This is a genomic window from Thermopolyspora sp. NPDC052614, from assembly GCF_040678635.1.
Classification (GTDB): Bacteria; Actinomycetota; Actinomycetes; order Streptosporangiales; family Streptosporangiaceae; genus Thermopolyspora.
The window spans coordinates 1-45,173 of record NZ_JBFATZ010000033.1 but is presented as its reverse complement, the minus strand read 5'-3'; the positions used below and the strand labels follow the sequence as shown (position 1 = coordinate 45,173).

Annotated in this window: 36 protein-coding genes and 3 pseudogenes; 12 read left to right on the top strand and 27 right to left on the bottom strand. The window is 71.2% G+C overall.

Annotated features, from left to right (window positions below):
* The 10 genes and pseudogenes from AB0K60_RS36845 to miaB form a co-directional block, all read right to left on the bottom strand.
* Positions 1-183: pseudogene (locus AB0K60_RS36845) on the bottom strand (glycine/betaine ABC transporter substrate-binding protein); the annotation flags it as partial.
* Between the two features lie 26 nt (positions 184-209).
* On the bottom strand, positions 210-2,207 hold the full coding sequence (locus AB0K60_RS36840) for an ABC transporter permease subunit (protein WP_364066220.1): 1,998 nt from the start codon (positions 2,205-2,207) through the stop codon (positions 210-212).
* Positions 2,204-3,271, bottom strand: coding sequence for a glycine betaine/L-proline ABC transporter ATP-binding protein (locus tag AB0K60_RS36835; RefSeq protein WP_364066217.1), 1,068 nt, complete (start codon positions 3,269-3,271; stop codon positions 2,204-2,206). The genes AB0K60_RS36840 and AB0K60_RS36835 overlap by 4 nt, the downstream gene beginning before the upstream one ends.
* A gap of 268 nt (positions 3,272-3,539) precedes the next feature.
* The gene (locus AB0K60_RS36830; RefSeq protein WP_364066214.1) at positions 3,540-3,905 is read right to left on the bottom strand and encodes a phosphomannose isomerase type II C-terminal cupin domain; all 366 of its coding nucleotides are present in this window, start codon (positions 3,903-3,905) and stop codon (positions 3,540-3,542) included.
* A 563-nt stretch (positions 3,906-4,468) separates the two neighbouring features.
* Positions 4,469-6,751, bottom strand: coding sequence for a tetratricopeptide repeat protein (locus tag AB0K60_RS36825; protein ID WP_364066212.1), 2,283 nt, complete (start codon positions 6,749-6,751; stop codon positions 4,469-4,471).
* Positions 6,752-7,099: 348 nt separating this feature from the next.
* Positions 7,100-7,918 (bottom strand): diaminopimelate epimerase, encoded by an 819-nt coding sequence (gene dapF, locus AB0K60_RS36820; protein WP_364066235.1) that lies wholly within the window; start codon positions 7,916-7,918, stop codon positions 7,100-7,102.
* A 101-nt stretch (positions 7,919-8,019) separates the two neighbouring features.
* Positions 8,020-8,943: a tRNA (adenosine(37)-N6)-dimethylallyltransferase MiaA gene (miaA, locus tag AB0K60_RS36815; protein WP_364066232.1), complete on the bottom strand. Its 924-nt coding sequence runs from the start codon at positions 8,941-8,943 to the stop codon at positions 8,020-8,022.
* Positions 8,944-9,072: 129 nt separating this feature from the next.
* Entirely contained in the window at positions 9,073-9,681 is a 609-nt protein-coding gene (locus AB0K60_RS36810; protein WP_364066209.1) for a methylated-DNA--[protein]-cysteine S-methyltransferase, read from the bottom strand.
* 211 nt (positions 9,682-9,892) lie between these two features.
* Positions 9,893-10,708 carry a hypothetical protein gene (locus AB0K60_RS36805; RefSeq protein WP_364066206.1) on the bottom strand — a complete coding sequence of 272 codons (816 nt, stop codon included), beginning with the start codon at positions 10,706-10,708 and terminating at the stop codon, positions 9,893-9,895.
* A 286-nt stretch (positions 10,709-10,994) separates the two neighbouring features.
* Positions 10,995-12,482 (bottom strand): tRNA (N6-isopentenyl adenosine(37)-C2)-methylthiotransferase MiaB, encoded by a 1,488-nt coding sequence (miaB, locus tag AB0K60_RS36800; protein ID WP_364066203.1) that lies wholly within the window; start codon positions 12,480-12,482, stop codon positions 10,995-10,997.
* A gap of 148 nt (positions 12,483-12,630) precedes the next feature.
* Between miaB and AB0K60_RS36795 the strand changes: the two genes are divergently transcribed.
* The 4 genes from AB0K60_RS36795 (at position 12,631) to AB0K60_RS36780 (ending at position 15,979) form a co-directional block, all read left to right on the top strand.
* Positions 12,631-13,386: an amino acid ABC transporter ATP-binding protein gene (locus AB0K60_RS36795; protein ID WP_364066200.1), complete on the top strand. Its 756-nt coding sequence runs from the start codon at positions 12,631-12,633 to the stop codon at positions 13,384-13,386.
* Positions 13,387-13,431: 45 nt separating this feature from the next.
* On the top strand, positions 13,432-14,316 hold the full coding sequence (locus AB0K60_RS36790; protein WP_364066197.1) for a glutamate ABC transporter substrate-binding protein: 885 nt from the start codon (positions 13,432-13,434) through the stop codon (positions 14,314-14,316).
* A gap of 86 nt (positions 14,317-14,402) precedes the next feature.
* A complete protein-coding gene (locus tag AB0K60_RS36785) occupies positions 14,403-15,071 on the top strand; it encodes an amino acid ABC transporter permease (RefSeq protein WP_364066194.1) in 669 nt (222 codons plus the stop codon).
* Positions 15,068-15,979, top strand: a complete 912-nt coding sequence (locus tag AB0K60_RS36780) for an amino acid ABC transporter permease (RefSeq protein ID WP_364066191.1) — start codon at positions 15,068-15,070, stop codon at positions 15,977-15,979. The genes AB0K60_RS36785 and AB0K60_RS36780 overlap by 4 nt, the downstream gene beginning before the upstream one ends.
* A 229-nt stretch (positions 15,980-16,208) precedes the next feature.
* Here the strand turns inward: AB0K60_RS36780 and rny are convergent, their stop codons facing one another.
* From rny to AB0K60_RS36750, 6 genes and pseudogenes are all read right to left on the bottom strand, one after another.
* Positions 16,209-17,822 carry a ribonuclease Y gene (gene rny, locus AB0K60_RS36775; protein ID WP_364066189.1) on the bottom strand — a complete coding sequence of 538 codons (1,614 nt, stop codon included), beginning with the start codon at positions 17,820-17,822 and terminating at the stop codon, positions 16,209-16,211.
* Positions 17,823-18,308: 486 nt separating this feature from the next.
* Positions 18,309-18,944 (bottom strand): regulatory protein RecX, encoded by a 636-nt coding sequence (locus tag AB0K60_RS36770; RefSeq protein WP_364066229.1) that lies wholly within the window; start codon positions 18,942-18,944, stop codon positions 18,309-18,311.
* Positions 18,945-19,015: 71 nt separating this feature from the next.
* Positions 19,016-19,660 (bottom strand): hypothetical protein, encoded by a 645-nt coding sequence (locus tag AB0K60_RS36765; RefSeq protein WP_364066226.1) that lies wholly within the window; start codon positions 19,658-19,660, stop codon positions 19,016-19,018.
* A gap of 171 nt (positions 19,661-19,831) precedes the next feature.
* A pseudogene (locus tag AB0K60_RS36760) lies at positions 19,832-20,404 on the bottom strand (LAGLIDADG endonuclease); the annotation flags it as partial.
* Positions 20,405-20,446: 42 nt separating this feature from the next.
* A pseudogene (recA, locus tag AB0K60_RS36755) lies at positions 20,447-21,295 on the bottom strand (recombinase RecA); the annotation flags it as partial.
* 357 nt (positions 21,296-21,652) lie between these two features.
* Positions 21,653-21,847 carry a DUF3046 domain-containing protein gene (locus AB0K60_RS36750; protein ID WP_364066187.1) on the bottom strand — a complete coding sequence of 65 codons (195 nt, stop codon included), beginning with the start codon at positions 21,845-21,847 and terminating at the stop codon, positions 21,653-21,655.
* Positions 21,848-21,908: 61 nt separating this feature from the next.
* Here AB0K60_RS36750 and AB0K60_RS36745 point away from each other — a divergent pair, with 61 nt between their 5' ends.
* Entirely contained in the window at positions 21,909-22,031 is a 123-nt protein-coding gene (locus AB0K60_RS36745; protein ID WP_364066184.1) for a hypothetical protein, read from the top strand.
* A gap of 107 nt (positions 22,032-22,138) precedes the next feature.
* On the opposite strand, the gene AB0K60_RS36740 is transcribed toward AB0K60_RS36745, so the two are convergent.
* Positions 22,139-22,282, bottom strand: coding sequence for a hypothetical protein (locus AB0K60_RS36740; RefSeq protein WP_364066182.1), 144 nt, complete (start codon positions 22,280-22,282; stop codon positions 22,139-22,141).
* A gap of 403 nt (positions 22,283-22,685) precedes the next feature.
* Here AB0K60_RS36740 and AB0K60_RS36735 point away from each other — a divergent pair, with 403 nt between their 5' ends.
* Positions 22,686-27,458: a DEAD/DEAH box helicase gene (locus AB0K60_RS36735; RefSeq protein WP_364066179.1), complete on the top strand. Its 4,773-nt coding sequence runs from the start codon at positions 22,686-22,688 to the stop codon at positions 27,456-27,458.
* A 190-nt stretch (positions 27,459-27,648) separates the two neighbouring features.
* Here AB0K60_RS36735 and AB0K60_RS36730 read toward each other — a convergent pair whose 3' ends face one another.
* The 3 genes from AB0K60_RS36730 to AB0K60_RS36720 all read right to left on the bottom strand — a co-directional run bounded on the left by AB0K60_RS36730 (position 27,649) and on the right by AB0K60_RS36720 (position 30,945).
* Positions 27,649-28,293: a M15 family metallopeptidase gene (locus tag AB0K60_RS36730; RefSeq protein ID WP_364066176.1), complete on the bottom strand. Its 645-nt coding sequence runs from the start codon at positions 28,291-28,293 to the stop codon at positions 27,649-27,651.
* A gap of 125 nt (positions 28,294-28,418) precedes the next feature.
* Positions 28,419-29,603: an ROK family transcriptional regulator gene (locus tag AB0K60_RS36725; RefSeq protein ID WP_364066173.1), complete on the bottom strand. Its 1,185-nt coding sequence runs from the start codon at positions 29,601-29,603 to the stop codon at positions 28,419-28,421.
* A gap of 106 nt (positions 29,604-29,709) precedes the next feature.
* On the bottom strand, positions 29,710-30,945 hold the full coding sequence (locus tag AB0K60_RS36720; protein ID WP_364066170.1) for an ROK family transcriptional regulator: 1,236 nt from the start codon (positions 30,943-30,945) through the stop codon (positions 29,710-29,712).
* Between the two features lie 106 nt (positions 30,946-31,051).
* On the opposite strand from AB0K60_RS36720, the gene AB0K60_RS36715 reads away from it, so the two are divergent.
* Together AB0K60_RS36715 and AB0K60_RS36710 are read left to right on the top strand one after the other, a co-directional pair.
* The gene (locus AB0K60_RS36715) at positions 31,052-31,501 is read left to right on the top strand and encodes an Rrf2 family transcriptional regulator (protein ID WP_364066167.1); all 450 of its coding nucleotides are present in this window, start codon (positions 31,052-31,054) and stop codon (positions 31,499-31,501) included.
* Positions 31,502-31,504: 3 nt separating this feature from the next.
* Positions 31,505-32,296, top strand: a complete 792-nt coding sequence (locus AB0K60_RS36710; protein WP_364066165.1) for a DNA-formamidopyrimidine glycosylase family protein — start codon at positions 31,505-31,507, stop codon at positions 32,294-32,296.
* Positions 32,297-32,585: 289 nt separating this feature from the next.
* On the opposite strand, the gene AB0K60_RS36705 is transcribed toward AB0K60_RS36710, so the two are convergent.
* From AB0K60_RS36705 to AB0K60_RS36680, 6 genes are all read right to left on the bottom strand, one after another.
* Entirely contained in the window at positions 32,586-32,951 is a 366-nt protein-coding gene (locus AB0K60_RS36705; protein ID WP_364066163.1) for a helix-turn-helix transcriptional regulator, read from the bottom strand.
* 257 nt (positions 32,952-33,208) lie between these two features.
* Positions 33,209-33,712, bottom strand: a complete 504-nt coding sequence (locus AB0K60_RS36700) for a CinA family protein (protein ID WP_364066161.1) — start codon at positions 33,710-33,712, stop codon at positions 33,209-33,211.
* Positions 33,705-34,361, bottom strand: coding sequence for a CDP-diacylglycerol--glycerol-3-phosphate 3-phosphatidyltransferase (gene pgsA, locus AB0K60_RS36695; protein ID WP_364066223.1), 657 nt, complete (start codon positions 34,359-34,361; stop codon positions 33,705-33,707). Before pgsA ends, AB0K60_RS36700 begins: the two co-directional genes overlap by 8 nt.
* 41 nt (positions 34,362-34,402) lie before the next feature.
* Positions 34,403-35,875: a 30S ribosomal protein S12 methylthiotransferase RimO gene (rimO, locus tag AB0K60_RS36690; protein WP_364066159.1), complete on the bottom strand. Its 1,473-nt coding sequence runs from the start codon at positions 35,873-35,875 to the stop codon at positions 34,403-34,405.
* Between the two features lie 179 nt (positions 35,876-36,054).
* Positions 36,055-37,290 carry a RodZ domain-containing protein gene (locus tag AB0K60_RS36685; RefSeq protein ID WP_364066156.1) on the bottom strand — a complete coding sequence of 412 codons (1,236 nt, stop codon included), beginning with the start codon at positions 37,288-37,290 and terminating at the stop codon, positions 36,055-36,057.
* Positions 37,291-37,455: 165 nt separating this feature from the next.
* The gene (locus AB0K60_RS36680) at positions 37,456-40,077 is read right to left on the bottom strand and encodes a DNA translocase FtsK (protein WP_364066154.1); all 2,622 of its coding nucleotides are present in this window, start codon (positions 40,075-40,077) and stop codon (positions 37,456-37,458) included.
* 311 nt (positions 40,078-40,388) lie between these two features.
* On the opposite strand from AB0K60_RS36680, the gene AB0K60_RS36675 reads away from it, so the two are divergent.
* The 3 genes from AB0K60_RS36675 (at position 40,389) to AB0K60_RS36665 (ending at position 43,092) form a co-directional block, all read left to right on the top strand.
* The gene (locus AB0K60_RS36675) at positions 40,389-41,363 is read left to right on the top strand and encodes a sugar kinase (protein WP_364066152.1); all 975 of its coding nucleotides are present in this window, start codon (positions 40,389-40,391) and stop codon (positions 41,361-41,363) included.
* A 248-nt stretch (positions 41,364-41,611) separates the two neighbouring features.
* Complete coding sequence (locus tag AB0K60_RS36670) at positions 41,612-42,379, top strand: GNAT family N-acetyltransferase (RefSeq protein WP_364066150.1); 768 nt, start codon at positions 41,612-41,614, stop codon at positions 42,377-42,379.
* Between the two features lie 425 nt (positions 42,380-42,804).
* Positions 42,805-43,092, top strand: coding sequence for a trypco2 family protein (locus AB0K60_RS36665; protein WP_364066147.1), 288 nt, complete (start codon positions 42,805-42,807; stop codon positions 43,090-43,092).
* A gap of 1,048 nt (positions 43,093-44,140) precedes the next feature.
* Here the strand turns inward: AB0K60_RS36665 and AB0K60_RS36660 are convergent.
* The gene (locus AB0K60_RS36660; RefSeq protein WP_364066145.1) at positions 44,141-44,392 is read right to left on the bottom strand and encodes a hypothetical protein; all 252 of its coding nucleotides are present in this window, start codon (positions 44,390-44,392) and stop codon (positions 44,141-44,143) included.
* A gap of 73 nt (positions 44,393-44,465) precedes the next feature.
* Between AB0K60_RS36660 and AB0K60_RS36655 the strand changes: the two genes are divergently transcribed.
* Positions 44,466-45,173: hypothetical protein (locus tag AB0K60_RS36655; protein WP_364066142.1), on the top strand; the 708-nt coding region annotated here is incomplete at its 3' end.

The following is a 45,173-nucleotide window of genomic DNA, read 5'->3' as shown; positions in this document are numbered from 1 at the left end:
CGCCGCGTTCGCCTCGTACCCCACCCACGGGTTGATCGCGATCTTCACCGTCCCGCCGGACGAGGCCCCGCCCGACCCGCCGGCCGACGGAGCCGCCGACCCGGAGGACGTTCCGTCGTTCACCGTCGCGCCACCGCAGCCGGACACCGTGATGGCCAGCGTCAGCGCCGTTGCGAGGCTCAACCACCTGGTCCACGCGCGTCGAAGTCTCATGCGACCCTCTTCTTCTTCCGATCCGATCCGGATCCCTGGGTGATCCGGTCGAGCATGACTCCCAGAAGCACGATGGCGATGCCCGCGGCGAATCCCTTGCCGAAGTCCTCGTACTGGGAGAAACCGGCCACGACGTCGTAGCCGAGGGCGCCGGCGCCGACGAGCGCGCCGACCACCACGACCGCGAGGACCATGATGATGCCCTGGTTCAGCGCGAGCAGCAGCGCTCCCCTGGCCATCGGCAACTGGACCTTCCACAGCAACTGGCGGTACGTGGAGCCGGCCGACGTGGCCGCCTCGACGACCGTGGCGGGCACCGCCCGCAGGCCGTCCTCGACGAGGCGGGCCACCGGCGGCACCGCGTAGATCACCGAGGCGGCGATCGCGGTGAACCGCGAGGAGGAGAACAACGCCAGCGCGGGCAGCAGGTAGACGAAGGACGGCATCGTCTGGGCGGCGTCCAGGACCGGCCGCAGCACGGTGGCGAACCGGTCGTACCGGGCGGCGAGGATGCCGAGCGCGAGGCCGAACAGGACGGTCAGCACGGTCGCCACGAGCACCATCGTGAGCGTCTCCATGCTGTGCTGCCACAGGCCGAGCAGGGCCAGCGCGAGCAGGCAGCCGGTGGCCGTCAGCGCGGCCCGCAGGCCGCTGAGCCCCAGCGCCAGCGCGAACACGGCTGCGGTCATCAGCCACCACGGGGACTGGGTGAGCACCGCCTGCAACGGGTTGAGCAGCAGCTCGCTGACCACGTTCTTGATCCAGTCGGTGACGGCGAACCAGTTCGTCTCGATCCACAGCGTGATGTCGTTGACGTGTTTGGCCAGCGGATACTGCAGCTGCGACGGGAACGACCCGGGCAGGGCCGCGGAGGCGGCGACGCCGGCCGCCGTGACCACGGCGGCGATCGCCCAGCGCACCCAGCCGGGCAGGCGGGCGAGCCCTCGTTTGGCGGCGGCGGGACCGCCGTTGCCGGTTTGGCCCGTTCCACGATGTGAGCCGTGAGCGCGGGTCATCCGATCCAGAACGATCGCCATGATGACGATGGCGATGCCGCCGTCGAACATGGAGCCGGTGTTCACCCGGGTCAGCGCGCTGATGATCTTCTCACCGAGGCCGGGCGCGTCGATCAGGGCGGTGATCACAACCATGGAGATCGCCATCATGATCGTCTGGTTGACCGCCAGCAGGATCGTCGTACGGGCCATCGGGATCTGGACCTTGAACAGGGTCTGCCACTTGGTCGCGCCGATCGACCGCGACGCCTCCAGCGCGGTGGGCGAGACCTCCCGGATGCCGAGCGCCGCGATCCTGATCGCGGGCGGAATCGAGTAGATCATCGTGGCGACCGTCGCCGAGGGCGCGCCGATGAGGAAGAACAGGGTCATCGGCGCCAGGTAGGCGAACGTCGGCATGATCTGCATCACGTCGAGGATCGGCGTCAGGAAGCGCCGCACCCGCTCCGAGCGCCCCGCCCACACGCCGAGCGGCAGGCCGATGAGCAGCGACAGCAGCACCGCCGCGATCACCAGGGCGAGCGTGTCGACCGCCATGTCCCACACGCCGAGTACGCCGAAGGAGGTGAACCCGGCCAGCGACAGCAGGCCCAGACGCCACCCGCCGAGCGCCCAGCCGAGCGCGCCGGCACCGACGATCAGGCCCGGCCAGCCCATCGCGTGCAGCGTGGTCTGCAGCGCGGTCACCAGGACGTCGATGAACAGCCGGATGTAGTTGATGAAGAACAGGAAGATCGGGCTGCTGTTGCGGTGTGCGTCCACCCAGTCGCGGGCGTCGCGCAGGATCCCGAAGGCCGCCGCGTCCTCGTTGTGCGGCAGCACCGCCTGCCCGGCGAACAGCACGTAGAGCACCACGGCCAGGGCCACGCCCCCGGCCCACGGCACCCAGCCGGGCACCCGCCTGCGCGGGGGAGTCGGGACGACCGGGGCCTCAGCGGTCACCGGCGGGGGGGTGACGACCGGTGCGTGGCTGGTCATGACGTCTTGCCACCGACCTTTCCGCGCGCGCCGGCGACCTCGTCGCGGGCGAGCACCTGAAGGATGTCGACCCGGTCCACCACGCCGACCAGCTCGTCGCCCGCCACCACCCTGATGGCCCGGGCGGTGGCGAGCGCGGCCGGCACGGCGTCGCGGATGAGCGTGTCCACCGGCAGATGCGGGCCGTCGAGCGGCTCGTCCGGCTCGGGCTCGCGGCAGATCCAGCGCAGCGACAGCACCCCGTCGCGGGGCACGTCGCTGACGAAGTCGGCCACGTAATCGTCGGCGGGCGCGGCCACGAGCTCCTCCGGCGTACCGATCTGCACGATCTTGCCGTCCCGCATGATGGCGATGCGCTCGCCGAGCTTGAGCGCCTCGGACAGGTCGTGTGTGATGAACACCATCGTCTTGCCGACCTCGCGGTGCAGGCGTATCACCTCGGCCTGCATGTCGCGCCGGATCAGCGGGTCCAGGGCGCTGAACGGCTCGTCGAACAGCAGCACCGCGGGATCGACGGCGAGCGCGCGGGCCAGGCCGACGCGCTGCTGCATGCCACCGGAGAGCTGATCCGGATAGTGCTCGCCGTGGCCCTCAAGGCCGACCAGGGAGAGGATCTCCTGCGCCCGCTGGTGCCGTACGGCCTTGCTCACGCCCTGGATCTCCAGGCCATAGGCAACGTTGTCAATGACCTTTCGATGCGGGAGCAGGCCGAAATGCTGGAACACCATGCTCACCCGGTGCCGCCGCAGTTCGCGCAGCCTGGCGGGCGAGGCCGCGCGCACGTCCTCACCGTCGATGTGGATCTCGCCCGCGGTCGGCTCGATCAGGCGGGTCAGGCAGCGTACCAGGGTGGACTTGCCGCTGCCCGACAGCCCCATGACGACGAAGACCTCGCCGGGGGCGATGGAGAACGAGACGTCGCGCACGGCGGGGGTGCAACCGGTCTTCGCGCGCAGTTCGGCGGGCTCCAAGTCGGCGAGCGGGCCGCGGAGGATCCGGTCCGCCTTCGGCCCGAAGATCTTCCACAGCGAGCGAACCTCGATCGCCGCTGTCTGTCCGAGCATAGTGCTCCTAAAGCCGGGGGGTCGGGGACGCGGCGCCCGCACGGTCTGCCACCCCGATCCGGCGCCCAGTCCGCTGTGTCACTCTCGGACTTCCCAGACCCAGCCGGTGTTTCGCCATCCCCAGCGAGCACCACGTGTCCTGCAACAGGATCGAAGCTAGAACGGTGAGGCGTCAATACGGGAGATAGCCCGGAGAGCACCCCCATATTGTGACCACTTGGAGATATGCCGGATATCTATTGATGTCCGCGATCGCGGCGAGCGCCGCTCACGAGCGCCCGTAGGCGTCCTCGAGGCGCTCGATGTCCTCCTCGTCGAAGTGCCCGAAGGCGATCTCCATGATCCGTGCCGGGGCGTCGCCGGAGCAGCTCAGCCGGTGCGTCTGCCGGGCGCGGATCAGCACCCGATCGCCCACCTCCGGGTTGATCCTCTTGCCGTCGATCTCGAACACCAGGCCGGGGTCGAGGGCGACCCACAGCTCGTCGCGGTGCTCGTGACGCTGCAGACTGAGAGTCTGCCCGGCCTGAACCGTGATGATCTTCACCGTCGAGGGCTCGTTGAGGGTGAACCGCTCGAAGGCACCCCACGGCCGCTCGTCACGTACCACGGCACCGAGCCGGTCGATCTCCAGCACGTGGCCCTCCAATTCTCCTCGCCGCGCGATCCGGCGCGGCCGTCGCGTTACTGGTCGCGTTCCTGGTGGAATCGGCAAGGAGCAGCCTACCGTTGATCGCCCCGGATTCTCCGGACGCGACAGCGCAAATCTGTGAAACACATTCTCATCGGCACCGCCATGACGTGTGCGACGACCGCACCGCGGCCCTGCCCAATGACCGCGCCAGGGGGACGTGACCGGCCACAACACCCGGTCATCGCGCCTAGCTGCACCGCCTAGGACCGCTGGAGACCCCCTAGGACCGAGGTTCAAGGCCGCACACGGCGGACCGCACCCGGCGAAGACCTCGACGACAGCGCGCCGGGGGCCCTGCCCAATGACCGCGCCAGGGGGACGTGACCGGCCACAACACCCGATCATCGCGCCTAGCTGCACCGCCTAGGACCCCCTGGAGACCCCCTAGGACCGAGGTTCAAGGCCGCACACGGCGGACCGCACACGGCGAAAGCCCTCGGCGACAGCGCGCCGGGGGCCGCGGCATCGCCGCCCCCGGCGCCGGTCGTGTGCCGGTCGTGGCTCGGTTACAGGCCGTACTCCTTGACGATGCGTTCGTGCCGCTCGACCTCGACGCCCACCTCGCGGGCGAGTTCGAGCCAGGCGAGCGGGTGCACCCAGCGCTCGGTCGCGTCGTCCAGCAGGGCGTCCACCTCGGCCGGGGTGACGTTCGGCGGCACGGCGATGTAGCCGTACAGGCCGGGCAGGCGCTCGCCGGTGCTCGGGTGGGTGACGGTGTAGTCCTCGTCGCTGTAGACCCAGATCGACCAGCCGCGCTCGTCCACGACCTGATTGAACTCGACCCACTCCTGCTCGGTCGGGGCCGCGCCGTCGAAGAACCAGCTGGTGAACCCGGCCGGTCGCAGCATCGCCACGGCGGCGAACGGGATGATGAAGTTCTCCCGCTCCTTCTCGTCCTCCGGCACCGGCTCCAGCGGCGTCGGATCGATGACGACGACGTCGCCGGCGTTGTAGTTCACGGCGCGCGGCTGGGCGGCCACCAGGCGCGCGGTCGCCGGGCCCGTCCGTACGGCCAGCACCTCGCGGCGGCTGCCGTCGGGCGCGGGCATGAAGGCGCGGACCAGGTGCCACTCCTCGTCGATCGGGCCCTGCTCGGTCCGCAGCGGCATGCCCAGCTTGGCGGCGCCCGCCCGGACCGTCGGCCAGTCCTCGGCGGCCGTGGCCATGACGATCATGCGCCAGACGTCCTCGTCCTCGACCTCCGGCGAGTCGAGGACGGCCTTGAGGATCTCCGCGCCCTTGGCGTTGTCGTCCAGTTGCTGGACGGCGCCGGCCCACAGCCTGCGCGCCTCCAGGCCGATGCCGGCCTCGACGGCGGCCTCGGCCTCCCGCGCGGTCTCCTCCCAGCGCTCACGCGCCCGGTACAGCCGGGCCCGGGTGAGGTGCGCCCGGCCGTCCGGCAGCAGTTCGGCCAGCCGCGTCACCCGCTCGTCCTGCTCGGCGTCGATGAGCAGGCTGGTCAGGAACCCGATGTCGTCCGCCTCCGCGGTGGCCGGGTCGCCCTCCTCCACCAGCATGCGCCAGTAGATGTCGGCGCCCGTCCGGGGATAGCCGAGGAAGCCGAGGGTGGTCGTGTGGCGGCGGGTGGCCTCCAGGTCCTCGCCGGACAGCGGCCACAGCCACTCCACCCAGCGCTCGGGGTCGGCGTTGATACCGTCGGCGGCGTCGAAGGCGCCCACGAGCTCCTCGCGGGGCGACTGCGGGGCCGGGGCCTCGACGGCGTCGGCGTGCCGGCGCAGCTCGGCCACCTCCTCGGCGAGCGCGCCCGCGTTCTCCAGGCGGCCGAGCGCCTCTTCGGCCTCCTCGGCGAGCAGGCGGGCCTGCCAGGCGCCTTTGCGGGCGACGGCGAGCTCACCGGCGATGACCGTCAGCTCCACCAGGGCGCGGTGCGCGCCCATCGTCGCGAAGTAGCCCATCCACTGGCGCAGCAACCGGCCGAGCTGCCAGGTGTTGGCGACCAGGCCGGTGTCCGCCAGGCGGCGCACGACGCCCGCCCACTCCACCCAGTCACGGGGGTGGTCGCCGACCACGTCCAGGTCGGGCAGCGCCTCGACGGCCTCCGCCTTGCGGCCCAGCTCGGCGAGCACCCGGGCGCGCAGCACGCCCTCGCGGCGGGCCTTGGCCACCGGGTCGTCGGGCTTGAACCCGGACCCGGCCTCAAGCGCCGCCAGCGCGTCCTCGCCCCGGCCGACGGCGAGCAGCGCCCGCACGCTCGCGGCGGCCAGCTCCCAGCTCGCCGCCTTCCCGGCCGACCCCAGCCGCCCGATCGCCGACTCGGCGTAGGCGACGGCCTCCTCCGGGGTTCCGGCGTCCAGCAGCGCCGCGACGTACTGGGTCGCCAGGCCGCTGAAGGCCGGCGAGTCCGGCTCGACGCCCTTCAACGCCTCGCCGAGGGCGGCCAGCCGCTGCTCGGCGTACCTGGGCCCGTCGGTGTTCGCCTGCGCGATCGCCAGCGCCTCGGCGGCCGCCGTGACGGCGGGGCACCCGCGCACGTCCGCACGACCGGCGAACTCCGCCAGCTCCGCGGCGTCGCCGAGCGCGACCTCGCCCTGCGCCCGGTCGCCGACCCGGCCGATGAGGTGCCAGTACCTGGCGAAGAACTCCAGCCACGGCTGCTCGACGACCTCACCCTGCTGCGCCACCGCCGGCGCCACGATGTCGAGCTGCGCGTACCGCCCTTCCAGCGCCTGAGCCGGAAGGTCCCCCAGTGCGAGCGCCAGCTCGGCGTTCCCCGCTTCGTGCAGTTGCCGCTGGGTGTCGCCGACCCAGGCCCAGATGTCCACGTCCATGGCAGGCCAGTCTGCCAGCTCACGAGGGATGCCCCAAACGACCTACGAAGGCAGTTCTCCGTGTTGGCCCCGCTGACCTGCGCTCCCGCTCACCGTGGAAAAGGACGCGTTCACCCAGCGCGTGAAGCCGGGGCACCCGGCCCGCCGCCGTGCTCCGCCGAGGCGACCCGGCGGACGATGCCGATCTTCGCGAAGGCGCCGCGAACCGGTGCCGTTCCCTATGCCGGGACACCCTTATGCCGGGCACCCAAATGCCGGGCACCCAAATGCCGGGCACCCAAATGCCGGGCACCCAGATGCCGGGAACCCAGATGCCGGGAAATGCGGCTCCCGCGCGGCGTACCGACGTCAGCCAAGGGCGGCGAGGCGGATCTCGCCCTCGGCCACCAGAACGGCAGGGCCGGTGAGGAAGCTGGTGTCGGGGTCCAGGGTGACGCGAACCTCGCCGCCGGGAACCTCAATCGACCACACGCCGGCGGTCTCGCCCGCGGCCCGCGCCGCCGCGACCGCCGCGGCGACCGTGCCCGTGCCGCAGGACCTGGTCTCTCCGGAGCCGCGCTCGAAGACGCGCATCACGACGCGGCGCTCGCCCGCCGGGTTCAGCAGCTCCACGTTGACGCCTTGCGGGAAGACCGTCGCGTCGAACGCCGGGGGCCGGGTCAGGTCGAGGTCGGAGACCGCGTCCTCGATCAGACACGCCAGGTGCGGGTTGCCCACGTCGACGCACACGCCCTCGTAGTCCCGCCCGGCGATCGTGGTCCGGCTGGTGCCGAACACCTTGGGCGGGCCCATGTCCACGGTGACATCGCCGGTGGCGGCCAGCCGTACGCGCCGGACTCCGGCCCGGGTGGCGACGCCGAACTCACCCGGCGCGGCCAGCCCGGTCTCCACCAGATAGCGGGCGAAGACCCGGACGCCGTTGCCGCACATCTCGGCGAGGCTTCCGTCGGCGTTGCGGTAGTCCATGAACCACTCCGCCTCGCCGGCCTGGTCCGCCGCCTCCGGGCACAGCTTGGACGGCACCACCCGCAGCACCCCGTCCGCGCCGACGCCCGCCCGACGATCGCATATCGCGGCCACCAGCGCGGGCGACAGGTCGAGCCGGGCATCCGGATCGGGAAGGATCACGAAGTCGTTCTGCGTGCCGTGGCCCTTCACGAACCGCAGGGCGTCCACCGAGTACATGCCTGACATGGTACGGCCGCCTCTGATTCGCGCCGCCAACGGTTTGCGCGGCCGTACGCCCGGCAAGCCGCCCCACGTCCGGCTCAGGGTGAGACGCCGGCGTCGGCCGTGACCAGGGTGAGGGCGCGGTCCAGCAGGTCGGGGGCGTCGTGCGGGAGCCAGTGGACGCGGGGATCGCGGCGGAACCAGGATTCCTGGCGGCGGGCGAACCTGCGGGTGGCCCGGATGGTCTCCTCCTTGGCCTTGTCCTCGGTCCACTCGCCGGACAGAAAGCGCAGGACCTGGGCGTAGCCGAGGGCGCGGGCGGCGGTGATGCCGTCGGCGAGGCCGGCGTCGGCGAGACGGCGCACCTCGTCGACGAGCCCGGCGCGCCACATGCGTTCCACGCGCAGGGCGATGCGCTCGTCCAGTTCGGGGCGGGGCACTTCCAGGCCGATCTGGACGCTGGGGTAGATCGCCTCGTAGGAGGGCATGCGGGCGGAGAAGGGCCGCCCCGACAGCTCGATCACCTCTAGGGCGCGCACGATGCGGCGGCCGTTGCTGGGCAGGATCGCCTCGGCGGCCCTGGGGTCGCGCTCGGCGAGCCGCCGGTACAGGGGGCCTGGGCCGGAGCGGTGCAACTCGGCCTCAAGGCGGGCCCGGATGGCCGGGTCGGTGCCGGGGAAGTCCAGGTCGTCGAGGGCGGCGCGGATGTAGAGGCCGGAACCGCCGACCAGGATCGGCGCCTTGCCCGCGGCCCGCAGGTCGTCGATGATCCGGCGTGCGGCGCGCTGGTATTCGGCGACGCTCGCGGTCTTGGTGACGGGCCACACGTCCAGCAGGTGGTGCGGCACACCGCGGCGCTCGGCCCAGGTGAGCTTGGCCGTACCGATGTCCATGCCCTCGTACAACTGCATCGAGTCGGCGTTGATGATCTCGCCGCCGAGCCTGAGCGCCAGGTCGACGCCGAGGTCGGACTTGCCCGCCGCCGTCGGACCGATCACGGCCAGCACCGGAAGGTGCGCCATCGGCGAATTGCTCATGGCACGAGTCTGGCAGGAACCGGAGGGTGCCCGGCCCTCTTCGCACCCGCCACCGCTCCCGCACGGACGAGATCAAGGCGCACACCCACGGCGTCCGCAGGACGCTAGGCCTCGCTAGCCCTTCAGCAGGTCGTAGGGCTCGAAAAGGGTGGGCGGCAGATGGCCCTCCAGGGTGAGCAGCAGGCGCTTGGACTCGACGCCGTCGCCTCCGCTGAAGCCGCCGAGGCCGTCTCCCGCGACGACGCGGTGACAAGGAACGATGATCGGGATCGGGTTGCTGCCCATGATCGACCCGATGGCGCGGGCCGGGACGTCGCCGCCGCTGCGTCTGGCCAGTTCGCCATAGGTGACGACCTGCCCGTAGGGAACGGTGTCGAGCAGCGTTCCGAGAACCTGGCGGCGCAGCGGGGAGGTCAGACTCCAGTCCAGCGGAATCGTGAATGTCCGTAGTTCCCCCGCGAAGTAGGCCGCCAGCTCGCGGCGGGCCTCGGCGGTGCGGTCCGCGTCGTCGACCACAGGCAGCCCGAGTCGCCGCGCGATGCGGTCACGCGCGGCGGGGCCGTCGCGAAAGCCGGTGGCGACGACGCCCCGCTCGGTGACCGCGACCAGCACCTGCCCGAGTCGCGTGGGCACGCCGCCGAACGCGACGGTGTCGCCCGTGGCCGTCGCATGCTCGTCCGCGTCGCCGGTGGCCTTCGCCGTTCGGCGAGAAATCTGCTCCATCGCCACCAACGTACCGCCCTCGACCGACAATTCCGCGGGCACGATCGGCGGCCATGGTGCCGCGGGCGTTGGACGGCCGAGGAGGCCGGCCCGGTCGGCCCCCTGAGCCGGCCGTACGACTGAGGCGGGAGACGTACGGGAGCTCAAGAGACAGTGTGGGGCGACCGGGTCGGCCGGATCGGGACGCCTGATCCGGGGTGGTCAGCCGGAGTCAGACAGGGTCGCCTCCGGAATTCAGGTACGGGGGTCCGCCGGTGCCGAAGCCCGGATCCGGTTGCGTGCCGGGGATCGCGCCGGGCGGGCCGTCCGGATAGGGCGGGCCGTCGTCCTCGGCGCTGCCGTCGCCCTGCCCGCCGCTGCCGGTGGAGCCTTTGTCCGAGTCGTTCTTTGACGTGTCGCCGGATGTGGATGGCTTGTCGCTCCCGCCGCCGGAGGTGCCGGAACCGTCGCCGCCGGAGCCTGCCGACCCGTCGGTGCCCTCGCCGGCGGCCGGATCTCCTTCGGGGAGGCCCGCCGAGCCGTCTGCGCCGCCGTCCCCGCCGTCGCCCTCCTCGGCCGGAGGGTTCTCCTCGCCCTGCCCTGCCTGCTGCTCGGTCTCCCCGCCGTTCTCGCCACCGGCCCGCTGGGGCTCACTGGACGCGGCCGGGTTCGAGCCGCCCGAGGGAGCCTCCCGTGAGGACAGGACGTAGACGACCCCGCCCGAGGTCAGCGCCGCCGCCAAGGCGATCGCCGAGGCGATGAGCACCGTACGGCCGCGCGAAGGCTGCCCCGACCTACCGGGGCGGCCCGGTGCGCCGGGCTGGTGCGGAGTGTGCTGACCGGGGGGAATGCCATGGCCGGTGGGCGTGCCCACGCCGCCGGGGGCGCCGGGGCCGCTCGGAGTGCCGGTACCGGTGCCGTAGGGAGTACGCGGATCGACCGGCGCGCCTCCGGGCCCGGTCAGGTACTCGTACGACCCGGATTGGCCGTGGGTCGGCGTGGCGGGCGGTACCGGCCCACCCGTGAGGGGGCCGTCGTGCCGTCGCATGCGTAGAACTCTCCCTGCGGCGATCGAGGGGAAACCACTCCGGCTTCCGCAGTTGGTCGCCCACCCTAACCGCAATTACAGCGAATAGTCTGCCAATTACAAAAAGATCACGACATATTCGCCTAAATCTACGCACCTCGCGAACGACGTTTCACCCCGATCAGCCGTCCCGAACGTGCCTGCTCCCGCCCGCTCCCCCAGGCCATCGACGAGCACGCGTCCGGGACGTCGGAGAGATCCGGCCCGGCCGCCCAAGCACCGGCGGCCGAACCGGGAAAGACCGAGGTCAGCGCCTACGCAGGGTCGGCATGCCCAAGGAGACCCTGCCCTGGCCGCCGGAGGCGCCGGACGGAACCCCGCAGGCGGCGTTCTCGCGGGCCTCCCACGCGTCCCCCGCCCGCGTACGGCGAAGCTTCAGCACGGGCCCGTCCGCGACCAGATGATGCGGAGCGGCGTAGGTGACCTCGACGGTGACCATGTCGCCGGGGCGGGGACGCTCGGCGGCGTCCGCGGGCGGCGTGAAGTGCACCAGGCGGTTGTCGGGGGCGCGGCCGGACATGCGGTGGGTGGTGTCGTCCTTGCGGCCCTCGCCTTCGGCCACGAGCACCTCCAGGACGCGGCCGACCTGCGCCTTGTTCTCCGACCACGAGATGTCGTTCTGCAGCGCGACGAGCCGCTCGTACCGCTCCTGGACCACCTCGCGCGGGACCTGGCCGTCCATCGTGGCGGCGGGGGTGCCGGGGCGGATGGAGTACTGGAACGTGTAGGCGCCCGCGAACCGGGCCTGCCGTACCACGTCGAGGGTGGCCTGGAAGTCCTCCTCGGTCTCGCCGGGGAAGCCGACGATGATGTCGGTGGAGATCGCCGCGTCCGGCATGGCGGCGCGGACCCGCTCGATGATGCCGAGGTAGCGCTCGGCGCGGTAGGAGCGGCGCATGGCGCGCAGCACCCGGTCCGAGCCGGACTGCAGCGGCATGTGCAGCTGGTGCATGACGTTGGGCGTCTCGGCCATCGCCGCGATCACGTCGTCGGTGAACGCGGCCGGGTGCGGCGAGGTGAACCGCACGCGCTCGAGGCCCTCGACGTCGCCGCAGGCCCGCAGCAGCTTGCCGAACGCGAGCCGGTCGCCGAACTCCACCCCATAGGTGTTGACGTTCTGCCCGAGCAGCGTGACCTCGAGCACCCCCTGCTCGACCAGGGCGCGCACCTCGGCGAGCACGTCGCCGGGGCGGCGGTCGCGCTCCTTGCCGCGCAGGGACGGCACGATGCAGAACGTGCAGGTGTTGTTGCATCCGACGGAGATCGACACCCAGGCGGCGTACGCGGACTCGCGCTTGGTCGGCAGCGTGGAGGGGAAGACCTCCAGCGCCTCCTTGATCTCGACCTGCGCCTCCTGCTGCACGCGGGCGCGTTCCAGCAGGACGGGCAGCGAGCCGATGTTGTGGGTGCCGAAGACGACGTCCACCCAGGGGGCTCGCCGTACGATCTCGCCCTGGTCCTTCTGCGCCAGGCAGCCCCCGACGGCGATCTGCATGCCGGGGCGGCCGGCCTTCACCGGACGCAGGTGGCCGAGGTTGCCGTAGAGGCGGTTGTCGGCGTTCTCCCGCACGGCGCAGGTGTTGAAGACCACCACGTCGGGCGTCTCGCCCTCGCCGGCGGGCACGTAGCCGGCGTCCTCCAGGAGCCCGGACAGCCGCTCGGAGTCGTGCACGTTCATCTGGCACCCGAAGGTCCGTACCTCGTACGTGCGGGCGCCCTGCTCGGTGACAGTCATCGCACTGACAAGGGTAGGCGCTCGCCGGACTTCGCGACGCCGCGATTTTCCGGTCATGCGCCCGTCACGTCGTGCGTAAACCTGCTGTGATCGGATCGGTACCAGGAGGTTAGTGACCCTTGGCCCTCTCCCACCTACGTTGTTGACCATGACGGAGACCGGGGAGCGAACTCCCCTTGTCAGGCTTGAAGGAGTCAACAAGTTCTTCGGGGAATTGCATGTCCTGCGTGATATCAACCTGACCGTCGCGCGCGGCGAGGTCGTCGTCGTCATCGGCCCGTCCGGCGGCGGCAAGTCGACGCTGTGCCGGACGATCAACCGGCTGGAGACGATCGACTCCGGCACCATCACCTTCGACGGCGAACCCCTGCCGGCCGAGGGCAAGGCGCTGGCCAGGCTGCGGTCGGACGTGGGCATGGTGTTCCAGTCCTTCAACCTCTTCGCCCACAGGACGATCTTGGAGAACGTCACGCTCGGGCCGATCCGGGTGCGCAAGATCCCCCGGCAGCAGGCCGAGCAGCGTGCCATGGAGCTGCTCGAACGGGTCGGCATCGCCGCCCAGGCGTCGAAGTACCCCGCCCAACTGTCCGGCGGTCAGCAGCAGCGCAGCGCCATCGCCCGCGCCCTGGCGATGGACCCCAAGATGATCCTGTTCGACGAGCCCACCTCCGCCCTCGACCCCGAGATGGTGCAGGAGGTGCTCGACGTGATGATCGGCCTGGCCGGCGAGGGCATGACGATGATGGTCGTCACCCACGAGATGGGCTTCGCGCGCCGTGCGGCCAACCGCGTCGTGTTCATGGCCGACGGCCAGGTCGTCGAGGAGAACACGCCCGACGAGTTCTTCACCAGCCCGCAGACCGATCGGGCGAAGGACTTCCTGTCCAAGATCTTGACGCACTGAGTTGTCGGGGCGACCGGGCCTCCACCAGAGAATGAGGTAACGGAAATGCGAGTACGACGTTTCGCGATGGCGCTCACGGCCGCCGGCGCGCTCACCCTGGGCTTGGCGGCCTGCGGCGGAGGCGGCGGCGACACCTCCGCCACGGCCGGCGACGGTTCGCTGGTTGACAAGATCAAGAACAGCAAGAAGGTCGTGGTCGGCACCAAGTGGGACCAGCCCGGCCTCGGCCTGAAGGCGGGTGCCGGCGAGCCGCAGGGCTTCGACGTGGACGTGGCCAAGTACGTCGTGAAGGAGCTGGCCGGCGGGCAGGACGTCGACATCGAGTGGAAGGAGTCGGCGTCCTCCAACCGCGAGGCGTTCCTCGCCAACGGCACCGTGGACATCATCTTCGCCTCGTACTCGATCACCGAGGAGCGCAAGGGGAAGGTGACCTTCGGCGGGCCGTACATCATCGCGCACCAGGACACGATGGTGCGGGCCGACGCCACCGACATCACCAAGGCCACCGACCTGGCGGGCAAGCGCATCTGCCAGGCCGCGGGCTCCAACTCGTACAAGCGCATCACCGACCCGCCGCCGGACGGCAAGCTCGACCTCGACGCCCAGCTCGTCGGTGCGGCGAACTACTCCGAGTGCGTGGCCAAGCTCGCCGGCAACAACCTCGACGCGGTCACCACCGACGACCTCATCCTCGCCGGCTTCGCCGGGCAGGGCGGCGGCAACTTCAAGATCCTTGGCGACCCGTTCACGGACGAGAAGTACGGCGTCGGCCTGAAGAAGGGCGACACCAAGACCTGCGAGGCGGTCAACACCGCGATCGCCAAGATGTACAGCGACGGCACCGCCAAGACGCTGCTGGACAAGTGGTTCGGCAAGGCGCAGGGCCTGACCCTGCCCACCGCGACGCCGCCCGCCGAGGGCTGTGCCTGACCTGACACTCCGACGAACCGACGTGCGGCGGCCGGGGCCCGGTCCGCAGGCCACCGGCCGCCGCCGTCCTGACCGGGTGGAGCACGATGGATGAACTGATCAAATACGCCCCGGATCTCGCCGTGGGCTTCCTGCATAACGTGGAGCTCGCCGCCCTCTGCGCGGTCATCTCCATGATCCTCGGCACGATCCTGGTCGCCATGCGGGTGGCGCCGACACCCATCCTGCGCGCCGCCGGCGGCATCTACGTCAACGTCGTGCGCAACACCCCGCTGACGCTGGTGCTGGCCTTCTCCGCGCTCGGCCTCAGCGACACCCTCGGGCTGCAGTTCTCCCAGACGCCCAGCACCAACAGCTTCTACCTGGTCGTGCTCGGCCTGTCCGCCTACACCGCGACGTTCGTGTGCGAGGCGCTGCGCTCGGGCATCAACACCGTGCCGCTCGGGCAGGCCGAGGCGGCGCGGGCCATCGGGCTCACGTTCTTCCAGTCGCTGCGGTTGATCATCCTGCCGCAGGCGATGCGGGCGGTGATCGCGCCCCTCGGCAGCGTGATGATCGCGATGACGAAGAACACGACCGTGGCGATCGCGGCCGGGTACCTCGCCGAGTCCGCGTTCGTCATGCGCGACACCTTCGACGACACCGGCGTGTCGATCCCCATCTTCCTCGGCCTGGTCGTCGCGTTCATGGCCGTGACCCTTCCCATCGGGTTCTTCACCGGGTGGCTGGCCAAGCGAATGGCGGTGGCGCGATGAGCACGCGGGCGAACGTCCTGTTCGACGCCCCGGGGCCTCGGGCGCGGCTGCGCAACAACATCCTCACGCTGCTCGCCGTGGTGGTGGTGCTGGGCGGGGCGTACTTCGCGTACGCCAAGTTCGACGAGAAGGGCCAGTGGAACCCGATTCTCTGGCAGCACTTCCTCGAGGCCAAGACCTGGACCGACTTCATCATCCCCGGGCTCATCGGCACGCTGGAGGCGGCCGCGCTCGGCGCGGTGTTCGCGCTGATCTTCGGTGCGCTGTTCGGGCTCGCCCGGCTGTCCGACCACCGATGGATCCGGATGCCGGCCGGGGTGGTCGTCGAGACCTTCCGGGCGATCCCGCTGCTGCTGCTGATCTTCTTCCTGTTCTTCCTCGCACCGAGCGTGCTCGGCAGCGGCGACTACACGCTCGCCGCTCTGGTGGCCGGGCTCACCCTGTACAACGGGTCGGTGCTCGCCGAGGTGGTACGCGCGGGGGTGCTGGCCGTACCCAGGGGGCAGTCGGAGGCCGCGTACGCGATCGGCCTGCGCAAGAGCGGCGTCATGTGGCTGATCCTCATCCCGCAGGCGATCACGGCGATGATGCCCGCGATCGTCAGCCAGCTCGTGGTGCTGCTCAAGGACACCGCGCTCGGGTACATCATCGCCTACCAGGACCTGCTCAGCATGGGCTTCCAGATCCTGCCGGCGAACTACTTCGGCACCCGGGTGAGCAGCGCGATCGTCATCGGCATCATCTACATCGGGCTGAACATGGCGCTCAGCGCCCTGGCCCACTGGCTGGAACGCCGCAGCCGCCGCAGCCGCAAGACGAGCGCCCGTCCGGTCGCCCCGCCCAGCGCCCTGGTGGGCGTCGGCACCCAGCGCAACGGCTCGTCCGGCGGCCTCGCCGGCATGGAGTAGCCCACGACTTTCACCACGTCTCCGGCCGTCCCCGATTCCCCCCGGACGGCCGGAGACTCCGTCTCCTCTCCTCGTCCCCTCTCCTCGCCGTCCCCTCCTCTTCGGCATCCCCTCTCCTCGCTCTCGGCGGGTGACGGGGAAGCCGACGGGGAGGACCTCCGGCCGGTGCCGCCGAGGCCGGCGGGGAAGGGCGGTGGCGAAGGCTAGCGGGGAAGACCGGTGGCGAAGGTCAGCGGGCGAACTCGGTGGCGCGGGACTCGCGGACGACGGTGATGCGAATCTGGCCGGGGTAGGTGAGCTCCTCCTCGACCTGCTTGGCCACGTCGCGGGCGATGACCTGGGCCTGGATGTCGTCGACCGAGTCGGGCTTGACCATGACCCTGATCTCCCGGCCGGCCTGCATGGCGAAAACCTTCTCCACGCCCTCGTACGACTGGGCGATCTCCTCCAGCCGCTCCAGACGCTTGACGTAGGCCTCCAGCGACTCGCGGCGCGCTCCCGGCCTGCCGCCGCTGATGGCGTCGGCGGCCTGGGTGAGGACGGCCTCCACCGTGCGCACCTCGACCTCGTTGTGATGGGCCTCGATGGCGTGCACGACATCCTCGTGCTCGCCGTACCGGCGGGCGATCTCGGCGCCGATGAGGGCGTGGCTGCCCTCGACCTCATGGGTGAGGGCCTTGCCGATGTCGTGCAGGACCGTGCAGCGCTTCAGCAGCATCGGGTCGAGCCGCAGCTCGGCAGCCATGATGCCGGCGATGTGGGCGGACTCGATCAGGTGCTTGAGCACGTTCTGCCCATAGGACGTGCGGTAGCGAAGCTGGCCGAGCAGCGTGATCAGCTCGGGGTGCATGTCGGTGATGCCGAGCTCGACGAGCGCGTCCTCGCCCGCGCGCACGCACAGGTCCCGCACTTCGGCCTTGCTGCGCTCGTACGCCTCCTCGATGCGCTGCGGGTGGATGCGCCCGTCAAGGATGAGCTTCTCCAGGGTGAGCCGCGCGGTCTCCCGGCGTACCGGGTCGAAACAGGACAGCAGCACGGCCTCAGGGGTGTCGTCGATGATCAGGTTGACGCCGGTGGTGGACTCGAAGGCGCGGATGTTGCGGCCTTCGCGGCCGATGATGCGGCCCTTCATCTCGTCGCCGGGCAGGTGCAACACCGAGACGACCGACTCGGCCGTCTGCTCGGTGGCGATGCGCTGCACCGCCAGCGTGACGATCTTGGTGGCGCGCTTCTCCCCCTCTCTACGCGCCTCGCCCTCGATTTCCCGGACGATCAGCGCCGCCTCGCGCTTGGCCTGGTTCTCGATGGTCTGGACGAGTTCGTTCTTGGCCTGCTCGGCGGTGAGACCGGCGATGCGCTCCAGCATCGCCCGGCGCTCGTCCTCCATCTGCTCCAGCTCCGCACGGCGGTCGGCAAGCCTGGTCTCGGTCTCGGCCAATTTCCTGGCCCGCTCCGCCTGCCGCCGGGCCTCCTCGTCGAGCCGCTGCTCCCGCTCGGCGAGCCGATTCTCCCTGCGCTCCAGGTCCGACCGCAGCTCCTTGAGCTCGGATTTGAGGATCCGCGTCTCCTCCTCGACCTCCTTGCGCATCTGCGCAACGGTCTCCGCGGCGGCCTCGGACTTACGCAGGATCTCCTCGGCGTCGTTGTTCGCCTTGTCACGAATCTGGGCGGCCTCGCGCTGGGCCTCCTCCAACTCGACGTGAGCCTCGGCCAGTTGCTCAGGAGAGGGACTGGACGCGTTTGTTCGGCGATCGGCGCCCGTGCGACGGACCAGAACGACGAGTGCGGCAGCCGCGACGACGGCAAGTAGGAGAACAGCTACCGTCAGCGCGATGTTGCCCATGCGCCCACCCACTCCTCGCGTCTCGATATCGTCACGCGAGGGGCTACATACGCACAGTGACAGACCAGGGTGACGCTACGCGGACAACACGGCCCCCAGGCACGGCCTATCGACCACCTGAACCCGACCGTCAGGCGAAAACAGCCTTCTTCGTCCGTTGCTCACCGTTATGGCAATCCGCACTGCGCGGAGTAACTCCTCACTATGGTCGAGATTAGGTGTCAATGAGGCAACGAGCAAGCCACGGCAAGGCAAAGCTCACTCTCAAACGGCTTCCAGCCTCCCCCATATCCCCTGAATCCACCCATCACCTACCATATTCACCGTTCTGACAAACCCCCTCAACCACACCAGCACCGTCCCGCAACGCCGACCATTGATCGCGCAGGCCCAACCGCGGCCCCGAACGGTCACCGGACACACTGATCGCCCCCATCCGCTCCACACCCATGCCGGTCTGCACCATTACGGCCGGGCGACCCGGCGTTAGGACGTGAAAGGGCCGCCGGGGAAGGGGTCATCGGACGTCTCGTCCATGAAGGCCCCTTCCAGTGCCTCCAGCTCAAGGGAGGCATCGTCCGGGTCGTCGTGGTCGAGGCCGCCGGATTCCCGTTCCGCCTCCAGCGCTTCGCGGACGACGCGGAAGGCCAGGCCCGGGGGGTAGCCCTTGCGGGCGAGCATGCCGGTGAGGCGCCGGGTGCGGGTCGCCGTGGGGAGATTGCGGGTGGAGGGAAGGCGGCGGGTGACCAGGCGGCGGGCCGTCTCCAGTTCCTCCTCCGGGTCGAGGTGGTCGACGGCGTCGCGGACGGTGTCGTCGTCGACGCCGCGGTGGCGCAGCTCGGCGGCGAGGGCCTTGCGGCCCAGGCCGCGCCCGGCGTGCCGGGAGCTGACCCAGGCCTCGGCGAACGCTTCATCGTCGATGAGGCCCACTTCGCCGAAGCGCTCCAGCACGGCCTGCGCCGCGTCCTCGGGCACGCCCCGGCGCTGGAGCGCGGCCTCGAGTTGCGCCCGGGTGCGCGGCGCCGCCGTGAGCATGCGCAGGCAGATGGCCCGCGCGACCGCCTGCGGATCGGCGTCGGGACCCAGGCTCGCCGCGGATCCCTCGGTCGGCCCGTCGGGCAGCCACCCCCCGCCCCCGCGCCGCCTCTGACGCCGGGGGCCTGGGGTCGCTTCCGATGCCACGGTTCGGCCGATCAGACGTCACCGGGCCGAGGCGCGGCGGCCGCCTTCGCGCCCCGCGCGGACGCGGCGGCGGTGGAACGGCCGGACGCGGCGGCGGAACCAGCGGCGGAACCGGCGGTGGCACGCGCGGCCGTCGTGGCCGCGGGAGCCGCTCCGGGCCCCGACGCGGCACCGGCCGGAGGCTGAACGGCCGGCGCGTCGATGCGCGGCCCGACCCCGAGCTTCTCCTTGATCTTCTTCTCGATCTCGTTGGCGATGTCGGGGTTGTTCTTCAGGAAGTTGCGGGCGTTCTCCTTGCCCTGCCCGAGCTGGTCGCCCTCGTAGGTGTACCAGGCACCCGACTTGCGGATGAAGCCCTGCTCCACGCCCATGTCGATCAGCCCGCCCTCGCGGGAGATGCCGACGCCGTACAGGATGTCGAAGTCGGTCGTCCGGAACGGCGGCGCCATCTTGTTCTTGACGACCTTCACCCGGGTCCGGTTGCCGACCGGCTCGGTGCCATCCTTGAGCGTCTCGATGCGACGGATGTCGAGACGCACCGAGGCGTAGAACTTCAGCGCCTTACCACCGGTGGTGGTCTCCGGGCTGTTGTGGACCATGACACCGTCCACGAAGTAGTTGTGCGTGCCCTCCACCTCGATGTCGAACTTCTTCATCGACCGGGTCTTCGGCTTGACACGCACATCCAGGATCTCGGCGGGCACCAGCCGCTGCTCGGCTTCGGCGAACTCAGGCTCGACCGCGAACCGGTTCTGGAACCTCGGCAGCAGCTTGTAGGCCATCGAGGGGTGCACGTACGGCGCGATGAGCTGCTGGAACTTCGCCGACGACGCGGTGTCGAACTGCAGCACCGCGACCTTTCGCGCTCCTCGGAGGTCCAGCTTGACGTTCAGGCCGTAGGTGTCGCGGAGGTAGTCGCGCAGGCGCTCGCGCGAGCCGGGGCTCATCGCCTCCACGCAGAACTCGATCCGCCCGGTGCCACCGTCGGTGCGCTGCTGGACGCCCTTGGAACGAACCGTGAACCCGCCGTCGTCCATGTACCACACGGCGAGCGCGAGCGGGGTGAGCGCCTTGAGGTAGTCCCACGTGAGGTGCTTCTTGCCGTCGCCGAAGTAGACGACCTGGCGAAGCTCATCGAGCTCGGGCAGCGGCGTGAAGTCCGCGAACACGGCCCCCTTGGCGTTGGTGGACCTGGTGTGCTTGATGTTGCCGAGCAGGGAGCACTTCCAGTCGAGGTAGGCCTCCTGCTTCGCCCCGTGCCCCATGCGGAACCGCACACCGGTGCGGCCGCTCGGGTTGGGCGACAGGCTGCCGTCACCCATCAGGGAGCCGAGGACGACCTGCCACTGCCGGTCGCTGAGCCGATGGGTCTCCATGATCATGAGCCGGTCGCCGGCGATGAGCTCGCCAGCCTCCCGCCAGCCGCCGGGCGTCCGGATGAGGTGGTTCTCCGTGGCGGCGAACCGCGCTTTGCCGTCGCCTCCCGACTTGGCGACGGTGAACTGCAGGAACCGGTCGGCGTTCCCGTTGTCGAACCAGTTCGTGACACGCCGCGGGACGACCTTCCCGGTCTCGGGGTCGTAGGAGAGGACCTCGACGTCCAAGCGCTGGTTGACGATCTTCCCGATCTTCTCCTGGGTGCCGTCCGCCAGGGTGACCCGGGTCGAGTAGGACATGCACCCGAACATGACGCCGACCTTCTCGCGGAGCTGGTTGATGAAGATCGCGGTGGTGCGGGTCTGGTTGATGGCGCCGGTCAGCTTGCGCAGGGCCTGGGACATCAGGCGGGCCTGGAGGCCGACGTGGCTGTCGCCCATCTCGCCCTCGATCTCGGCCTTGGGCACCAGGGCGGCCACCGAGTCGATGACGACGATGTCGATCGCGCCGGAGCGGATCAGCATGTCGGTGATCTCCAGCGCCTGCTCGCCGGTGTCGGGCTGGGAGACCAGCAACGCGTCGGTGTCCACGCCGAGCTTCTTGGCGTACTCGGGGTCGAGGGCGTGCTCGGCGTCGATGAACGCGGCGATGCCGCCGGCCTTCTGCGCGTTGGCCACCGCGTGCAGCGCGACGGTCGTCTTACCCGACGACTCCGGGCCGTAGATCTCGACCACCCGGCCCCTCGGCAGCCCGCCGATGCCCAGCGCGATGTCGAGCCCGATCGAGCCGGTCGGGATCACCTCGACGGGGGCGCGCGTCTCGTCCCCGAGGCGCATGACGGAGCCCTTGCCGAACTGACGCTCGATCTGGGCGAGCGCGGTCTCAAGAGCCTTCTCGCGGTCGTTGGCTGCCATTGGATGCCCCCTGTGAGGGTTGTGGGTCCTGTCGGTCACCAGCAAGCTATGGGGTGCCGCCGACATTTTCCCGGCGACACTCGCCCGTCCGCGTGGTGGCACCTTCTCCGGCGGTCCCCCCAGCATAGCCGAACGACTGTTCGATCGTCAGTCGAACCACGCCGCCGGGTCACGATCCGCCACCGTCCGCGATCACCATCGCGACGCCCGACCCGGCGCAGGGGCACGGCCGGGCCGAAGCGCACTTCCGCGCACGTCTCCCTATGTCGCCCATGTCCGCCCGGTCACCGCCGACGGCTCGCCGGACGAGCGGCCCTCTCCCCGCCGCCCCGTCCCGGCCGCCCAAGTCCCGGCCGCTCAGCGCAGCTTGGGGTCCACGTCGGTGGTCGCACAGACCGCGCGCCAGACGTCCTTGGCCGATTCGCCCTCGGCCAGGGCCTGCACGACCGTACGGTGGCCCAGCTCCGCGATCACGAAGTCTCTGGCCCACGACTCGGCGTAGGTCTCGCCGAACTGCCGGTGCATGCGATTCCAGAACTCTGTCAAACGCACCCTTCAAGTATGAGACGCTCCGAGCGATGGGCCGGACGCCCCACCCAAAAGGAGGTCCCCCATGAAGAAGCTCACGCGCGCCCAGCGTCTCGCGCATCGAGCCAAGCGCCGCCTGCTGAAGTCGCGGCGGCTGCAGGCCGAGCAGAAGGCCCGCCGGGAGCGACGCGAACGCAAGGGCGGGTAAGGGCCCGCGTACCCGGCTTACCCGGGTTCGCCCGAGCCCCGGAGAAATTTCTCGAAGGAGTCTCCGAAGGAGTTCGGTTCTCCGGCTCGGGCGTGCGGGATCTGTCATCACGGCACCCACATGCCGTACACCGCGCCGAGGGGGCGGCGAGCGGTCCCAGGCGGGGTGCCGACGAGGTCGATCAAGGTCGATCGGAACGGACCGAGGTCGCGGAAAAGGATCGAGGCGCCGTTCTCAACCTGGTACGGCACGCCGACCCCTTCGGCCTGCCGCGTAACCGCGCGGGTCGTACCGTCCCTCGCGGGAACCGAGATGGACCGAGATCGCGGAAAAGGATCGAGGCGCCGTTCTCAACCTGGTACGGCACGCCGACGCCCTCGGCCTGCCGCGTAACCGCGCGGGTCGTACCGTCCCTCGCGGGAACCGAGAACGAGTCGATCCGTAGCGCCATGACAGCCGCGGAGCCCGGCGCTTCTCCGACGCCCCCCGGCGAGACGGACCAAAGGCACCGAAGAGGACCGAGATGCACTCGATGGCGAAAGGGCTCACCCGACCGGACATGTAGGCGTTCGGGACGCTCTCCTCAAGACGGACGACGAGCGGACGCAAGGCTCGGCGGACGAAACTGTCGGTGGGCAGAGGCAAGATGAACGCATGGTGCTCGACCATTTCAGCACGGTGACCAGGCAGTGGTTCGAGGGGGCCTTCGCCGAGCCGACGGCGGCTCAGGCGGGGGCGTGGGCCTCGATCGCCCGGGGGGACAACACGCTGGTGGTCGCGCCCACCGGTTCGGGGAAGACGCTCGCGGCCTTCCTGTGGTCGCTCGATCGGCTGGCCTCGGCCCCCGGCGTGGAGGACGCGTCGCGTCGGTGCCGGGTGGTGTACGTGTCGCCGCTGAAGGCGCTGGCGGTGGACGTGGAGCGCAACCTGCGGGCGCCGCTGGCGGGGTTGCGGCAGACCGCGCGGCGGTTGGGCCTGCAGGTGCCGGAGATCTCGGTGGCGGTGCGCTCGGGGGATACCCCAGCCGAGGATCGCCGGCGCTTCGCCGCCAAGCCCGCCGACATCCTGATCACCACGCCGGAGTCGCTGTTCCTCATCCTGACCAGCCAGGCCCGGCAGGCGCTGCGAGGCGTGGAGACCGTGATCGTGGACGAGGTCCACGCCGTCGCCGCCACCAAGCGGGGGGCGCACCTCGCCCTCACCCTGGAACGGCTGGACGCGTTGCTGGAGCGGCCCGCCCAGCGCATCGGGCTGTCGGCGACCGTGCGGCCGGTCGGCGAGGTGGCCGCGTTCCTCGGCGGTTCCCGCCCGGCGGTGGTGGTGCAGCCGCCGCACGAGAAGCGACTGGAGATCGAGGTGGTCGTTCCGGTGGAGGACATGGCGGAGCCCCCTCCGCCGCCGCCCGATCCGGGCGGTCCTCCGGATGAGTACGGCGCACCGCCGACCGAGCGCGGGCGCGGCATCTGGCCGCATGTGGAGGAGCATCTGCTCGACCTGATCGAGGCCCACCGCTCAACGATCGTGTTCGCCAACTCGCGTCGGCTGGCCGAGCGGTTGTGCACCCGTCTCAACGAGCTGTCCTATGACCGGCGCCTTGGCCCGACCGGCGAGGGCGAGGAAGCGGGCAGCAGACCGGGCCGGGAGCCGCAGGACGCGGGCGGCAGACCGGGCCGGGAGCCGGAGGGCGCGGGCGCGTCCGGGCGCGGGGCCGCTCCCGGGGCGCGGATGTCCCCGGCCGAGTACATGGCCCAAGCCGGGACCGGCCGAGGGCTCGCCTCGGGTCCGGGTGAGGGCGGCGAGGTCGTGCGGGCGCACCACGGGTCGGTGTCGAAGCAGGAGCGGGCGCACATCGAGGAGGCGCTGAAGTCCGGGCGGCTGCCGGCCGTGGTGGCGACCTCCAGCCTGGAGCTCGGCATCGACATGGGCGCGGTGGACCTGGTCGCCTGCGTGGAGGCCCCGCCGAGCGTGGCCAGCGGCCTGCAGCGCATCGGCCGCGCCGGGCACCAGGTCGGCGCGGTCTCCAAGGGCGTGATCTTCCCGAAGTACCGGGGCGACTTGATTCAGACGGCGGTGGTCGCCGAGCGCATGAGGAGCGGCGGGATCGAGGAGCTGCGCTACCCGCGCAACCCGCTCGACGTGCTGGCCCAGCAGATCGTGGCGATGACGGCCATGGACGAGTGGACCGTCGACGAGTTGGAGGCCGTGGTCAAGCGGGCCGCGCCGTACGCGACGCTGCCCCGGTCGGCGCTGGAGGCGACGCTCGACATGCTCGCCGGGCGGTACCCGAGCGAGGAGTTCGCCGAGCTGCGCCCCCGCATCGTGTGGGACCGGGTGACCGGCACGCTGCGCGGGCGGCCGGGCGCGCAGCGGCTCGCGGTGACCAGCGGCGGCACGATCCCCGACCGCGGCCTGTTCGGCGTGTTCCTGGCCGGCGGCGACCGTGCCGCCCGGGTGGGCGAGCTGGACGAGGAGATGGTGTACGAGTCGCGGGTCGGCGATGTGTTCGTGCTGGGCGCCACCTCCTGGCGCATCGAGGACATCGGCCCGGACCGGGTGCTGGTCTCCCCCGCTCCCGGCCAGCCGGGCAAGCTGCCGTTCTGGCACGGCGACACGCCCGGCCGCCCGGTCGAGCTTGGCCGGGCCATCGGCGCGTTCCTGCGCGAGCTGTCCGGCGCGAAGTCCGAGCAGGCGGCGCAGCGCGCCCGCGCGGCCGGGCTGGACGAGTTCGCCGTGTCCAACCTGCTGGCGTACCTGACCGAGCAGCGGGAGGCGACCGGCTACGTCCCCGACGACCGCACGCTGCTGATCGAGCGCTTCCACGACGAGCTGGGCGACTGGCGGGTGGTGGTGCACTCCCCGTACGGCGCGCGGGTGCACGCGCCATGGGCGCTGGCGATCGGGCGGCGGCTGCGCGAGCGCTACGGCGTGGACGTGCAGGCCGTGCACTCCGACGACGGCATCGTGCTGCGCGTGCCGGACACCCTCGACAACGCCCCGGCCGACGTGGCGGTCTTCGACGCCGACGAGATCGAGCAGATCGTCACCGAGGAGCTGGGCGGATCGGCGCTGTTCGCGGCCCGGTTCCGGGAGTGCGCCGGACGGGCGCTGCTGCTGCCGCGCCGCAACCCGGGCCGCCGCACCCCGCTGTGGCAGCAGCGGCAGCGGGCGGCGCACCTGCTGGGGGTGGCGAGCAAGTACGGGTCGTTCCCGGTGGTGCTGGAGACGATGCGCGAGTGCCTGCAGGACGTCTTCGACGTGCCGGGGCTGGTGGCGCTGATGCGCGACATCGCGGCGCGGCGGGTGCGCGTGGTGGAGGTGGAGACGTCGCAGGCGTCGCCGTTCGCCGCGTCGCTGCTGTTCCGCTACGTCGGCGCGTTCATGTACGAGGGCGACGCACCGCTGGCCGAGCGGCGGGCCCAGGCGCTCGCCCTCGACACCAGCCTGCTGGCCGAACTGCTCGGCCAGGCCGACCTTCGCGAGTTGCTCGACCCCGACGTGATCGCCGAGACCGAGCGGGAGTTGGCCCGGCTCGACCGGCCGTTGCGCGACGCCGAGGACCTCGCCGATTTGCTGCGCTCGCACGGGCCGCTGCTCGCCGAGGACGTCACCGTACGCGAGGGCGACCCGGCCTGGCTCGCCGATCTGGAGGCGGCCCGCCGGGCGATCCGGATCCGGATCGCCGGGATCGAGCAGTGGGCGGCGATCGAGGACGCGGCGCGGCTGCGCGACGCGCTCGGGGTGCCGCTGCCGGTCGGGGTGCCGCACGCGTTCCTGGAGCCCGTGCCCGACCCGCTCGGCGACCTGGTGGCGCGGCACGCCCGCACCCGCGGGCCGTTCCCGGCGGCCACCGCGAGCGACCGGTTCGGCCTCGGGGTCGCCGTCGTGGCCGACGCGCTGCGGCGGCTGGCCGCGACCGGCCGGGTGGCGGCGGGCGAGTTCCGCCCCGGCGGGCGCGGCGAAGAATGGTGTGACGCCGGCGTGCTGCGGCTGCTGCGGCGACGCTCGCTGGCGCGGCTGCGGCGGGAGGTCGAGCCGGTCGCGCCCGAGGTGCTGGCCGCGTTCTCCCCCGCCTGGCACGGCATCTCCGCCTCCGGACGGGGGCCGCGCGGCATGGACGCCCTGGTGGGGGCGATCGAGCAGTTGCAGGGGGCGGCGGTGCCCGCCTCGGCACTGGAGACGTTGGTGCTGCCCGCCCGGGTGCCCGGCTACGAGCCGGCGATGCTCGACGAACTCACCGCCTCCGGCGAGGTCATCTGGGCGGGGCAGGGGTCGCTGCCGGGCGGCGACGGCTGGGTGGCGCTGTACTTCGCCGACACCGCGCCACTGCTGCTCCCCGAGCCGACGGAAATCACGATGACGCCGCTGCACGACCAGGTCCTCGACGTGCTGTCCGGCGGCGGAGCGCTGTTCTTCCGCGACCTGTCCGGCCGGGTCGGCTCTCTCGACGACTCGGCCCTGGTCGCCACCCTGTGGGATCTGGTCTGGTCGGGCCGCGTGTCCGGCGACACGCTGGCCCCGCTGCGGGCGGCGCTCGGCACCGGCAGACCCGCCCACCGGTCCCCTGCCGGACGCAGGCGTCGGGCGGTGCTGCCCACCAGAAGCGGGCCTCCGACGGTCGCGGGACGCTGGTGGGCGCTCCCATCTCCCTCACCCGACGCCACGCAGCGAGCACACGCCCAGGCCGAGACGCTGCTGGAGCGCCACGGCGTCCTCACCAGGGGCGCGGTCACCGCCGAGCGCCTCCCCGGCGGCTTCGCCGCGGTCTACCAGGTGCTGCGTGCCTTCGAGGAAAGCGGCCGATGCCGCCGCGGCTACTTCGTCGAGGGCCTCGGCGGCGCCCAGTTCGCCCTGCCCGGCGCCGTCGACCGCATGCGAGCCATGGCTCCCGGCCCAGTCCCCGGTCCCGCCACACTCACCGATCCCACATTCCCAACGCCCTCAGCAACTCTCGATCACATCGCGCCCCCTACCCCCGACACGCCCACCGACCGCATCGCGCCTCCCGCCCAAACCTCACCTTTTGCCCCCATGGCCCCGTTCTCCGGGCACCGCCGAGATCCACACCCCAGGGCGGTCGTCCTGGCCGCCGCCGATCCCGCCAACCCGTACGGCGCGGCGCTCCCCTGGCCCGAACGCCCCGAGGACCAATCCCACAAACCCGGCAGAAAGGCGGGCGCGCTCGTGGTGCTGGTCGACGGCCGCCTGGTCCTCTACGTCGAGCGCGGCGGCAAGAGCCTGCTGTCATTCGGCGAAGATGACCTTCAGCCCGCGGTGGACGCCCTCGCCCTCGCCGTCCGCGACGGCGCCCTCGGCAAACTCACCGTCGAACGCGCCGACGGCACCCCCATCAACGACTCCCCCCTCGCCGCCGCACTAGAGGCCGCAGGCTTCCACCCCACCCCACGCGGCCTCCGCCTGCGCGCTTAGGGTCACCGGTCGTGTCGTGCACGCCTACTCAAGGCAGGTGCCGCAGCCGTGGGCGGACACGCCGAACAGGAGCTCGGAGAACGCGCGGGTGACCACAGCGGCCGGTGCTCTCAGTCCTTGACCACGAACTCGGCACCGGCGGCCAGCGCCACCTCGGGGCCGCACGCGGTCGCCGTAAGACCAGAGCCGCTCAGAACTTGGCCGGGCCGTACAGGGCGGCGGGGGCGCCGGTGGTCATGGCCCAGTAGCGGTCGCCGTATGACCAGTGCCACCACTCGGTGGGGTAGTTGACCAGGCCCGCGGCGCGAAGGGCGGCGGCGAGGATCTCGCGGTGGCGGCGGGCCTCCGGGGAGATGCCGGGCGCGGCGGTGTAGCAGGCGCCGCCGCTCTGCTCGGGGGTGGCGTTGACGGGGGTGCCCATGTCGAGTTCGGTGCCGTCGTCGGTGCACAGGGTGAGGTCGACGGCCGCGCCGGCCGTGTGGGGCGCCACCTCGATCGGGGAGACGTAGCGGCTTGCGGCGGTGTGCAGCTCGTCGGGCGACATGTCGGGAAAGGTGGAGCGAAGCTCGTCCTTGTACTCGTCGAAGTAGCGTCGCTGGAGCTCTGGCGGGCGAAAGCCTTCCACGATCAGGAGGCGGTATCCCGCCGGAAGAAGCACCTGCGCCTCGCTGAGCCGGGCGACGAGCCCTTCGCGTAGGTGTGCGTACGCGCCCTCACGGTCGGCCAGCCGGGTGTCAATCGCGAATCGGCCACGCAGGTCGACCAGGGGTTCTCCTATGTCCTCGACCGGGATCGAGGTCACCACGGGGTCGGAGATCAGGACGATGTCGGCCACGGGCAGCCATTCTCACACAGCGCCGCCGGCGCGCGGACGGCGACACCCGCTACCACTCGCCGAGCGCTCCTTCCCGGCCACTCACAGCCGTGTCGCCCGCCCCGCGCGAGCCGTTCCACCACGCCTCAAACGTCCACGGTGGTGGCGAAGATCTCCTCGCGGGCGTGGTCGAGGGCCACCAGGAGGGCACCGCGCAGGATGGGATTGCCGGTCACCTCGGTGACGGTGACGCGGGGGCGGCTGGGGCAGACGCGGGCGACGGCCTCCTGGACGCGGGTGGCGAGGGCGAGGCCGCCCGCGCGGCCGACGTCGCCGCCGAGGACGACCAGGCCCGGGTCGAGGACGACGGTGGTGGCGGCGACGCCGACGGCCAGGCGCATGGCGAGTTCGTCGAGGAAGCCCTCGACGGGGGTGGTGACGGCGGCGCGGACGACCTCGACGATCCAGTCGGCGGTGATCTCGGCGGGTACGGGGCCGCCGAGGCCGTAGGAGGCGGCGAGGCCGGCGACCGCGTGGCCGCCGACGAGACGTTGGAAGGAGCCGGACTGCGGCTCGGTGACGTCGGTGGGCAGCGGTTCGCCGGGTACGGGGAGCCAGCCGACCTCGCCGGCGCCGCCGGTGACGCCTCGGTGCAGTCGGCCGCCGAGCATGACGCCAAGACCTTGGCCGATGCCGGTCCAGAGCAGGACGAAGTCGTCGACGCCGCGGGCGGCGCCGTACGCGCGTTCGGCGACGGCGGCGAGGTTCACGTCGTTTTCGATCACCACGTGGCGGCCGAGGCCGGTGCGCAGGCGGGCCAGCGCGCCCAGGTGCCAGGCGGGCAGGTCGAAGGAGAAGCGCACCTCGCCGGTGCCGGGGTCCACCACGCCGCGGGTGCCGATGACGACCGCGCGCAGCCGGGAGAGGGCGACCCCGGCCAGTTCGCAGGCCCGATGCACCGCGTCGTGGACGACGGCGGCGGGGTCGCCGCCGAGCTCCAGGGTGATCTCGGCGACGGTCGCGCCGGTGATGTCGGCGATCCCGGCGGTGACGGTCTCGGGCAGCACGTCGAGCCCGGCCACGTACGCGCTGGACGGCACCACCGAGTACAGCGCGGCGTTGGGCCCCCGGCCGCCGGGGCGTTCGCCGGAGATCGTGACCAGGCCGCGCCGCTGCAGCCGGGACAGCAGCTGGCCGGAGGTCACCTTGGACAGCCCGGTGTGCTCGCCCAGCTCGGCGCGGGTGAGCGGGCCGAGGTCGAGGAGGAGCTCCAGGGCCGCGCGATCGTTGAGCTGGCGCAGCAGCCGGGGTGTGCCCGGGCGTCGGGACAAGTCGGCCCCCTGTCATCACGATCGGCCATCACGGATTTTATAAGAAAGTTTCTTTTTAGTTTAACGGCAACGGCCGTCCGTGGAAGGGCCGGGGTGTGTTCCCCGGTCAGGATCCGGCGAAAATCGCCTCCCGCGCGTGCTGCAGGGCGGCGAGGACCGCTCCACGCAGCACCGGCGCGTCCGTGATCGTACTGGTGACCATCTTCGGGCGGATCGGGCAGATGCGGGCGACCGCGTCCTCGACGCGCGTGGTGAGTGCCTCGCCTCCGGCCTGCCCCACCTCACCGGCGAGGACGACCAGCTCCGGGTCGAGCACGACGCACACCGAGGCCACGCCGAGCGCGAGCCGCGAGGCGATCTCGTCGAGCAGCCGCTCCCCCGCGATCCCGGCCGCCACCGCCGCGCCCACGCACTCGGCCGCGGTCGCGCCGGTGAAGCCGTGCTGCTGCGCCAGCTCGCACACCGCGTCCGAGCTCACCAGGGTCTGCAGGCCGCCGCCGAGCGAGGGCGGCCGGCCCGGCCGGGTCCGCACGTCGTCGGCGAGCGGCACGCCCGGCACCGGCAGATAGCCGATCTCCCCCGCGCTGCCGGACCGTCCGCGATGGATGCGCCCGCCGAACATCACGGCCATGCCGATGCCCCTGGCCACCCACAGCAGCACGAAGTCGTCGAGACCGACGGCCGCGCCCTCGGCGCGTTCGGCGAGCGCGGCCAGGTTCACGTCGTTCTCGATGATGACGTGGCTGTGCAGGTCGCGGGCGAGCGCGTCGTGCACGCCCTCGTGCCACCCGGGCAGGTCGAAGGAGAAGCGCACGTCGCCGCTGCGCGGATCGACCACGCCCGGCGTGCCGATGGTGACCGCGTCGAGCCTGCTCAGCGGCACCCTGGCGGCGCGGCACGCCCTGGCGAGCGCGGCGCGCACCATCACCACCGGATCGCCGCGCGGCCCCTCGCCCGCCGCGTCGCCGTCCGAGCCCTCGCCCGCGGCGCCGGCGAAGTCGCCCGGCTCGACCTGCACCCTGGCCCGCACGTCGCCCTTGATGTCGGCGATGGCGGCGGTGACCCGCTCCGGGCCCACGTCCAGCCCGGCCACGTACGCCGAGGACGACACCACCCCGTAGAGGGCGGCGTTGGGCCCGCGGTTGCCCGCCTGCTCGCCGACGACCTCCACCAGGCCGCGTTCCTCCAGCCGGGAGAGCGTCTGGGACGCGGTCACCTTGGACAGCCCGGTCGCCTCGCCGATCTGCCCACGGGTCAGCGGTCCCGAGGCGAGCAGCAACTCCAGCGCGGCCCGGTCGTTGATCTCCCGCAATAGCCTGGGCACGCCAGGACGTCGCTCCATACGCCCGCTTCCTTGTCGTCGTCCCCGATGATTTACCACAGTCCGCGTCGTACGCCCATGGGAGGGAGCGTCTAACCAGTCTTTAGCAGGCGGGATAATCAGCAACATGCGTCTTTCCGCCCGAGTGGACTACGCCCTGAGAGCGGCGGCCGAGCTCGCCGCCGCCGGCAGCGGCCCGACGACCGTCGGCGAGCTGGCCAAGGGGCAGGAGATGCCGCCCAAATACCTGGAGAACATCCTGCTGCAAATGCGGCGGGCGGGTCTCGTTCGGGGCCAGCGCGGCCCCGAGGGCGGCTACGTGCTGGCCAGGCCGGCCAGTCAGATCACCCTCGCCGACGTGATCCGCGCCGTGGACGGCCCGCTCGCCAACGTGCGCGGCGAGCGTCCCGAGCACGTCGGATACACCGGCGCGGCCCAGGCCCTGCAGCAGGTGTGGATCGCGCTGCGCGCCAGCGAGCGCGCCATCCTTGAGGAGGTCACGCTGGAGCACATCGCGGCCGGCGACCTGCCCAAACGGGTGCTGGAGCTGACGGCCGACCCCGCCGCCTGGGACTGACCGGTGCCGGAGGGCGACGCCGTCTACCGCACCGCGGCCAGGCTGCGCGCCGCCCTCGACGGCCGGACGCTGACCAGGTCGGACTTTCGCGTGCCCCGATACGCCACGACCGATTTGTCGGGCCGCGCCGTGCTCACCACGATCTCGTACGGCAAGCACCTGCTGACCAGGGTCGAAGGCGGCCTCACCGTGCACACCCACCTGCGCATGGACGGAAGCTGGCGGGTGCAGCCCGCCGGTCGCCGCCTCCCGCCCGGGGACGTCGTGCGCCTGGTGCTCGCCAACGCCGAGCATCAGGCGGTCGGCGTCAAGCTGGGCGTGGTCGACGTGCTCCCCACCGGCCGCGAGGATCAGGTGATCGGCCACCTCGGCCCCGACCTGCTCGGCCCGAACTGGGATCCGGCCGAGGCCGCCCGCCGCCTGCGCCGCCGCCCGGAGGCGACCATCGGCGAGGCGCTGCTGGACCAGCGCAATCTCGCGGGGATCGGGACGATCTGGCGGTCGGAGGCGCTGTTCCTCGCGGGGCTGTCGCCGTGGCGGCCGGTGGGCGAGATCATCGGCCCGCAGGAGCTGGAGCAGCTCGTCTCGCGTACGGCCTGGCTGATGGGCCTGGCCAAGGATCGCCGCGGCCCCGTCACCACCGGGGACCCGCGCCCCGGGCATGAGCTGTGGGTGTACGGACGGGACCGGCGGCCGTGCAGACGCTGCGGGAATCCGATCGTGCGTGCGGAGATGGGGTCACAACCCTACGAGCGGCTGATCTTTCACTGCCCGGTCTGCCAGCCACCACGCTGAGCCTGAACCGCCGGGCCTGTACCGCCGGGCTTGAATCGTGTCTGAATCACCGGACCTGAACCACCCGGCATGGGCCACCTGATCCGGCCATCGAGCCTGAAACGCCAGGGGACGGAAATCGCTGAGCCGAACCTCCGTACCGGACCATCGGGCTGAATCTTTCAGCCCTGGAACGCCGAGCCCCCCGGATTAGAGGACGGCCTGAAGAGAGTCTCCAAGCTCCCGGACAACCGCCCGGATGATGAGACGTCCGCCGCGCCGTCGCGGCGGCCGTAGGAAGGAAGGACGGTCAGGCGGCGACCATGTCCTTCACCTCGGGGAAGCCATCGAACTCCGGACCGGAGATCGCACCGGGCACGGCTTCGGCGATGGGCAGGCGCTCCCGCTCGGGCACGTCGGCCATGACGGGCGCATGCTGCAGCTCGGCCAGCGCGAACTGGTCGGACACCTCACGCAGCACCTGTGAGAGCGGCACGCCGAGGGCGCCGCAGATCGACGCGAGCAGTTCGGAGGATGCCTCCTTCTGCCCGCGTTCCACCTCCGACAGGTAACCGAGGGAGACACGTGCCAAGGTGGACACCTCACGCAGGGTGCGGCCCTGGCGCACCCGCAGCCGCCGCAGCACGTCACCGAGCAGCTGACGCAGCAGGACCATCTGTCGCTCCCTCCCCAGCGCGGGAGGCGCCTTCACGACGCCCCGCGCGGTCGGCTCCTGTCGACCGTTCTTAGCGCTCCTCTTGTACATACTCCCCAGCCGCATCATTGGTTCGTTCGGCCCCTTCGCCTGGGGCGTTACAGGCTGACTCCTCGCCGGTGGCTCACGGACCTCACTCACAGCTCCCACCGTACCTGTAACGACCGACGTCGCGGCAGACCAAGGTAGACATGTTCGCTGGGGACGTAACGTGGTAATCAGACAAAATTGTCCTCTGAACTCGACTCAAGCACGCCCAGCAGCAGGTCAATGGACTCCCGCACCGCCGCAGCGCGGATCTGTGCCCGGTCTCCGGCCAGCACCGGGTCGCGATGCCACAGCCGGTCATCCGGGCCGCTCAGCGCGATGTGGACCGTGCCCACGGGCTTGCCGTCCTGCGGATCCGGCCCCGCCACGCCCGTGACCGCCAGGCCGTAGTCGGACCTGGCCAGCGCACGCACGCCGGACGCCATCGCCGCCGCCACGCGCGGGTCCACCGCGCCTTCGCGACGCAGCAGATCCGCCGGTACGGCCAGCAGCAGATGCTTCAGTTCGGTGGCGTAGACGATCACGCCGCCCCGGAAGACGGCCGACGCCCCCGCCGGAGTGGTCAGCGCCGCGCCGATCATCCCGCCGGTGATCGACTCGGCGACCGCGACCGTCTGGCCGCGGGCCACCAGCAGGGCGAGGACCCGCGCGGCCTGCCCCGACCCCTCATCCAAGAACGCCTCCATCGCCACCGGCATTCCCGCGGGCGCCGGTATCGTCACCTGCCTCGCGCACCGCGGCGCCCGGCACGCTCCCGGCCTCCTCGCGGGCCCGCGCCCGCATGGCCACCTGGCGCAGCCGTACGGCCCGGATCACGTAGTCGGCGCCGGTCAGCGCCGTCACGGCCACCGCCGCTCCCATCACCCCCCAGCGCAGCACGTCGGGAACGCCGGGGAGCAGGTAGAGGGTGATCGCCACGACCTGGAGCACGGTCTTGACCTTGCCGCCCCAGCTCGCCGGGATCACCCCGTGCCGGATCACGGCGAACCGCAGCAGCGTGACCGCCGCCTCCCGTACGATGATCACGATCGTCACCCACCAGGGCAGCTCGCCCAGCACCGACAGGCCGACGAGCGCCGCCCCGATCAGTGCCTTGTCCGCGATCGGGTCGGCGATCTTGCCGAAGTCGGTGATGAGCCCGTAGCGCCGGGCCAGTTCCCCGTCGAGCCGGTCGGTGAGCGAGGCGAGCACGAAGACCGTGAGCGCCGCGTACCGCCACCCCTCCCCTTCGACGAACAGCAGCGCCGCGAAGAAGGGAACGAGCAACAGCCGGACCACGGTGACGGCGTTGGCGATGTTCCACAGGCTCACCCGGCGGCCCATGGGGGGCCGCAGCGGCTCGGCGCCCGCGCCCGGCTGCTCGGTCACGGCCCGGCCTTAATCCTGGCGATCAGGTCCACGCCCTCGGCGTCGACCGCGACGGCCCGGACCAACCGGCCCGGGGCCAGGCCGATGCCCTGGACGGTCACCGACCCGTCCACCTCGGGACCCTGGTGGTCGGCGCGGCCCTCGAAGCCGCCGTCGCCTAGATCCTCCTCGATCAGCACCCGCAACTCCTCACCGATGCGCTCCTCGGCCCGCTGTGCGGTCAGTTCCTCGGCCAGCTCGGACAGGGCCGCGACGCGTTCGTCGATGGCGTCCTGATCGAGCTTGTCGTCGAAGCCGGCCGCCTCGGTCCCCTCCTCGTCGGAGTAGCCGAACACGCCGATCACGTCGAGCCGCGCCTGCTGAAGGAACGTGACCAGCTCCGCGAACCGTTCCTCGGTCTCGCCGGGGAAGCCGACGATGAAATTGGATCGGATGCCCGCGTGCGGGGCGCGCTCGCGGATGGTCTCCAGGAGCCCGAGGAAGCGCTCGGGGTCGCCGAAGCGGCGCATGCGGCGCAGCACGGGGGCGCTGGCGTGCTGGAAGGAGATGTCGAAGTACGGCGCCACGCCGTCGGTGCCGGCGATCACGTCGATGAGGCCGGGGCGCAGCTCGGCCGGCTGCAGGTAGCTGACCCGCACCCGGTCGATCCCGTCGACCTCGGCCAGCCTCGGCAGCAGCTTCTCCAGCGAGCGCAGGTCGCCCAGGTCCTTGCCGTACGAGGTGGAGTTCTCGCTGACCAGGACGAGCTCCTTGACGCCCTGCTCGGCCAGCCAGCGCGCCTCGGCGAGCAGTTCCTCCGGCGGGCGTGAGACGTAGGCGCCGCGGAAGGCGGGGATGGCGCAGAACGTGCACCGGCGGTCGCAGCCGGAGGCGAGCTTGAGCGAGGCGACCGGGCCGTCGCCGAGCCGCTTGCGCATCAGGCGCGGGCCGCTCGCCGGGATGGGGACCTCGCCCTCGCGGACCGTGCCAACATTCGCGCCGATGCCCGTGGGAGGCGCGGCGGTGGAGATGTGGCCGGGGACGTGTCCCGCCTGCCGGCGCCGCTCGACCGGGGTGATCGGCAGCAGCAGGCGGCGGTCGCGCGGCACGTGCGGTTTGATCGGGCGGCCCTCGACCACGTCGTCCAGGCGCGCGCCGATGTCGGCATAGTCGTCGAAGGAGATGACGGCCGCCGCCTCGGGCAGGGCCTCGGCGAGTTGCTCGCCGTACCGCTCGGCCATGCAGCCGGCGGCGACGACCTTCGCGCCGGAGTCGGCCGCGGCGAGCAGGGTGTCGATGGAGTCCTTCTTCGCCGAGTCGATGAAGCCGCAGGTGTTGACCACGATGACGTCGGGGGCGTCGCCGTCCTCGGCCAGCCGCCATCCGGCGGCCTCCAGGCGGGCGGCGAGCTCTTCGGAGTCGACCTCGTTGCGGGCACAGCCCAGTGTGATCAGCGAGGCGGTTCGGGGCGGGGTTCGGCGAGAAGACATGGTGAACTCTACGGTAGCGGTCGTTCCCCACTCCCCAGCGCACCTCCCCGCCCCGGCGCGGCCTCCGCCGCCGCTAAGCGCCCCCTCTCGCCAGCCTTCTCACCACCCCACTCACCACCGCCGCCGGGCGGCATGATGTGCCTCAAACGGGGTGAGCGGGCGGCGATGGCCGGATGCGGTCAGCGCATGCCCGGGGTGTTCGGGCCGAACGTGCGGGTCACCTTCTCGCCCGATGGCCCGGCGGTCCCGAGGTCCTTGCCGTTGACCTCCAGCCGGACCGCGCCCCCGTCGCTGGCCGTGACGTCGATCCGGTCCTTGACCTGCCACTCCGAGCTGCTGCCCGCCGGGAAGGTGCCGCGGAACAGGCGCTTGCCCTTCCCGTCCCGTACGGTCAACCGGGTGGGCCGATCGGCCGTCACCCGCAGCACGACCGTATCGGCGGCGACGAGCGGGGTGGCGGACGAGGTGTGCCGCCGCGGCGACGCGGCGTTCGCGGGCGCGCCCGAGGGGCCCGGCGGTTTGGCGGCCGGGGTTCCCTGACGCAGCCCGGTGGAGTCCACGTCGCCGGAGCCGCTCATGAGGCGCACCACGCCGAACGCCACCACCATGACCAGCACGGCCGCCATCGCCGTCGTCCAGTTGAAGGTACGCCGTTCCCGCAGTTTGATCGGGATCTCGGCGAGGAAGACCTCGGCCGCGCGCACCGGGATCGGCACGCCGCCGTGCTGGTCGTCGTACTCGTGCACGAGGGGCTCCGGGTCGATCCCGATCGTCCGCGCGATGTTGCGGATGTGGCCGCGGGCGTAGAAGTCCCCTCCGGCGACGGAGAAGTCGTCGTGCTCGATCGCGCGGATCACCGGTTCCCTGATGCGGGTGATCCGGCTCAGCTCGGCCACCGTGAGGCCCGTGGCCTCGCGGGCTTTGGCCAGCCGCGCGCCGATGCCGACCGGGCGCTCGTCGTCCCGGGCCGCTCTCGCGGCGGTCTGGGCTCCTCTCGCCCCGCCGGGGGCGCTGCCCGGCCCGGCCTCACGGGCGCCTGCGACCGTTGTGGCGCCGCCTCGGGCGCCTGCGATCTCGGCCTCGCCCCCTCGTACGCCGAGCGCGGGGACGGCCCCGGCGCCCGCGACGCCGGTCGCGGCGACGGCGCTCCTCGCGATCCCCGCTCCTCCGGCCTCGTGTCCCCGGACGTCGTGCCCCTTGGCCTCGCGCCCGGTGACGTCGTGTCCGGAGACGTCGTGTCCGGAGACGTCATGTCCAGTGGTGTCGTGTCCGGTGACCTCGTGTCCCTTGAGGTCGGCGGTCTCGGCTCCCGTGACCTCGGGCCCCGTGACGCCGGCCGTGCCCCCGCCCCCTGTGGCGCTGCCTGTGACGCCCCCCTTGACGCTCTCGGTGACGCTTTCGGTGTTGCCGCTCATGGGCGCCTCCCGCTGTTCCCCCGCGCCCGGCGCACTGTTGATCACTGTCGTATCTCTCGTACCCGTCTCAACCAAATGTAGTCATTCACATTCAATGAGTGACCGAACATGGGGAGACGTTGGTCGCCTTGTGGCGGTGCCGTGAGTCGCCGCCGTGACTCTGGGCTACGCGCCGCCGCGCAGCTCGGCGAGCAGGCCGGGCAGGTCGTCGGGCTTGACCAGGACCTCGCGCGCCTTGGAGCCCTCGCTTGGGCCAACCACGTTGCGGCTCTCCAGCAGGTCCATGAGCCGCCCGGCCTTGGCGAAGCCGACGCGCAGCTTGCGCTGGAGCATCGAGGTGGACCCGAACTGGGTGGTGACGATCAGCTCGGCGGCCTGGATGAGCAGGTCGAGGTCATCGCCGATGTCCTCGTCGATCTCCTTCTTGGTCGTGGTCGAGGCGGCGACGTCCTCGCGGTACTCGGCCTGCATCTGGCTCTTGCAGTGCGCGACGATGTCCGCGATCTCCTTCTCGGAGATGAACGCGTTCTGCAGTCGCATGGGCTTGCTCGCGCCCATCGGCAGGAACAGCGCGTCGCCCTGCCCGACGAGCTTCTCGGCGCCGGGCTGGTCGAGGATGACGCGCGAGTCGGCGAGGCTGGAGGTGGCGAAGGCCAGCCGGGACGGCACGTTCGCCTTGATCAGGCCGGTGACCACGTCCACCGACGGGCGCTGGGTGGCGATCACCAGGTGGATGCCGGCGGCGCGGGCGAGCTGGGTGATGCGGACGATGGAGTCCTCGACGTCGCGCGGGGCGACCATCATGAGGTCGGCGAGCTCGTCCACGATCACCAGCAGGTACGGGTACGGCTGGTAGACGCGCTCGCTGCCGGGCGGGGGGACGAGCTTGCCCGCGCGCACCGCCTTGTTGAAGTCGTCGATGTGCCGGAAGCCGCTGGCGGCGAGGTCGTCGTAGCGGCGGTCCATCTCGCCGACGACCCATTCCAGCGCCTCGGCGGCCTTCTTCGGGTTGGTGATGATCGGGGTGATCAGGTGGGGGATGCCGTCGTAGGCGCTCAGCTCCACCCGCTTGGGGTCGACGAGCACCATGCGCACCTCGTCGGGGGTGGCGCGCATCAGGATCGAGCTGATCAGCCCGTTGATGCAGGTGGACTTGCCCGCGCCGGTGGCGCCGGCGATGAGGATGTGCGGCATCTTGGCGAGGTTCGCCACGATCGTGCGGCCTTCGACGTCCTTGCCCAGGCCGACGATCATCGGGTGGTGCTCGGCGTGCGCGACCGGCGAGCGCAGCACGTCGCCCAGGGACACCAGGTCCTTGTCGGTGTTCGGGATCTCCACCCCGATCGCCGACTTACCGGGAATCGGCGACAAAATCCGGACATCGGCTGACTTGACCGCGTACGCGATGTTCTTGGTGAGCGCAGTGACCTTCTCGACCTTGACCGCCGGGCCCAGCTCGATCTCGTACCGGGTGACCGTCGGCCCCCGGGTGAAGCCGATCACCTGCGCGTCGATGGCGAACTGCTCCAGCACGCTGGTGAGCGCGTTGACGACGACGTCGTTGGCCTTGGTGCGCGGCTTGGGCGCGCTGCCGGGCCGCAGCAGCTTCTGGTCGGGCAGGGTGTAGGAGCCGGCCTGCGGCGACAGCACGAGCTGCTCGACCTTGCGCGGCGCGGGCGTCGGCGGCGGGGGCTCGCTCCGGATCCTGGCGGCGGGCGGCTCGTCGTCGGCCAGCCCCGGGATGATCTCGGGCGAGTGCACGTCGTGCGCGGCCTCGTCCGCTTGGTCCGCCGCCTGGTCGGCCGCCTGGCGTGCCGCCGCCTCCCGCTCGGCGATGACCGGGCTGTCGTACGGCTTGTCGCCCTCGCCGATCTCGGGGCCGTCGTCGCTCTGGGGCCGCTTCGTACGGCGCGGCCTGGCCGATTTGCCCTCGCCGCGCCGCCCGCCGCCGGAGGGCCGTGCCGTACCGCGATCGAAGAGCATGTGGCGGATGTCGGCGAGCCGCTCGGGAATCCGATACACCGGCGTCGCCGTGATCACCAGGACGCCGAAGACCGACAACATCAGCAGCAGCGGGATCGTGATGAACGGCGGGAGGATGCTGTCCGGCGGCGCGGACACCACGAAGCCGAGCAGACCGCCCGCGCGGGCCACCGCGTCCATCCCGTCGTTCGGGCCGCCGGACGGGTAGGGCGTGTCGTTGGCGACATGCACGATGCCGAGCACGCCAAGCAGCAGGGCGCTCCACCCGATCACCATGCGGTTGGTGTCGTCGTTCTGGTCCGGATGCCGCAGCAGGCGCCAGGCCAGCAACGCGAGCAGCACCGGAATGGCCCAGGTCAGCGCGCCGAACACGCTCCTGAGCACCATGTTGACGATCTCGGAGAAGGTGCCGGTGGGGGTGCGCCAGGTGAGCGCGGCGAGCACGATCGCCCCGGCGAGCACCGTCAGCCCCAGCCCGTCGCGCCGGTGCGCCGGGTCGAGCTCCCGCGCCCCCTGCCCCACGGCCCGTACGGCCCCGCCGACGCCGTTGGCGATGAGCAGCCACAGCCCGATCACCAGCTTGCCGATCGCCGTGAACAGCCACCCGATCGGATCGGCGTGCGCGTTAACGGGCGCGGGCGCGGGCTTGCGAGCGGGCGCGCGACCGCCCGACCGGGCGCCACCGGATCTCCGGGCGGAGGTCGTACGCGCGGATGCGGACCCTCTCCCGGAGGCGGACCCTCGGGAGGACTTGGCACGGGCCGCCGATCCCTTCGGCTTCCCGTCAGACGCACGGGTGGCCATGATGCGAGGCTAGCGAAGCATCACCCGAGAGTGACGGAGGCGCGCTGGAAGCACCTCATCCCGGTCGCCTCGCACTGTGGCCTAAACTATTCCGAAACATAAGACTCCGTTCCAGCACATAGAACAACTCCATCACCCGCGGCCTGTCCCAGTTGCCCCGATCCTCATGCGGACGAAGGGCGAGGCCATCGAGCGGTCCAAACCCCGGGCACAACTCCGCGTCCGCACGCCGTACCCGGGCCTGCCGGACGAGGACGGGTGCGACGGTGAGCTGCGACGGTGATGGAAAGGGGACAGCGCGAGGAGTGAACATGGACGTCGTCGTGATCGGTGAGCCGCTGATGGAGTTCTCCGCGGCCCGCCCGCTCGGCGAGGCCGTCGACTTCCACCTGTCCTTCTCCGGCGACGCCCTCAACGCCTCCGTCGCCGCCGCCGCGACCGGCGCGCACGTCGCCCTCGTCACCCGCGTGGGCCGCGACGAGTTCGGCGAGCGCCTCATCGCCTTCGCCGCCTCCCACGGCGTGGACACTCGCTGGATGCTCCCCGGCGACGGCCCCACCGGCGCCTACGTCGTCGGCGCCGACCCCACCGGCGAACGCGCCTTCGCCTACCTGCGCTCCGGCAGCGCCGCCTCCCGCATGACCCCCGCCGACCTCGACGCCGTCCCCCTCGCCGCCACCCGCGTCCTGCTCCTCAGCGGCATCACCGCCGCCATCTCCGCCTCCTGCGACCACGTGGTACGGCACGCCGCCGAGATCACCCACGCCGCCGGCGGCAAGGTCGTCTACGACCCCAACTACCGCTCCCGCCTGACCACCCCCGAGGCCTCCCGCGCCACCCTCGCCGCCGTCGCCCCTCACACGACCCTGCTCACCCCCTCCTGCCCCGGCGACAGCCTCCCCCTCCTGAACGCCCACGACCCCCTCGCCGCCGCCCGCGCCTGCCACGACCTGGGAGCCCCCGCCGCCGCCGTCACCCGCGGCCCCGACGGCGTACTCCTCAGCATCGCCGGCGAGGCCCCCGCCGACATCCCCGCCTTCCCCGCCCCGGAAATCGTCGACCAGACCGGCGCGGGCGACGCCTTCGCCGGCGCCCTCGCCGCCCGCCTGTCCCACGGCTCCCCCCTCCCCGACGCCATCCGCGCGGGCATGGCCGCCGCCGCGATCTCCCTATCCGGCCAGGGCGGCACCGGCCGCGTCGCCGCCCCCGAAGAGATCGAGGACCTGCTGCGACGCGTCGGTATCGGACGGGCGGACGGCCACGCCGCCACCGCTCATCCTTCGTAAAGGCCGCCCCGCCACGTACGGTGAGGGCGGACCGACGCCTCCCGAGCGAGAAGCCCGGACGCGCGGGGACCCTTGGCCGGAGGAGAAGCAGGCGGAGCCACTGTGATCGGTCTCATAGCGGCGATTCCCGAACTTCCCTTACATGTGTCCCAACCAATAGGAACGCGCGATCGTAAACGGGCTCTACGGCTCCCCCGCACCATGTCCCGTCCGAGGACAAGCGTGGGCCCCTGACGCAAGGATGACGCATGGGAAAGACGGATCTCGTTGACGCCGCCGCCGAGGGCTGGCTGGCCACACTGGTGATGTTCGCCGCAACTCAACCGGGCGGATCTCATCGCAGGGGCGACCACGGCACCTGCGCGGTCGTCACCACCGCTCCGGCTCCGGCGATGAACGCCGTCTTCGCCGTCGGTCCGGAGGCCGACCCGGCGGAGATCGCGGAGTTCGCCGCCTCGTTCGCGTCCTCGCCGCTGCCCTGGTCCATCAAGGTACGCAGCGATCGGTTCGACGACCGGATAGCGGTCACGGCCGCCGAGCACGGCCTGGGGCAGCGAACCACACAGCCCTTCATGCTCAAAGACCTCACCGCGGCCGACGCGGAGCTTCCGGAGTCCGCCGCGCACGTGCGCAGCCTCTCCGGCGAGGAGAGCGCCCTGTACCAGAGCTCGCTGGCCGCCGGCTTCGAGGCCCCGGCGGAGTTCTTCGAGCGACTCGCCGCTCCCGCGATCATGAATCATCCCGCGATGCGGGCGTACCTCGTCGAAACGGAAGACGGCCCGGTGGCGACCGCCTTCGGCGTACTGGTCGGTGAGCTGGTCGGGGTGTACAACATCTCGGTCTCCCCGGAGCACCGGAGGCAGGGGTACGGCAGGCTGGCCACGGCCGCGGTCCTGCGCGACGCGCACGCCGCGGGGGCACATACGGCGTTCCTGGGCAGTTCCGAAATAGGCCTCCCCCTGTACGAGGAGATGGGCTTCCGCATCGCGGAGAACTGGACGATTTTCCACGCGTAACCATCGACTCGCCCGCGCCAATGACCTGGCGCGTAGCGGGTAGCTCGACGATCGCCGAGCACTCCCGTTGTGCCGACGGTACGGCGCGCAGTATCAGGTGGCCCGTCTGCGTGTTGTGATGGCTGCGGCAGGCGGGCTCTCGCCTGAAACGTAAGTCCCAGGGGCGAGCCACACCGTTGCCGTCCGGAAAATCTCCCGTTATGCCCCGATCGTTCCTCGACAGCACTACAAGCCCGGAATGTTCCCCGGCATGGGGGTCAGCCAATTATTCCTGGGCCGAAATAGCAGATCATCGGTCCGGCCGCCGCCCGACACCTGACTCTCCGCACCCGATGCATAACCGTATCTTTGGAGCCACCTCGACTGGAAATGCGTCGGGCAGACTGGTCCCTCAGACAACGCAATTTATCGGTCGAGGGGGCTTCATGGCCGACGACGAGATCACCGTGGCGATCGAGCAGTTACGAGCCCAGTTGCTCGCCGCGCAGGAGCAGGGGCGCGGCAAGGAACTGCGCTTCCAGATCACCGAAGTGGAGATGGAGTTCGCCGTAGAGGTCCGCAAAGAGGGCGGCGGAAACCTCGGCCTGCACCTGGGCCTGGTCAAGGTCGGAGCCGACGGCAAGCTGTCGCACGGCCAAACCCACCGGCTCAAGCTCAAGCTCAACGTCACCGACGCCGACGGCGGAAGCCCGGAAATCTCCGGCCGGAGATGAGCCGTGGCGAGGCACGCCCACCCGGGCCTGGTCGCAATCAAGGCGGATCCCTCCGCACAGGGCCTCAGCGAGTTCAGCTCGGGTCGCCTGCTGGGGCCGCGTCTGGTGCTCACCACCCGCCACGGGGTGGCCCACGCCGACGGAACCGCCCGTCCGCAGATCACGGTCAGTTGCGTGCTGGGGTCCCGCCGCGCCGTCCAGTACGGCGAGCCGATCCCCGCCACCATGATCTGGTGTGGCCATGGCCGCCTGGACGCCGCACTCCTGTACCTGGAGAAGGACGCCCCCATCCGATTTCGTCCCGCCACTGCGCTGGGGCGAGCCTGTCTGCCGCCGCCCTCTCACCGTCACGGCCTCCGGAATGCCGGAGGCGGCCTTCGAAAAGAAGGAAAACCTCTCCGACATCGAACACGTCACCGGCCAACTGGACCCAGCCACCTACACGGCCGGCGACCGCTACGCGATCAACCTCTCGTCCTGGCCAGAGGGCCCCGGCCAATGGCAGGGCATGTCCGGCAGCGCCGTACTGGCACACACGCTCCTCATCGGGGTGATCGCCTGGAACCAGGACGCCTACGCCAACCGACGGCTCACCGCCGTCCCACTCGCGACCCTGCTGACCGACCCCACCTTCCGCGCGGCCTTGACCACCCACCTCGGCGAACTCCCGCCACTGGAACCGGTCGAACTGGCACACCTGTTCAAGCCCACCCGCCGCCACCAGATCACCGCCCTGGGCGACCTGCTACGCGCCGACGCCGCGGTGGTGGACTTCGTGGGCCGCACAGACGAACTCAAGAAGCTGGCCACCTGGCGCGACAAGCTTCCAACCGGGCCATCCGACGTCTCCGTCATGCTGGTCACGGGTGCCGGAGGGCAGGGCAAGACACGCCTGGCTCACCACTTCCTCGCCCTCAGCCGCCAGGAGGACTGGGCGGCCGGGGAACTCCACCCCACGCCCCTCACCGATGACGACCTGACCCGCCTGACCTCCTGTGACCGCCCACTCCTCCTGCTGATCGACTACGTGGCGGGCCGTACCGGACAGCTACTGCCCCTGATCGAGCACATCGTCCGGCACCGCACGCCCGATCCGATCCGGATTCTCCTGGTGGCACGCGCGGGCGGCTCTTGGTGGCATGACACCCTCCGACTCCTGAACGACCTGCAAGTCGCCGCCGACACCCTGCCCCTCGAAGCGCTGACGATCGAACCGCACGCCATCTTCACTCACTCCCTGCCCGCGTTCGCCGCCCGCCTGCCGTCTCTCACCGGCCATCCCCACGAAGATCTCACCCACCTGGCCGCGTCGATCAACCCCCCCGCAGGACTGGCGCGACGGGCTGATACTCACCGCCCAACTACGGGCGCTGGTGGCCCTTCTCCAGGCATGCGATCCCCTCCCAGAAGGGCAGGCTCCCGAGGACACCCTGCTAGCCCACGAACGCAAGCACCGCGACGAACTCGCCACCGCCCGGGGTCTGGGCCATCCTCATACCCGCGAACGCGCCGTCACCACCGCGGTGCTTTTCGGCGCACGCGGATCCGACGAAGTCGAAGCCCGCACGGCGGCCTGCCGTCTCATAGCCACCGCCTTGGATCACAACGCGCCCGTCGCCATCGAGACCCAGCGGGCCGTGGCCTCATGGATCGCCGATCTCTATCCTCCCGCCACCCCAGGCTCCAGCGACCCCGACGAGCCCGTGGAGTTCTGGGGACCGATGCAGCCCGACCGCATGGCGGAGTTCTTCCTCGCTCGATCGCTCGACAACGAGCCCGACCTTCCCAAGGTGACCGGACACCTGACCGACAGACTGGGTGCGAGCAATGCGCTTCTGGTCTTGTCACGCGCCGTGTCACACAACCCCGCCGCAGCCAGGCACATTCAAACGTTGGTCCTCGCCCACCCCGAACTCTTCGCCCCGGCAGCCCTGTGGGTACAGACCTACGCGGAAAACCCCGCCCCGCTCATGGAGGCACTGGTACGTGTCAACGGACGCGCGATAGTGACCCCGCGCGGTTCCGGGAAAATTAACCCCCCGGCATTGGTCAGTCGCGGCTGGCCCGGTTCTCCTTGGCCA

What these genes read in the sequence shown, in the direction of transcription:
- AB0K60_RS36840 (WP_364066220.1), bottom strand. Translation starts at nt 2,207, where the DNA reads ATGACCAGCCACGCACCGGTCGTCACCCCCCCGCCGGTGACCGCTGAG.
- AB0K60_RS36835 (WP_364066217.1), bottom strand. Translation starts at nt 3,271, where the DNA reads ATGCTCGGACAGACAGCGGCGATCGAGGTTCGCTCGCTGTGGAAGATC.
- AB0K60_RS36825 (WP_364066212.1), bottom strand. Translation starts at nt 6,751, where the DNA reads ATGGACGTGGACATCTGGGCCTGGGTCGGCGACACCCAGCGGCAACTG.
- miaA (WP_364066232.1), bottom strand. Translation starts at nt 8,943, where the DNA reads ATGGCGCACCTTCCGGTGCTGGCCGTGATCGGTCCGACGGCGGCGGGC.
- AB0K60_RS36810 (WP_364066209.1), bottom strand. Translation starts at nt 9,681, where the DNA reads ATGGAGCAGATTTCTCGCCGAACGGCGAAGGCCACCGGCGACGCGGAC.
- AB0K60_RS36805 (WP_364066206.1), bottom strand. Translation starts at nt 10,708, where the DNA reads ATGCGACGGCACGACGGCCCCCTCACGGGTGGGCCGGTACCGCCCGCC.
- miaB (WP_364066203.1), bottom strand. Translation starts at nt 12,482, where the DNA reads ATGACTGTCACCGAGCAGGGCGCCCGCACGTACGAGGTACGGACCTTC.
- AB0K60_RS36795 (WP_364066200.1), top strand. Translation starts at nt 12,631, where the DNA reads ATGACGGAGACCGGGGAGCGAACTCCCCTTGTCAGGCTTGAAGGAGTC.
- AB0K60_RS36790 (WP_364066197.1), top strand. Translation starts at nt 13,432, where the DNA reads ATGCGAGTACGACGTTTCGCGATGGCGCTCACGGCCGCCGGCGCGCTC.
- AB0K60_RS36785 (WP_364066194.1), top strand. Translation starts at nt 14,403, where the DNA reads ATGGATGAACTGATCAAATACGCCCCGGATCTCGCCGTGGGCTTCCTG.
- AB0K60_RS36780 (WP_364066191.1), top strand. Translation starts at nt 15,068, where the DNA reads ATGAGCACGCGGGCGAACGTCCTGTTCGACGCCCCGGGGCCTCGGGCG.
- rny (WP_364066189.1), bottom strand. Translation starts at nt 17,822, where the DNA reads ATGGGCAACATCGCGCTGACGGTAGCTGTTCTCCTACTTGCCGTCGTC.
- AB0K60_RS36765 (WP_364066226.1), bottom strand. Translation starts at nt 19,660, where the DNA reads ATGAAGAAGTTCGACATCGAGGTGGAGGGCACGCACAACTACTTCGTG.
- AB0K60_RS36745 (WP_364066184.1), top strand. Translation starts at nt 21,909, where the DNA reads ATGAAGAAGCTCACGCGCGCCCAGCGTCTCGCGCATCGAGCCAAGCGC.
- AB0K60_RS36735 (WP_364066179.1), top strand. Translation starts at nt 22,686, where the DNA reads ATGGTGCTCGACCATTTCAGCACGGTGACCAGGCAGTGGTTCGAGGGG.
- AB0K60_RS36720 (WP_364066170.1), bottom strand. Translation starts at nt 30,945, where the DNA reads ATGGAGCGACGTCCTGGCGTGCCCAGGCTATTGCGGGAGATCAACGAC.
- AB0K60_RS36715 (WP_364066167.1), top strand. Translation starts at nt 31,052, where the DNA reads ATGCGTCTTTCCGCCCGAGTGGACTACGCCCTGAGAGCGGCGGCCGAG.
- AB0K60_RS36705 (WP_364066163.1), bottom strand. Translation starts at nt 32,951, where the DNA reads ATGGTCCTGCTGCGTCAGCTGCTCGGTGACGTGCTGCGGCGGCTGCGG.
- pgsA (WP_364066223.1), bottom strand. Translation starts at nt 34,361, where the DNA reads ATGGGCCGCCGGGTGAGCCTGTGGAACATCGCCAACGCCGTCACCGTG.
- rimO (WP_364066159.1), bottom strand. Translation starts at nt 35,875, where the DNA reads ATGTCTTCTCGCCGAACCCCGCCCCGAACCGCCTCGCTGATCACACTG.
- AB0K60_RS36685 (WP_364066156.1), bottom strand. Translation starts at nt 37,290, where the DNA reads ATGAGCGGCAACACCGAAAGCGTCACCGAGAGCGTCAAGGGGGGCGTC.
- AB0K60_RS36680 (WP_364066154.1), bottom strand. Translation starts at nt 40,077, where the DNA reads ATGGCCACCCGTGCGTCTGACGGGAAGCCGAAGGGATCGGCGGCCCGT.
- AB0K60_RS36675 (WP_364066152.1), top strand. Translation starts at nt 40,389, where the DNA reads ATGGACGTCGTCGTGATCGGTGAGCCGCTGATGGAGTTCTCCGCGGCC.
- AB0K60_RS36670 (WP_364066150.1), top strand. Translation starts at nt 41,612, where the DNA reads ATGGGAAAGACGGATCTCGTTGACGCCGCCGCCGAGGGCTGGCTGGCC.
- AB0K60_RS36665 (WP_364066147.1), top strand. Translation starts at nt 42,805, where the DNA reads ATGGCCGACGACGAGATCACCGTGGCGATCGAGCAGTTACGAGCCCAG.